The organism is Kribbella sp. NPDC055110 (genome assembly GCF_053607525.1).
The window spans coordinates 1-53482 of the sequence record NZ_JBSGTS010000035.1 but is presented as its reverse complement, the minus strand read 5'-3'; the positions used below and the strand labels follow the sequence as shown (position 1 = coordinate 53482).

The 53482-nt window shown below is 68.7% G+C and carries 50 protein-coding genes; 25 read left to right on the top strand and 25 right to left on the bottom strand.

Annotated features, from left to right (window positions below; translation table 11 throughout):
• Nucleotides 1-281: 281 nt before the first annotated feature.
• Genes ACWF0M_RS34725 through ACWF0M_RS34715 form a run of 3 tightly spaced genes read left to right on the top strand, consistent with a single transcriptional unit; the run spans nucleotide 282 to nucleotide 3333 of the window.
• Nucleotides 282-1631 carry a DHA2 family efflux MFS transporter permease subunit gene (locus ACWF0M_RS34725; protein ID WP_452239989.1) on the top strand — a complete coding sequence of 450 codons (1350 nt, stop codon included), beginning with the start codon at nucleotides 282-284 and terminating at the stop codon, nucleotides 1629-1631.
• Nucleotides 1628-2578, top strand: coding sequence for a sigma-70 family RNA polymerase sigma factor (locus ACWF0M_RS34720; protein WP_452239988.1), 951 nt, complete (start codon nucleotides 1628-1630; stop codon nucleotides 2576-2578). Before ACWF0M_RS34725 ends, ACWF0M_RS34720 begins: the two co-directional genes overlap by 4 nt.
• On the top strand, nucleotides 2578-3333 hold the full coding sequence (locus ACWF0M_RS34715; RefSeq protein WP_452239987.1) for an isocitrate lyase/PEP mutase family protein: 756 nt from the start codon (nucleotides 2578-2580) through the stop codon (nucleotides 3331-3333). Before ACWF0M_RS34720 ends, ACWF0M_RS34715 begins: the two co-directional genes overlap by 1 nt.
• Here ACWF0M_RS34715 and ACWF0M_RS34710 read toward each other — a convergent pair.
• The gene (locus tag ACWF0M_RS34710) at nucleotides 3330-4034 is read right to left on the bottom strand and encodes a TetR/AcrR family transcriptional regulator (protein WP_452239986.1); all 705 of its coding nucleotides are present in this window, start codon (nucleotides 4032-4034) and stop codon (nucleotides 3330-3332) included. The two genes, ACWF0M_RS34715 and ACWF0M_RS34710, sit on opposite strands and share 4 nt — an antisense overlap.
• 104 nt (nucleotides 4035-4138) lie before the next feature.
• Between ACWF0M_RS34710 and ACWF0M_RS34705 the strand changes: the two genes are divergently transcribed.
• Entirely contained in the window at nucleotides 4139-5842 is a 1704-nt protein-coding gene (locus tag ACWF0M_RS34705) for an MFS transporter (protein WP_452239985.1), read from the top strand.
• Between the two features lies 1 nt (nucleotide 5843).
• Here the strand turns inward: ACWF0M_RS34705 and ACWF0M_RS34700 are convergent, their stop codons facing one another.
• The gene (locus ACWF0M_RS34700; RefSeq protein WP_452239984.1) at nucleotides 5844-7427 is read right to left on the bottom strand and encodes an amidase; all 1584 of its coding nucleotides are present in this window, start codon (nucleotides 7425-7427) and stop codon (nucleotides 5844-5846) included.
• A complete protein-coding gene (locus ACWF0M_RS34695) occupies nucleotides 7424-7705 on the bottom strand; it encodes a hypothetical protein (protein ID WP_452239983.1) in 282 nt (93 codons plus the stop codon). The genes ACWF0M_RS34700 and ACWF0M_RS34695 overlap by 4 nt, the downstream gene beginning before the upstream one ends.
• A gap of 174 nt (nucleotides 7706-7879) precedes the next feature.
• Between ACWF0M_RS34695 and ACWF0M_RS34690 the strand changes: the two genes are divergently transcribed.
• Nucleotides 7880-8095, top strand: a complete 216-nt coding sequence (locus ACWF0M_RS34690) for an antitoxin (RefSeq protein ID WP_452239982.1) — start codon at nucleotides 7880-7882, stop codon at nucleotides 8093-8095.
• A 310-nt stretch (nucleotides 8096-8405) separates the two neighbouring features.
• Nucleotides 8406-9170, top strand: a complete 765-nt coding sequence (locus tag ACWF0M_RS34685; RefSeq protein WP_452239981.1) for an SDR family NAD(P)-dependent oxidoreductase — start codon at nucleotides 8406-8408, stop codon at nucleotides 9168-9170.
• Here the strand turns inward: ACWF0M_RS34685 and ACWF0M_RS34680 are convergent.
• The 3 genes from ACWF0M_RS34680 to ACWF0M_RS34670 all read right to left on the bottom strand — a co-directional run bounded on the left by ACWF0M_RS34680 (nucleotide 9167) and on the right by ACWF0M_RS34670 (nucleotide 14980).
• Nucleotides 9167-10639, bottom strand: a complete 1473-nt coding sequence (locus ACWF0M_RS34680; protein ID WP_452239980.1) for an FGGY-family carbohydrate kinase — start codon at nucleotides 10637-10639, stop codon at nucleotides 9167-9169. The genes ACWF0M_RS34685 and ACWF0M_RS34680 overlap by 4 nt on opposite strands.
• A complete protein-coding gene (locus ACWF0M_RS34675; protein ID WP_452239979.1) occupies nucleotides 10636-12966 on the bottom strand; it encodes a glycoside hydrolase family 95 protein in 2331 nt (776 codons plus the stop codon). Before ACWF0M_RS34675 ends, ACWF0M_RS34680 begins: the two co-directional genes overlap by 4 nt.
• Before the next feature lie 172 nt (nucleotides 12967-13138).
• On the bottom strand, nucleotides 13139-14980 hold the full coding sequence (locus ACWF0M_RS34670; RefSeq protein WP_452239978.1) for an ABC transporter ATP-binding protein: 1842 nt from the start codon (nucleotides 14978-14980) through the stop codon (nucleotides 13139-13141).
• 166 nt (nucleotides 14981-15146) lie between these two features.
• Between ACWF0M_RS34670 and ACWF0M_RS34665 the strand changes: the two genes are divergently transcribed.
• Complete coding sequence (locus tag ACWF0M_RS34665) at nucleotides 15147-15572, top strand: MarR family winged helix-turn-helix transcriptional regulator (protein WP_452239977.1); 426 nt, start codon at nucleotides 15147-15149, stop codon at nucleotides 15570-15572.
• 267 nt (nucleotides 15573-15839) lie between these two features.
• Here ACWF0M_RS34665 and ACWF0M_RS34660 read toward each other — a convergent pair whose 3' ends face one another.
• Entirely contained in the window at nucleotides 15840-16853 is a 1014-nt protein-coding gene (locus ACWF0M_RS34660; protein ID WP_452239976.1) for an alpha/beta hydrolase, read from the bottom strand.
• Between the two features lie 66 nt (nucleotides 16854-16919).
• Between ACWF0M_RS34660 and ACWF0M_RS34655 the strand changes: the two genes are divergently transcribed.
• Nucleotides 16920-17615 (top strand): TetR/AcrR family transcriptional regulator, encoded by a 696-nt coding sequence (locus ACWF0M_RS34655; RefSeq protein WP_452239975.1) that lies wholly within the window; start codon nucleotides 16920-16922, stop codon nucleotides 17613-17615.
• On the opposite strand, the gene ACWF0M_RS34650 is transcribed toward ACWF0M_RS34655, so the two are convergent.
• Together ACWF0M_RS34650 and ACWF0M_RS34645 are read right to left on the bottom strand one after the other, a co-directional pair.
• Nucleotides 17593-18243 carry a response regulator transcription factor gene (locus tag ACWF0M_RS34650; RefSeq protein ID WP_452239974.1) on the bottom strand — a complete coding sequence of 217 codons (651 nt, stop codon included), beginning with the start codon at nucleotides 18241-18243 and terminating at the stop codon, nucleotides 17593-17595. The two genes, ACWF0M_RS34655 and ACWF0M_RS34650, sit on opposite strands and share 23 nt — an antisense overlap.
• A complete protein-coding gene (locus ACWF0M_RS34645) occupies nucleotides 18231-20192 on the bottom strand; it encodes a histidine kinase (RefSeq protein ID WP_452239973.1) in 1962 nt (653 codons plus the stop codon). The genes ACWF0M_RS34650 and ACWF0M_RS34645 overlap by 13 nt, the downstream gene beginning before the upstream one ends.
• Nucleotides 20193-20326: 134 nt before the next feature.
• On the opposite strand from ACWF0M_RS34645, the gene ACWF0M_RS34640 reads away from it, so the two are divergent.
• Nucleotides 20327-20941 carry a hypothetical protein gene (locus tag ACWF0M_RS34640; protein ID WP_452239972.1) on the top strand — a complete coding sequence of 205 codons (615 nt, stop codon included), beginning with the start codon at nucleotides 20327-20329 and terminating at the stop codon, nucleotides 20939-20941.
• A gap of 12 nt (nucleotides 20942-20953) precedes the next feature.
• On the opposite strand, the gene ACWF0M_RS34635 is transcribed toward ACWF0M_RS34640, so the two are convergent.
• Nucleotides 20954-21871 carry a 2-dehydropantoate 2-reductase gene (locus ACWF0M_RS34635; protein WP_452239971.1) on the bottom strand — a complete coding sequence of 306 codons (918 nt, stop codon included), beginning with the start codon at nucleotides 21869-21871 and terminating at the stop codon, nucleotides 20954-20956.
• A gap of 56 nt (nucleotides 21872-21927) precedes the next feature.
• Between ACWF0M_RS34635 and ACWF0M_RS34630 the strand changes: the two genes are divergently transcribed.
• Genes ACWF0M_RS34630 through ACWF0M_RS34620 form a run of 3 tightly spaced genes read left to right on the top strand, consistent with a single transcriptional unit; the run spans nucleotide 21928 to nucleotide 23914 of the window.
• Nucleotides 21928-22455: a CGNR zinc finger domain-containing protein gene (locus ACWF0M_RS34630; RefSeq protein WP_452239970.1), complete on the top strand. Its 528-nt coding sequence runs from the start codon at nucleotides 21928-21930 to the stop codon at nucleotides 22453-22455.
• A gap of 53 nt (nucleotides 22456-22508) precedes the next feature.
• The gene (locus tag ACWF0M_RS34625; RefSeq protein ID WP_452239969.1) at nucleotides 22509-23036 is read left to right on the top strand and encodes a hypothetical protein; all 528 of its coding nucleotides are present in this window, start codon (nucleotides 22509-22511) and stop codon (nucleotides 23034-23036) included.
• Nucleotides 23033-23914, top strand: coding sequence for an alpha/beta hydrolase (locus ACWF0M_RS34620; protein WP_452239968.1), 882 nt, complete (start codon nucleotides 23033-23035; stop codon nucleotides 23912-23914). The genes ACWF0M_RS34625 and ACWF0M_RS34620 overlap by 4 nt, the downstream gene beginning before the upstream one ends.
• Here the strand turns inward: ACWF0M_RS34620 and ACWF0M_RS34615 are convergent.
• Nucleotides 23911-24621: a hypothetical protein gene (locus ACWF0M_RS34615; RefSeq protein ID WP_452239967.1), complete on the bottom strand. Its 711-nt coding sequence runs from the start codon at nucleotides 24619-24621 to the stop codon at nucleotides 23911-23913. The two genes, ACWF0M_RS34620 and ACWF0M_RS34615, sit on opposite strands and share 4 nt — an antisense overlap.
• A 248-nt stretch (nucleotides 24622-24869) precedes the next feature.
• Here ACWF0M_RS34615 and ACWF0M_RS34610 point away from each other — a divergent pair, with 248 nt between their 5' ends.
• Genes ACWF0M_RS34610 through ACWF0M_RS34585 form a run of 6 tightly spaced genes read left to right on the top strand, consistent with a single transcriptional unit; the run spans nucleotide 24870 to nucleotide 31130 of the window.
• Nucleotides 24870-25883, top strand: coding sequence for a LacI family DNA-binding transcriptional regulator (locus tag ACWF0M_RS34610; RefSeq protein WP_452239966.1), 1014 nt, complete (start codon nucleotides 24870-24872; stop codon nucleotides 25881-25883).
• Nucleotides 25884-25923: 40 nt separating this feature from the next.
• On the top strand, nucleotides 25924-26886 hold the full coding sequence (locus tag ACWF0M_RS34605) for a Gfo/Idh/MocA family protein (RefSeq protein ID WP_452239965.1): 963 nt from the start codon (nucleotides 25924-25926) through the stop codon (nucleotides 26884-26886).
• Between the two features lie 11 nt (nucleotides 26887-26897).
• Nucleotides 26898-27920 carry a Gfo/Idh/MocA family protein gene (locus ACWF0M_RS34600; RefSeq protein ID WP_452239964.1) on the top strand — a complete coding sequence of 341 codons (1023 nt, stop codon included), beginning with the start codon at nucleotides 26898-26900 and terminating at the stop codon, nucleotides 27918-27920.
• A 3-nt stretch (nucleotides 27921-27923) separates the two neighbouring features.
• Nucleotides 27924-28778, top strand: coding sequence for a Gfo/Idh/MocA family protein (locus tag ACWF0M_RS34595; protein WP_452239963.1), 855 nt, complete (start codon nucleotides 27924-27926; stop codon nucleotides 28776-28778).
• Nucleotides 28775-29485 (top strand): 2OG-Fe(II) oxygenase, encoded by a 711-nt coding sequence (locus ACWF0M_RS34590; RefSeq protein ID WP_452239962.1) that lies wholly within the window; start codon nucleotides 28775-28777, stop codon nucleotides 29483-29485. Before ACWF0M_RS34595 ends, ACWF0M_RS34590 begins: the two co-directional genes overlap by 4 nt.
• Nucleotides 29486-29522: 37 nt before the next feature.
• A complete protein-coding gene (locus ACWF0M_RS34585; protein ID WP_452239961.1) occupies nucleotides 29523-31130 on the top strand; it encodes a DUF222 domain-containing protein in 1608 nt (535 codons plus the stop codon).
• 52 nt (nucleotides 31131-31182) lie between these two features.
• Here ACWF0M_RS34585 and ACWF0M_RS34580 read toward each other — a convergent pair whose 3' ends face one another.
• Complete coding sequence (locus tag ACWF0M_RS34580) at nucleotides 31183-31821, bottom strand: hypothetical protein (RefSeq protein WP_452239960.1); 639 nt, start codon at nucleotides 31819-31821, stop codon at nucleotides 31183-31185.
• A gap of 90 nt (nucleotides 31822-31911) precedes the next feature.
• On the opposite strand from ACWF0M_RS34580, the gene ACWF0M_RS34575 reads away from it, so the two are divergent.
• The 3 genes from ACWF0M_RS34575 to ACWF0M_RS34565 are packed head-to-tail and all read left to right on the top strand — an operon-like array spanning nucleotide 31912 to nucleotide 34158.
• A complete protein-coding gene (locus ACWF0M_RS34575) occupies nucleotides 31912-32334 on the top strand; it encodes a GNAT family N-acetyltransferase (RefSeq protein WP_452239959.1) in 423 nt (140 codons plus the stop codon).
• 2 nt (nucleotides 32335-32336) lie between these two features.
• Entirely contained in the window at nucleotides 32337-33206 is an 870-nt protein-coding gene (locus ACWF0M_RS34570; RefSeq protein WP_452239958.1) for an LLM class flavin-dependent oxidoreductase, read from the top strand.
• A gap of 22 nt (nucleotides 33207-33228) precedes the next feature.
• Nucleotides 33229-34158 (top strand): formylglycine-generating enzyme family protein, encoded by a 930-nt coding sequence (locus ACWF0M_RS34565; RefSeq protein WP_452239957.1) that lies wholly within the window; start codon nucleotides 33229-33231, stop codon nucleotides 34156-34158.
• On the opposite strand, the gene ACWF0M_RS34560 is transcribed toward ACWF0M_RS34565, so the two are convergent.
• From ACWF0M_RS34560 to ACWF0M_RS34535, 6 genes are all read right to left on the bottom strand, one after another.
• Nucleotides 34148-35374: an MFS transporter gene (locus ACWF0M_RS34560; protein WP_452239956.1), complete on the bottom strand. Its 1227-nt coding sequence runs from the start codon at nucleotides 35372-35374 to the stop codon at nucleotides 34148-34150. The genes ACWF0M_RS34565 and ACWF0M_RS34560 overlap by 11 nt on opposite strands.
• Nucleotides 35371-35838: a MarR family winged helix-turn-helix transcriptional regulator gene (locus ACWF0M_RS34555; RefSeq protein WP_452239955.1), complete on the bottom strand. Its 468-nt coding sequence runs from the start codon at nucleotides 35836-35838 to the stop codon at nucleotides 35371-35373. Before ACWF0M_RS34555 ends, ACWF0M_RS34560 begins: the two co-directional genes overlap by 4 nt.
• Nucleotides 35839-35857: 19 nt before the next feature.
• Complete coding sequence (locus tag ACWF0M_RS34550) at nucleotides 35858-37072, bottom strand: MFS transporter (protein ID WP_452239954.1); 1215 nt, start codon at nucleotides 37070-37072, stop codon at nucleotides 35858-35860.
• Between the two features lie 443 nt (nucleotides 37073-37515).
• Nucleotides 37516-38496, bottom strand: a complete 981-nt coding sequence (locus ACWF0M_RS34545; RefSeq protein WP_452239953.1) for a TolB family protein — start codon at nucleotides 38494-38496, stop codon at nucleotides 37516-37518.
• Nucleotides 38493-39737, bottom strand: coding sequence for an MFS transporter (locus ACWF0M_RS34540; protein WP_452239952.1), 1245 nt, complete (start codon nucleotides 39735-39737; stop codon nucleotides 38493-38495). The genes ACWF0M_RS34545 and ACWF0M_RS34540 overlap by 4 nt, the downstream gene beginning before the upstream one ends.
• Nucleotides 39737-41323, bottom strand: a complete 1587-nt coding sequence (locus ACWF0M_RS34535) for a discoidin domain-containing protein (RefSeq protein ID WP_452239951.1) — start codon at nucleotides 41321-41323, stop codon at nucleotides 39737-39739. The genes ACWF0M_RS34540 and ACWF0M_RS34535 overlap by 1 nt, the downstream gene beginning before the upstream one ends.
• A 156-nt stretch (nucleotides 41324-41479) precedes the next feature.
• On the opposite strand from ACWF0M_RS34535, the gene ACWF0M_RS34530 reads away from it, so the two are divergent.
• Nucleotides 41480-42457, top strand: a complete 978-nt coding sequence (locus ACWF0M_RS34530; RefSeq protein ID WP_452239950.1) for an aldo/keto reductase — start codon at nucleotides 41480-41482, stop codon at nucleotides 42455-42457.
• An 84-nt stretch (nucleotides 42458-42541) separates the two neighbouring features.
• Here ACWF0M_RS34530 and ACWF0M_RS34525 read toward each other — a convergent pair whose 3' ends face one another.
• Complete coding sequence (locus tag ACWF0M_RS34525; RefSeq protein WP_452239949.1) at nucleotides 42542-43564, bottom strand: LacI family DNA-binding transcriptional regulator; 1023 nt, start codon at nucleotides 43562-43564, stop codon at nucleotides 42542-42544.
• 31 nt (nucleotides 43565-43595) lie between these two features.
• On the opposite strand from ACWF0M_RS34525, the gene ACWF0M_RS34520 reads away from it, so the two are divergent.
• A complete protein-coding gene (locus ACWF0M_RS34520; protein WP_452239948.1) occupies nucleotides 43596-45107 on the top strand; it encodes an alpha-N-arabinofuranosidase in 1512 nt (503 codons plus the stop codon).
• Here ACWF0M_RS34520 and ACWF0M_RS34515 read toward each other — a convergent pair.
• The 5 genes from ACWF0M_RS34515 to ACWF0M_RS34495 form a co-directional block, all read right to left on the bottom strand.
• Nucleotides 45091-45909 carry a MerR family transcriptional regulator gene (locus ACWF0M_RS34515; RefSeq protein ID WP_452239947.1) on the bottom strand — a complete coding sequence of 273 codons (819 nt, stop codon included), beginning with the start codon at nucleotides 45907-45909 and terminating at the stop codon, nucleotides 45091-45093. The two genes, ACWF0M_RS34520 and ACWF0M_RS34515, sit on opposite strands and share 17 nt — an antisense overlap.
• A gap of 173 nt (nucleotides 45910-46082) precedes the next feature.
• The gene (locus ACWF0M_RS34510; RefSeq protein WP_452239946.1) at nucleotides 46083-46346 is read right to left on the bottom strand and encodes a hypothetical protein; all 264 of its coding nucleotides are present in this window, start codon (nucleotides 46344-46346) and stop codon (nucleotides 46083-46085) included.
• 374 nt (nucleotides 46347-46720) lie between these two features.
• A complete protein-coding gene (locus tag ACWF0M_RS34505) occupies nucleotides 46721-47725 on the bottom strand; it encodes a zinc-dependent alcohol dehydrogenase family protein (protein WP_452239945.1) in 1005 nt (334 codons plus the stop codon).
• A 7-nt stretch (nucleotides 47726-47732) separates the two neighbouring features.
• Complete coding sequence (locus ACWF0M_RS34500; protein WP_452239944.1) at nucleotides 47733-48533, bottom strand: ABC transporter permease; 801 nt, start codon at nucleotides 48531-48533, stop codon at nucleotides 47733-47735.
• A 196-nt stretch (nucleotides 48534-48729) separates the two neighbouring features.
• Complete coding sequence (locus ACWF0M_RS34495; protein WP_452239943.1) at nucleotides 48730-49593, bottom strand: ABC transporter ATP-binding protein; 864 nt, start codon at nucleotides 49591-49593, stop codon at nucleotides 48730-48732.
• Between the two features lie 154 nt (nucleotides 49594-49747).
• Here ACWF0M_RS34495 and ACWF0M_RS34490 point away from each other — a divergent pair, with 154 nt between their 5' ends.
• Nucleotides 49748-50731 carry a MarR family transcriptional regulator gene (locus ACWF0M_RS34490; RefSeq protein ID WP_452239942.1) on the top strand — a complete coding sequence of 328 codons (984 nt, stop codon included), beginning with the start codon at nucleotides 49748-49750 and terminating at the stop codon, nucleotides 50729-50731.
• Here ACWF0M_RS34490 and ACWF0M_RS34485 read toward each other — a convergent pair.
• Nucleotides 50675-51781 carry an NAD(P)/FAD-dependent oxidoreductase gene (locus ACWF0M_RS34485; RefSeq protein WP_452239941.1) on the bottom strand — a complete coding sequence of 369 codons (1107 nt, stop codon included), beginning with the start codon at nucleotides 51779-51781 and terminating at the stop codon, nucleotides 50675-50677. The genes ACWF0M_RS34490 and ACWF0M_RS34485 overlap by 57 nt on opposite strands.
• Nucleotides 51782-51907: 126 nt before the next feature.
• On the opposite strand from ACWF0M_RS34485, the gene ACWF0M_RS34480 reads away from it, so the two are divergent.
• Nucleotides 51908-53359 carry an alpha/beta hydrolase gene (locus tag ACWF0M_RS34480; protein WP_452239940.1) on the top strand — a complete coding sequence of 484 codons (1452 nt, stop codon included), beginning with the start codon at nucleotides 51908-51910 and terminating at the stop codon, nucleotides 53357-53359.
• The last annotated feature ends 123 nt before the right edge of the window (nucleotides 53360-53482 follow it).

Sequence of the window (53482 nt, the reverse complement as noted above, 5' to 3'; positions counted from 1 at the left end):
TCCGGCAGCCAATCGGCCATGTCCGGCGGCAACAAGAACCCCTGACCACGATCAACCGGCCGATACAACTTCGCCATACCAAACAATCGAACACCGGCCTGGTTATAGTCACCAACGCCACGCCGATTCTGCAACAGGCTCCATTTGCAAATTTGTTTCCCCGCCGTTGGGGTGCGGCCCGGATCGCGCGGGCTGGAAACTTGTGGTCATCGGAGCGATGAGTTCGGGGGGTCGCGCTGGTCTGTACAGGTGTGACTAGAGAACAACGATGGGTTTTGGGCTTGGCCTCGCTCGGGTCGGTCATGGTGGCGTTGGACACCCTGGTGGTGGCTGCGGCGCTGACCACGATCCGGGCCGACCTCGGTGCATCGGCTGAGGAGTTGGAGTGGACGGTCAATGCCTATGGGCTGAGTTTTGCGATGCTTCTGATGACGGCTGCCGCGATCGGCGACCGTCTGGGCCGGCGCCGGACGTATGCGGCGGGGCTGGCGCTCTTCACCGCCGCGTCGGTCGCGTGCGCGGTGGCCACCACGCTGCCGTTCTTGATCGCGGCCCGGGCCGTGCAGGGCGTCGGCGCGGCGATGGTGATGCCGTTGGCGATGAGTCTGCTCGGGGCGGCGTTCCCGCCGGAGAGGCGCGGTCAGGCGATCGGTGTGTTCAGCGGCGTGACCGGGATCGCCGTACTCGGTGGGCCGCTGATCGGCGGCGCGGTCACCGAAGGGCTGTCGTGGCAGTGGATCTTCTGGATCAACGTGCCGATCGGCGCGGTCGCGATCGCGTTGGTGCTGACGAGGATCCCGGAGAGCACCGGCCCGGCGCGACGGCTCGACCTGGTCGGCGCGGTGCTGATCAGTCTCGCCGTACTGGGGCTGGTCTGGGGCACGGTGCGCGGTGAGTCGGCCGGCTGGACGAGTACCGAAGTACTGGGCGGGTTCGCGATCGGGATCGTGATGCTGGTGGCGTTCGGGTGGTGGGAGAGGCGGACGGATCATGCGATGGTGCCGCCGGCGTTCTTCCGGAACCGGACGTTCAGCGCGGCGAACTCGGCCGGGTTCTTCCTCAGCGCGGCGTTGTTCAGCGCGGTCTTCTTCCTGTCGCAGTACATGCAGGCCGTGCTCGGATCGGCGCCGTTCAAGGCCGGTCTGCAACTGCTGCCGTGGACCGCGACGCTGTTCATTGTCGGCCCGATCGCCGGGCGGCTGGTCGACCGGATCGGCGAGCGCCCGCTGGTCGTGATCGGTATGGCGCTGCAGACCGCCGGCATGTTCTGGGTCAGCCGTGGCGCGGACCACTACTACGAACTCGTCGTACCGCTCGTGATCTGTGGCTGCGGGATCTCGCTCGCGATGCCCGCGGCGCAGAGCGCGGCGATGGCGGCGCTGCCCCGGGACGCCGTCGGGATCGCGTCCGGGATCTACAGCATGAACCGTCAGATCGGCGGCGCGGCCGGGGTCGCGGTCCTCGGGTCGGTGTTCACGGCGGCCGGCGGCTACACCGGCGACGGCTTCGGCCGGGCGCTCGCGGGAGGCGGCGTACTGTCGTTGCTCGGGGCCCTCTCGGGACTGGCGATCGCGGCCCGCCGTCGGACCGACAACCTCGTCGCGACGAAGGCGGTGGAAGGAGTCGGATGAACCTCGAGGAGGAGTTCGCGCAGCACCGGGCCGAGCTGGTAGCGCACTGCTACCGGATGCTCGGCTCGCTGCACGACGCCGAGGACGCCGTCCAGGACACGTACCTGCGCGCCTGGCGTGGTCACGCGGACTTCGAGCACCGGTCGTCGGTCCGGACCTGGCTGTACCGGATCGCCACGAACGTCTGCCTGAACCTCCTGCAGCACAGCAGCCGGCGGGTCGTCCCGTCGGCGCTGGGTGCCCCGGGCAACAATCCGGACGAGTTGCACGCACAGGCGTTGGAGGTGCCGTGGCTGGAGCCGTTCCCGGACCAGTTGCTCGGGGCCGATCCGGCCACGGTGGTCGGCGATCGCGCGAGCCTGCGACTGGCGATGGTCGCCGCGATGCAGCACCTTCCGCCCCGGCAACGCGCCGTACTGATCCTGCGCGAGGTACTCACCTGGCCGGCTGCGGACGTCGCATCGTTGCTCGACACAACAACCGCCGCGGTGAACAGTTCACTGCAACGCGCACGGGCCGAGCTCGCCCGGTTGCGGCCGCGGGAGGACGAGTTGAGCGAGCCGCACGAACCGTTGCGGCGGGCGTTGCTCGACCAGTTCCAGGCCGCGATGGAGAGCAAGGATCTCGTCGTACTGGAAGGGCTGTTCAGCGCGGACGCGCGGTGGGAGATGCCGCCGATCCCGACCTGGTTCAGCGGGCGTTCCGACGTACTGCGGCTGCTCGACGCGAAGCTGCGTCCGGGTCCGGGCCGACGGGTCATGGTCGAGACGTCGGCGAACGGCCAACCGGCCTTCGCGATGTACATCCGCGGCACGGACGACCTGTTCCACGCGCACTCGATCAAGGTGCTGACGTGCACGAAGGACGCGATCTCGGCCGTGCTCGCGTTCCACCAACCTGCTTTGTTCCCGGCCTTCGGGCTGCCCCTGATCCATGGGAGATCTTGATGTCCTTGGCAACCACTCTGCGGGAACTGCATGTTCCCGGCACACCGCTCGTTATACCGAACGCGTGGGACGCAGCCTCGGCCCGCATGGTCGAGGCGGCCGGCTTCGCCGCGGTCGCGACCAGCAGCAACGCGACGGCCGCGATCCTCGGGTACGACGACGGCGAGCACGCGCCCGTCGACGACGTACTGGCGGGCGCGGCGCGGATCGCGCACTCGGTGTCCGTCCCGGCCACGGTCGACTTCGAACGCGGGTACCGGCTGGCTCCCGACGAACTCGTGGAGCGCTTCCTCGCGACCGGTGCCGTCGGACTCAACCTGGAGGACTCCGACCCGGCAACCGGCGCGATGATCGACCCCAGCGAACAGGCGGACTTCCTGGCCGCGGTCCGCGCCGCGGCCGGTGACGCGCTGGTCGTCAACGCCCGGATCGACGCGTTCATCCGCCAGGCCGGTACGGCGGACGAGCAGGTACGGACCGCGGTCGATCGCGGAAAACGGTACCTTGCTGCGGGCGCCGACTGTGTGTACCCGATCGGCGTCGGCGACCTCGACCTGCTCGCAACGCTGGTCAGGGAAGTCGGCGGCCCGGTGAACGCCGGCTACGGGCAGGGCGCGAACTCGATCGCGGACTACGCAGCCCGTGGCGTCGCCCGGGTCACCTTCGGCCCGATGTTCCAGCGCCATCTGTACGCCAAGTTCGCCGAAACGCTCCTTCCCGCGATCGCCGCGGACCGAAATCCGTTCGCGCTCTAACTCCAGTTCAGCGCGGTTGTCAGGGCCCGCATGTCGGCGGCGAAAACGACTGCGGGCCGCGGCGTCAGATTGTTCAGGTGGCCGTAGATCTCCAGCGTCACCAGGCCGTGGATGCGCGCCCACAGGCGGATCGAGAGCGCCGGTGCCTCCGGCGGAAGGCCCGGGTGGGTCTGCTGGATCTCGGCGGCGAGGACCGGATCCAGGTCGGTCCACGTGACAGTGCCGGCCGGCTCGGTGGGAGCGGCGGCCTCCCATCCGAGCGCGACGATGTTCGTCAGCAGGACGCACGCCCGGTGGGCGGCCTCGCGAGCGGGGCCGTCCGCCGGCATCCGGTACCCGGGGATCGGGTCGCCGTAGATCAGCTGGAACTCGGCCGTGTTCGACACCGCCCAGTCCCGGTACGCCACGGCGATCGCCCGCAGCTGGGCGCCGGGATCGTCGGCAGGAGCCGCCGAGAACGCCGCCAGCTCGGCGTCCGCGAGCGAGTTGTGGATGTCGATCATCAGGGCCGTGATCAACGCGTCCCGAGTGTCGAAGTAGCTGTAGATCGCGCCGGCGGTCATGCCCATGTCCCGGGCGATCGCGCGCAGCGAGATCGCCCCCGGGCCGTTCTCGGTCAGCGCCCGGAGCGCGACCGACTTGATCTCGGCCGCGGTCTCCGCCCGCAACCGGGCCCTCCTGCTGGTCGTCAGCTCGCTCACAGTTGACACTCTACACCGATCATGTTCTATGCTCCGTGCAGTTCCTACACGCCGTTCAATCTTTGCTCGGCGTGTAGCCAATGCTCGCAGCTGAGGAAACGACCGTGAGAAAATCTCCCGCGCTCCAGTTGGCCGTGCTCGCGCTCGGCCAGTTCCTGGTCGCTCTCGACTACAACATCGTCTACGTCGCGCTGCCGGACGTCGGCCGCGCGCTCGCCTTCAGTCCACAGAACCTCCAGTGGGTCGTCACGGCGTACGCCGTCGGCTTCGGCGGGTTCTTGCTCTTCGGCGGCCGGGCCGCGGACCTGCTCGGCGCCCGCCGGATGTTCGCGCTCGGCCTGACCCTGTTCAGCCTCGCCTCACTGAGTGCCGGATTCGCCGGCAACGAAGGCGTTCTGATCGCTGCCCGGGCCGTCCAGGGCCTCGGCGCCGCCCTGCTCAGCCCTGCCTCGCTGGCGCTGATCAGCACGACCTTCCCCGAAGGAGCCGCGCGCAACAAGGCCCTCGCCGCCTGGGGCGCAGCAGGGAGTGCGGGGCTAGCCGCCGGCGCCCTCCTCGGCGGCGTCCTCACCGACGCCTGGGGCTGGCGCTGGGTCTTCTACGTGATGGTGCCGATCGGCCTGGCGGTGGCGATCACGACGCCCCAGGTGATTCCCGCGGTACGCCGTACTCCCCGGAAGGAAGGCTTCGACCTGCTCGGCGCCACCGTGGTCACCACCGGATCCTCCTTGCTCGTCCTCGGGCTGGTGAACGGCGCGGCGGCCGGCTGGCTGTCAGTCCGCGGCGGCGGAGCGCTGGTCGCCGGCGCCGTACTGCTCGCACTGTTCGGGTTCGTCGAGAAGCGGACGACGAGCCCGCTCGTTCCGCCACGGCTGATGACGTCACGTCACCTGGTGGTGGCGATGCTGGTGATCCTGTTGTTCCAGACGTCGCTCGGCGGCGCGTACTACCTCTTCACCACGTACCTGCAGAACGTGATCGGCTACAGTCCACTCGCCGCCGGGCTCGCGTTCCTTCCGTTGACCGTCGTCTCGGCCACCGCATCGCTGAGCGGTACGGCGCCGCTGATCGCGCGGTGGGGCATCCCCCGCACGCTGCTCATCGGCTTGGCGATCAACGGAGCCGGACTCGCCGTCCTCGCGGCGGGCATGGTCAGCGAAGGTTCGATCTGGACGGTGCTGCCAGGATTGGTCGTCTGGGGCATCGGCGGCGGAATCACCTTCCCCGCGATGTTCGCTGCCGCCGCGACCGGCGTTCAGCCCGGCGAGCAGGGCACGGCGTCCGCCATGGCTACCGCTGCACAACAGATCGGCGGGGCGCTCGGCCTCGCCGTACTGGTCGCGATCGCCGGCTCACCGACCAGCCTCCTCGACGGACTGCGGACCGCCCTCCTGATCGCGGCCGCCGTCAGCATCGCCGGCGCCATCCTCACCAAAACCCTGAAACCGACCGTTGCACCGAAAGGACCTCCCATGCCCGACCTCGTCACCGAATACTTCGAGGCTTGGAACGACACCGACGACGAGAGCCGTTCGGCCCGTCTGAAGACGCTGCTGGACGAATCGGTCGAGATGGTCGATCCCGACTGGACCGCGCACGGCCGGGACGCCGCCATCACGGCCATCGGCCAGGCCCGGGTGAAGCTCGGCACCCTGCGGCTCCAACTGGACAAGGTGATCCACGCCCATCACGACGCCACCTTGTTCAGCTGGAACCTCACCGACACCGAGTCGACCATCGCCACCGGGTACGGCGTACTGCGGGCCAGCAACGGCCGAATCGCCCAGTCACAGACTTACTTCGGCTGATCTACTGCATCAAGTCGGGGACTTCCTCGGCGTGGATTCGGCCGCGGTCCTGCTTCTCGGCAGACCGCAGAGCGGCGGGGGCTGCGGTCGGATCCGCGGGGCGGCGATGGTGCCACTCGGTGACGGACTGGTAGGCGGCGGCGACGGCGAGCAGGCGATCCTCGCCGAACGGCTTGCCGCCGAGGATCGTGCCGATCGGTACGCCGCTCGCGGTAAAGCCGATCGGCAACGCCAGCTCCGGCAGACCGAGCGCATCGAACGGGGTCGGAGACGTCTGCACCACGACGTCGCACTGCTCGAACAAGTCCTCGAGGACCCGCTCCAACAGCACCACCTTCGCGCGCTGACCGATCAGGAACTCGTTGGCTCCGAGTAGCGCGCCCTGCAACCAACCCACCACGGACACACCGAAGCCGCGCAGGTCCGACTGCAGCATCGGGAGGAACGGCTCGCTGCGTTCGGGGAGCCGGACGTTGTTGAAGGCCGCGTTCGTGAGCAGGTCCCACTCGTCCGGCATGGTCACGTCGACGACCGACAGTCCCTCGATTCCCGCGAGGACGTCGAGTGCCGTCGTACGGGCGACTGCGGTTTCCGACGTACCGCTGGTGAATCCGGGGATCACGCCGATCCGGGTCCGCCAACGTGCCCGGCCCTGTCGCACCGGTGTGGCGGCCGTAACGAGGTCAGGTACCGGCGGAAGTCCTTGTGTTCTTGGGTCTTCCGGGTCCTCGCCTGCCATCGCAGTCAGCATGATCGCGGCGTCCATCGCGTCGCGCGCCAGCGGGCCCGGGTGGTCGCGTGTGTAGCTCAGCGGCACGATGCCGTGCAGGGAGACCCGGCCCATGGTGGGCTTCAGTCCGGTCAGGTTCTGTGCGTTCGAGGGTGCGGTGATCGAGCCGCCGGTCTGCGTTCCGACCGCCGACGTTACGAGCCGCGCCGCGACCGCGGTCGCCGACCCGGACGACGAACCGCCTGGGTCCGTGCTGGGATTGTTCGGCGTCCACGCGTTCACGGTGGTGATCCGGCCGTCCGGCGTGGTCGCCCGGGTGGTTGCCAACGGCCCCATTTGGGTCTTGCCGACGACGATCCCGCCGGCTGCGGTCAACCGTCGTACGGCGGTCGCGTCGAAGGGTGGCACGAAGTCGGCGAACAGGTACGAGTTCGCGGTCGTGGTCACACCCCGCGTGTAGTAGTTGTCCTTGATCGCCAGCGGGATCCCGTGCAGCGCGCCGCCGCGGGTCCGGCCGAGCGCCCGGGCCCGAGCGAGCGCCTCGTCGGCGAGCACCAGGTTGAAGGCCTGGTAGACGGCGTCGAACGCGGTGATCCGCGCCAGATGAGCCTCCATCAACTGTTCGGGCTTCAGCTTACCCTTGCGGATCAACGTGGCGGCCTCGGCAATGGTGAGCTCGCTGACATCCACCGATCTCGCCGGTACGTCGACCAACGACGCCGTACCCGTCGACGCAGGGGACGCGTGCGCGACCGCCGGTAGTGCTATCGAGCCGACCGCCGTGGCGGCGGCCAGTGCGCTCGCGCGGTGGAGGAACGAACGCCGATCGACCTGGGTGTCCTGCGGCGCGCTCATCGTGCCTCCCGGGCCACGTCGATGGACGGGTACAGCTTCGGCGGCGCGGCCTGCTGAGCGAGGCGGGCGTCCGCGGCGAACTTGTATGAGCTCAACGGCAGTACCGTCGTACGCATGAAGCTGCGCAGGCCGGCGAGCACCGAGTCGCGGCCCGGGCTCCCGGTGTCCGGATCCGGTGCGCTCCCGGCCGGTAACTGCTCGAGATCGATTCCGATGGAAGCCAGACGCGCCCTGATCATCACGTCCAGCTCGGCGTCGGTGGGCTGACTGAGACTCACGAGTCCCCTCCCGGTCGTGGCGGCAACCTGTCAGACCGTTATGTCATCTTCAACTACTCCGCAGGTTTCCCGCGGATCACCGGCACGTTGCGGCGCCGGGTGTGTGGGATCGGCCGGATCGGGTACCGGCGCTTCGGTAGCGGAAGGCAACCATCGAGAGAACGGGGAAACACGATGGGTATGTTCGACAACCTGAAGGACAAGGCCGGCGACCTGGTCGACGAGCACGGCGACAAGGTCGGCGAGGGCGTCGAGAAGGCCGGCGAGTTCGTCGACGAGAAGACCGGCGGGAAGTTCGGCGACAAGATCGACCAGGGCACCGACCTGGCCAAGGACCAGCTGGACAACCTCGACGGCCAGAACGACGACATCCCGGACGACCAGTCCTGAGGTCACTGCACCCTTGGTGGCCGCGGACCGGTCCGCGGCCGCCAACGGGTCGATGCCTGTTCACCGTCCGCGTCCACACCCGCCGCCTGCGTGAAGTGCCGCGAACGCTTCACCCGCTGGTCGATGCTGCGGGCAACAGCTTCCTGTGAGCCCGCTGAGTACCCGCTGAGGGTTGCCTCGCATGCTGCGGGCGACTGCGCGATCGCTGGTGGTCAGAAACGCCAACAGGGGTACGACTTACGCACTTCACAACGTAGTCTCTGCATCAAGGGAGTTGGGCTGCAGGGGGGAACTGCATGATGGTGGATTTTTGCCTGCGCTCGGAGACGGGCGGCCGATGACGCGGCTGCGGCGGATTCTGGTCTGGATCTCCGGCGCGTCGGCGGGGCTGGGGGCTGCGCTGGCGGCGACGATCCCGTTCGAGGGCGCGGAACTGATCGACATCTCACGTCGCGGAGGCACGCCGGGCGCGCACCACGTCGCGGTGGATCTGGCCGACCCGGCGTCGTGGCCGGTGGTGGAGAAGGACTTCCGGCAACGGATCGAGGCCGACGACCCGGATCTGGTGGTGTTCATCCACAACGCCGGGACGCTGACGCCGCTCGGCTCGGCGGATCACGTGGACCCCGAGGAGTACACGCGCAACGTGCTGCTGAACTCGGCGGCCGGACAGGTGCTCGGGCAGTCGTTCCTCAGCGCGGTGTCCGGACGGGACTGCGAGCAGCACCTGATCATGATCTCGTCCGGCGCGGCGAGCCGTCCGCACGAAGGCGAATCCAGCTATTGCGCGGGTAAGGCAGCGATCGACCAGTGGGTGCGCACGGTCGGGCTGGAGCAGCAGCGCCGAAGTCCCGGCTGCCGGGTGATCGCCGTGTCGCCCGGCTCGATCGACACCGACATGCAGGCCGAACTGCGCGCAGCCGACCCCGACGAGGTGCCGGTGTCGGCCCGCTTCCGCGAAATGCAGGCCCGCGGCGCCCTCGCGAAACCCGAGACCGTCGCGCGGACGATCTGGTCGCTGCTCGACCGCGATCTCCCCAGCGGAACCGTGCTGCACGTCCGCGACCTGACCTAAAGGACCGTCCGCGCCAGCCGGTGGATCTGCGCACGCGTCGCCGGGTACAGCTCCGTGAACGTCTGCAGCAAGGTCGAGTACATCGACCGTGTTGCCGGATCGGGTCCGACGACGTGATCCGGTCTGGTCCAATCGGTGTCCGGCGGGACTGCCCCGATCCCGATCGCGGCCAGCAGCGCATCGCCGTACGACGCTCCGATCGTCTGCTGGGGAACGGTTTGCCGGATCCCCGCGACGTCGCTGACGATCTGGGTCCACAGCCCGCCCTGCGTGCCGCCGCCGACGGCAACGATCCGCCCTTCGGTGCCTGCGGCACTGACCTCGTCGAAGAGGTCGAGAATCTGGCGGACGCCGCAGGCGATTCCTTCGTACGCCGCACGCAACAGGTGACCGCGCCCGTGCCGGAGGGTCAGGCCGGCGATCACGCCGCGGGCCAGCGGGTCGTAGATCGGGGTTCGTTCGCCGCTGAAGTACGGCAGCAGGACGAGCCCTTCGCTTCCCGCGGGGACGGCGGCCGCTTCCGCGAGCAGGGTCTCGAACGGTGCACCGCCGGTGAGTTCCTGCAGCCAGGTTGTGACGGTGCCGGAGGTCGCCATCCCGGCCGCAAGCGTGTGCGATCCGTGTTCGACGCCGGATGTCGTCCACAGGCCGCGCACGCTCGTGGGCGCGGACAGTACCTGGACGAAGAACATCGTCGAGCCGTACATCAGCATCAGATCACCAGGACGTCGTACGCCGACACTGAACGCCTCGGCCCACGCGTCGACGGTCCCCGCGACGACCGGCGTACCTTCGGCCAGACCGGTCAGCGCTGCGGCATCCCGGCGTACGACACCAATCTGTTCGGACGGCCACACCAGGCGCGGCAGGGCGAGACCTGGCAGGACCGCTTGCACCCAGTCAGTCGCCCAGTCCTGGCGATGGATGTCGTAGAACGGGTCGCATTGGCTGGCGGTGTGGTGGTCGAGGACCCATTCACCGGTGAGGCGCGCGACGACGTACGTGTGCGCGCTGAACCAGCGATCCTGCGGCCGCCACGCATCGCCGGCCTCGCGCCGCAACCACGCCAGCTTCGGCCCGATCGCCTGGCTGGACAGGTCCTTTCCGCAGCGCTCGAGGATGGCGTCCGCACCGAGTTGCGCGGTGATCTCGGCGATCTCGCGGGTCGATCGGGTGTCGACGCCGTACAGGATCGCCGGGCGTCGCGGGCGCAGGTCGTCGTCGGTCTGGACGACGCACGGGCCGAGACCGGACACGCAGACGGCCAAGACGTCCGTGGAGTCCAGCTCGGCGAGGACCTCGACGACGTCGTTCCACCAGTCGCGTTCGGGATCCATCTCGGCCCAGCCCGGCTGCGGCAGGCTCGGGGCGTGGTCGCGGCGCGCCACCGCCACGACCTCCCCTTCGAGCGTGCACAGGACAGCTTTCGTACTGCCGGTACCGATGTCGACGCCGATGACGTGGCTCATCCGGCAATTGTCCAGGTGTGTGGGACGCCGGCGGTGAGGGACACCTCCTCGCGCTGGTCGCGGTGCCGGAGTACGACGGTGGTGTCCCGGTCGGCCGTGAGTACGGCGTTGGCCGCATCTGGGGACCAGGTGAGGTCGACACCGACACCGCCGCGGGCCCGAAGTCCCGTGATCGCGCCCTCCGGCCATGCGTCCGGGAGCGCGGGGAAGATCTCGAGCTCGCCGGTGTGGCTCTGCAGCAGCATCTCCGCGATTCCGGCGGTCGCACCGAAGTTGCCGTCGATCTGGAACGGCGGATGCGCGCAGAACAGGTTCGGGTACAGGCCGGAGCCGTCGCCGACGTAGTCCGTGCCCGAGTCTGCGGCCGGTGTGAGCAGTTCGCGGACCAGGCGGTGGGCGGCGGCGCCGTCGCGGAGCCTTGCCCACAAGGAGATTCGCCAGGCCAGCGACCAGCCGGTGCTCTTGTCGCCACGCAGCTCCAGGGTGCGGGCGGCGGCCGCGGCGAGTTCCGGCGTACCGTCCGGGGTGATCTGGTCGCCGGGGTGCAGGCCGATCAGGTGCGAGGTGTGGCGGTGCTGCGGCTCAGCCTCTGGCAGGTCGGCCAGCCATTCCTGTAGTTGCCCTTGGCTACCGATCTTCGGGTCTGGGATGCGCTTGCGGGTTGCTGTGAGGTCGTCGATCAGCGGGTCGGTGAGGTTGAGCTCGGCAGCCGCCTGCGCGCAGCGGTCGAACAGGTCGGCGATCAGCGACAGGTCCATCGTCGACGAGGTCGTGACCGAGGCGGGTTTGCCGTCTGCTGCGACGTACTCGTTCTCCGGTGAGGTGGAGGGGGCGGTGCCGAGCGTGCCGTCCGGGAGTTCGATCAGCCAGTCTCTTGCGAATTCGGCGGCGCCTCGCAGCGTCGGCCAGACGTCGCGCAGGTACTCGCGGTCGCCGGTGAACGCGTAGTGGTCCCAGAGGTGGCGGCACAGCCAGACGCCGGCCATCGGCCAGTTCGACCACTTCGGGTCGCCGTCAACTGGGGCGGTCCAGCACCAGGCGTCGGCGTTGTGGTGCGCGGTCCAGCCGTTGGCGCCGTACAGGTGTTCGGCCGTACGGCGTCCCGCTACGGCGAGATGTTTGACGTAGTCGAGGAGGGGTTGGTGGCATTCGGAGAGGGACGTGGTCTCGGCGGGCCAGTAGTTCATCTCGGTGTTGATGTTGACCGTGTAGTTACTGCTCCACGGCGGCTGCAGGTGCTCGTTCCAGATCCCTTGCAGGTTGGTCGGCAAGCCGCCGGGGCGGGAGCTGGAGATCATCAGATAGCGCCCGAAGTTGTAGATCAGCGCGGCCAGCCCAGGGTCGTCCCCCGCCTCTACGAGCCTTCGATCGGTTGTCAGGTTCGTGGCCGATGGAAGCACAAGCACGGACCGCCGGAACAGCCCTTGGTAATCGCCGACATGCTCGCCCCGCAACACATCGTGGGCAAGTGCGGTGCGGGCTGCGGTGTCGGCTGTCTGCTGGCACTCCTCGGCGGTGCGGGTTGGGGTGGTGTGTGGGTCCTCGTAGCCGGTGGCGGTGGAGAGGACTACCAGGAGTTGGGTTGCGTTGCTGACGGTCAGTTGGTTGTTCGTGGACGTGAGCGTGCCGTCGGTGTGCGCACGCAGTACGACGGCTGCGTTCATCCCGCGGTCGTCCCCGTCGGAGTACTGGATCGGCTCGGCGGCGTTCCCGTGGGGCGGCGCGACTGACGACGGACAGTTTGCTAGCAGTGCTAGCCCGTTGTCGCCGAGGGTCTGCGTGGTCGCGCGGAGCTGCGAGGCGAGACTGAGCGTCACCGTCAGCGGTTGCGAGGCGCCCAGACGTAGGACCAATGCCTGCGCCGGCGCGCTGACGAAGACCTCCTGCCAGACGTCGACGCCGCCCACCTCGTACTCGGCGCGGGCGACCGCGGTGTCCAGGTCGAGCCGGCGCCGGTAGTTCGTGACCGCACCGCCGGGCTCGAAGTCCAGCAGCAGGTCACCCAGCGGGAGATAGGCCTGCGAGTGCCCGCTGTGGAACCCGTGCGCAAGCTCCTCAGCCGCACGCACGTCACCCGCCGCCAGCGCGGCCCGCACCTCCTCAACCGCCTCCGCGCCAACCGCGCCGGTCGGCGTTGCGAGTCGGCGGGTTGTTTCGGGGCTGCCGGACCAGCAGGTTTCGTCGTTCAGGGCGATCCGGTCCTGCGTGGTGCCGCCGAACCACATCGCCCCGATCCGGCCGTTGCCGAGCGGGAACGCCGCCAGCCAGTCCGCCGCGGGAGCGTCGTACGTCAACTCGCTGGCGGCCGCAGTCATCCGATCTCTCATGCCGCGATCCTCTCCCGCCCGCGGGCCGCCGCGCGACCTCGGGTCCGGCTGGTGGTCGGGCAGGCCGGACCTGCGCCACTCACCAACCGAGGCCGACCGCACAGACGCAGGCGTGCGATGCCAGTGCGTGCGGGCCTCGAGCACAGTTGGTGAGTGCTGGAGATCCGCCCCCTCAGGCGGCTTCGGCGAACTGGGTGGCGTAGAGGTCGGCGTACAGGCCGCCCTGGGCCAGCAGTTGTTCGTGGGTCCCGCGTTGCTGGATGCGGCCCTCGTCGAGGACGAGGATGACGTCGGCGTTGCGGATCGTCGAGAGGCGGTGCGCGATGACGAGCGACGTACGGCCGACCAGTGCGTTCGCGAGCGCGGTCTGGACGGCTGCCTCGGACTCGGAGTCGAGATGCGCGGTCGCCTCGTCGAGAATCACGATCGACGGGGACTTGAGCAGCAGCCGGGCGATCGCGAGCCGCTGACGTTCACCACCCGACAACCGGTACCCGCGATCACCGACCACGGTGTCCAGACCGTCCGGCAGGCTGTCGACAAGCGTCGCGATCTGCGCCGCCTCGAGCGCCATGTGCAGTTCGTCGTCGGTCGCGTCCGGTTTGGCCAGCTGCAGGTTGGCGCGGATCGTGTCGTGGTACATGTGCGAGTCCTGCGTGACCACACCAATCGCCGCGCGCAGCGAGGCCTGGGTGACTTCGCGTACGTCGTGACCGCCGACCAGGACCGCTCCGCCAGTGGCGTCGTACATCCGGGAGACGAGCGACGAGAGCGTGGACTTGCCGGCGCCGGACGGACCGACGACGGCGACCAGTTGCCCGGGCTCGACGGTGAACGTGACGTCCTTGAGGACCTCCTCCCCGGTCTCGGCTGACAGTGTCGCGACCGACTCGAGCGAGGCGAGCGACACCTCCTTGGCGGACGGGTAGTGGAACGACACATGGTCGAACTCGATCGACGGCTCCGCGTTCGGCGGCAGCGTCTTGGCGTCCTCGCGGTCGGCGACCATCGGCGGCAGGTCGAGCACCTCGAGCACACGCTCGAAGCTGACCAGCGTGGTCATGATGTCGACCTGCATGTTCGAGAGCGCGGTCAGCGGCCCGTAGAGGCGGTTCAGGTACGCCGTCAGCGCGACGACCGTACCGATCCCGAGGGCGCCTTCGACCGCGAAGACCCCGCCGACGCCGTACACGAGAGCGACCGCTAGCGCTGCTACCAGTGTGAGCGAGACGCGGAAGACCCCGGCGTACATCGACGTGGTGACGCCGATGTCGCGGACCCGCGCGGCCTTGTCGGCGAACTCGCGTGAGGCGTCCTGGGTGCGGCCGAACACCTTGGCGAGCATCGCACCGGCGACGTTGAAGCGCTCGGTCATGGTCTGCGCCATCGTGGCGTTCAGCTTGTACGTCTCAGCCGTTGCTGTGCGCAACTTTCCGGCGAGGAGCCGGGCAGGGATGACGAAGAGCGGGAGTACGACGAGTGCGAGCAGCGTGATCTGCCACGACATCACGAACATCGCGGCGAGTACGAGCGTGACGCTGAGCAGGTTGCTGACCACGTTGGAGAGCGTGGAGGTGAATGCCTGCTGGGCGCCGAGTACGTCGCCGTTGAGGCGCTGGATGAGCGCGCCGGTCTGCGTACGGCTGAAGAACGCGACGGGGAGCTGCTGCACGTGGTCGAACACGGCGGTGCGGAGGTCGTAGACGAGACCTTCGCCGATCCGCGCGGAGAACCAGCGCTCGGCGAGGGTGATTGCACTGTTGGCGATCGCTAGCACTGCTACGACGAGAGCGAGCCAGACGACCACTTGGGCATGGCCTGGCACGATGCCGCGGTCGATGATCGCCTTGAACAGCAGCGGGGTGACCGCGCCGGTGCCGGCGTCGAGCGCGACGAGGACAAGGAAGACGGCCAGATAGCCGCGGTACGGACGGGCGAACCCGAGGATCCGGCGGAGCGTGCCCGCCGTCAATTTGTGGTGCCGGACGGAGGAGTCCTTCAACAGCGACCGCATTGCGCGCCCGCCGCCCCCTCCCCCACCCGGAAGTCCGGAAATCTGCGACATGCAGTTCCTTCCAGTTCAGGGATCAAAACATAGTGAGGTTACCTCACTATGAGCTAACCTCACAAGATGGTGTTTTGTTCCCCGCTGGCGCGACGGGTCCCATTAGGCTCTGGGCATGCGTGATCCCGATGACTCTGCGGAGCAGATTGCGAGCCTGCTGGACGGGATCGTTCGTCGGCAGCGGCGGGCGTCGCGGGAAGGGTTCGGCGAGAGCGTCACGCATGGGCAGTTCCGGGTACTGCGGACGCTCGATCGCGCGGACCGGCTGCTACGGCTGAGCGAACTGGCGGCGCTACTGGGCATCGTGCCGCGATCGGCGACGTCGGTCGTGGACGATCTGGAGGCGGCCGGGCTGGTCGCGCGACAGCCGGACCCGCACGACCGCCGCGCCACCCTCGTCTATCTCACCCCCGACGGCCTGAAGGTCCTGGCCACCCTCCGCGAGAAACGCCGCGACGTGATGGCCGGCCAGCTCGCCCGCCTCACGGCGGACGAGCAGCAAACCCTCGCTCACCTCCTGCAGCGCCTGGCAGAGGAGTGAGCTCGCGCCGCTGTCGGGTTATGTCACGGCTGGCGTGCTGCAACCCGCCAGCCGTGACATAAGCCGCCAGTCGGGCGGCGCGAACCGCCAGCCGGGCGGCGCGGAGCTCCAGTCAGGCGGTGGGGACCGTCGGCCGGGCGGTGGGGACCGTCGGCCGGGCGGTGGGGACCACCAGGCGGGCGGTGGGGACCGCCACGCAGGCAGAAGGTGCCTTTTTGGCTGGAGAACGGCGTTTCGGGTGGGTTCTGCCTGCGTGGCGGTCCGCGATCAGGCCTTCTTCAGGTGGGCGATGATTCCTTCCAAGTCCTCGATCATGCGGTTGGGGCGGACCATGTGGCCGCCTGGGTCTTCGTAGGCGGTGAAGGGGATGTTGGCCTTGTCCAGGGCGGCGCGGAACTCGCGTTGGCCGGCCAGGACCTGGGTCTCGTTGGCGTAGTCGAACGGGTCGGGGCTTGGGCTGGTGCCGGCGACCAGGAAGATGCGCTTACCGCGGTAGCGCTCGAGGTTCTCCATCGGGTTGTCGGCGGTGACGCGCGCCTCGTCCCACGCCGGAGCGCCGTAGATCGTGCCGCCGGCCAGGTCGACGGCCGCGGAGGACACGTTCGCCCAGTGCACGACCAGACCGTTGTCGCGGCGGACGCTCGCCGGGCCGGAGTGCGCGCTGACGGACGCGAAGTGACCGTAGTACTTCGCCGTGTACTTGAGCGCGCCGAAGCCGCCCATCGAGAAGCCCGCGACGGCGCGGCCGGCGAACTCGGCGTACGTGCGGAAGTTGGCGTCGATCCACGGCACGAGCTGGTTGAGGTGGAAGCTCTCCCAGTTGCGCGGGCCGCTGTTGGAGCTGACCGGGTTGGAGTACCAGCCGGCCTTGCCGCCGTCCGGCATCACCACGATCATCGGCTTGCCCGCGGTCCAGTCGCGGATGCCGAGGCGATCGAACTCGATGAAGTCCTGGTTGCCGCCGTGCAGCAGGTACAGCACCGGGTAAGTGCGCCCGCTGGTGTGATAGTCACTCGGCAGCAGGACGTTGACGGCCGGCGCCCAGCTGATCGCGTCGGTCTGGAAGCGGTAGTACCACATCCGCGGATCGTCTTCGTTCCGCTCGGTGATGTGCAGGCCGAATCCGTCGTCAGCCGCGCTTGCGGCGAGGGAGGTGGCCAGAATGGTGCCGGCGCCGAGGCCGGCGGCGACGGTCAGCCCGCCGGCGGCCTTCAGCATCGTGCGCCGGGTGGGGCGAGGTGCGCTCACCATGATCTCCTGAAGAGTGAGGGACAGAATCACCGTCGGTGACGGTATCGATCTAAGTTAGTAGCATAACTTTGGGGTCAGTTCCCAGGGAGGACGGTTGTGACAGCGAATCCGCCCCGCCGGAAGACCGGCGGTCGCCAGGCGCAGATCACCATCGCGGACATCGAGCGGGAGGGCCTGCGGCTCGGCCTGACCAACCTGACCGTGAACGGGGTCGCGACGGCGCTCGGCGTCACCCCGACCGCGCTGTACCGGCACGTCGACGGCAAGCTCGGGCTCGAGGCGCTGGTCGGTGAGGCGGTACTGCGAGACTTGCACATCGTCGACGACCCGGGCGACGACGTCGAGGCGCACCTGTTGTCGTTCGCGCGGCAGTTGCACACGTTCGTACTCGAGCACCCCGGACTCGCGGCGTACCTGCAAGGACTGTTCCCGCGCGGCGAGGCCGGCGTGCGGCTGCAACGGGAGGCGGTCGAGGCGCTCGGCCGGCGCGGCTACAGCCCGGCCGGCGCGGTGCTGATGTCCGGCACCGTCGCGTCGCTGGCGATCAACCTGACCGCGGCCGAGGAGCGGCATCGCCCGTACTACGAAGGTTCGCACCAGCGCGAACTCGAGAAGGTCTATGCACTCCTCGCCGCGGACGAGGTACTCCGCGCAGCGCATCAGGAGCTCCCGCTGATCACCTCGGAGCCGTACTTCCGGATGGTGATGACCGGCTGCATCCGCGGCCTGGTCGCCGCGGCACCGCCCAGCCGTCCGGTGATAGAGGTCCTCACCGACCTCGGTCTGGAGTAGCTGCACCGAGATGGGCCAGTACGGCGAGGACGCGGCGGTGGCCGTCTTCGCTCTCGGGGAGCGACAGCTTCGTGAACAGGTGCCGTACGTGGGCCTCGACGGTGCGTTCGCTGAGGTAGAGGCGCCTCGCGATGCCGCTGTTGGTCAGGCCCTCTGCCATCAGTTGCAGTACGCCGCGTTCGCGCTCGGTCAACGTCTCCAGCGGATCGCGCCGCGCCATCAGGCCGGCGACCACCTGCGGGTCGAGCGCCGATCCACCGCGGGCGACCCGCTCGGCCGCGGCGAGGAACTCGTCGACATCGAGCACCCGGTCCTTCAGCAGGTACCCGAACCCGCCGAGCGACACCAGGTCGACCACGTGCTGGGTCTCGACATGCTGCGACAGGAGGAGTACGCCGAGCTCCGGGTACGCATGCTTCAAGGCCTGCGCGGCCCGGGCGCCTTCGTCGGTGTGGGTCGGGGGCATCCGGATGTCCGCGACGACGAGGTCCGGTCGGTACGTCGTGATCGCGTCGAGCAGGCCGTCCGCGTCGCCGAGGGTCGCGACGACCTCGTGGCCGCCGTCGACGAAGAGCATCCGCAGCCCTTCGCGCAGCAGGACCTGGTCCTCGGCGATCACGATCCGCATGGCAGCTCCGCGACGAGCGTCGTACCGGCGCCCGGCCGGCTGTGGACGTGGAACGTGCCGCCGAGAGCGGCGACGCGGTCGGCGAGTCCGGTGAGTCCGGTACCGGTGCGCGGTGCCGCACCGCCGATCCCGTCGTCGACGACGCGGACGACGAGGTGCTCACGGTGCTGGTCCGCGATCAGGTCGACGCGGGAGGCGGCGGCGTGCTTGACCGCGTTGGTGAGACCTTCACAGCAGATGAAGTACGCCGCCGCCTCCACGCCGGTGTCGAACCTTCTGTCGGGCATCCGCACCGAAACCGGCAAGGGAGCCCGCCGCGCCAACTCCGCACAAGCAGGGGCCAGCCCGGAGTCCAACTGTGAGGGCGGCAACCCGCGAGCCAACTCCCGCAGTTCCCCGATGGCCACCGCCGCCTCGGCCACCGCCCCGTCCAAGGTCGCCCGAATCTCCCCGGTCGGCGAAGCACCCAGCTGGTGCTGGGCATGGCGGAGGGCCAGGCCGATGGACACCAGTCGTTGCTGGGCTCCGTCGTGGAGGTCTCGTTCGATGCGGCGGCGTTCGGCATGGGCAGCGGCGACGATGCGGGCCCGGGATGCTTTCACCTCGACCAGTTGGACGTTCAGTTCGGCGCGCAGGCGGGCGATCTCGACCGCCAGCCCGCCGGCCTCGACCACCCGTCGTACCAGGTCCGGCCCCAGCGCGCTCGTCCCGTCGTACAGCACCACCCCGATCGGCTGGTCGCCGCGCTCGATCGCGATCCGGTGCCGCCCGTCCGCGTCCTCCCGCGGCGTACCGGACAGGTCGACGTACCGGCGGCTCTCGGGCAGGAAAACGAGCAGTTCGAGGCCCGGGTCGCCGAGGATCTGGCCCAATACGGCGCGCACCTCCTCCGGCGGCCGCCGCCCGGCGCGGACGTCGTCGAGGAACGCCGCCATCCGGTGCAGAGCGTCGTACCGCGATCGGTTGAAGCGCCGGTCCACGACATCCTGGATCCGCGCCCGCAACGGCCGGAACAGCACCGCGCAGACGAGGGTCGCGACCGCCGCGGTCCACGCCGACCCGCCCCCGAGAAAGGCGCCCAGGGCAACGGTTACGACGGCGTACGACGCCACGAGCAGGACCGTCAGGCTCGCGTACGCGACGGTCCTGCTGATGAAGAAGTCGATGTCGTACAGGCGGTACCGCAGGATCGCCGCACCCGCCGCCAACGGCAATCCGGTCAGCGCGACCGCGGCGATCACGCCCGCGGCCGGGGTCACGTACCAGAGTGCGAAGCTCGTCGGCAGCGCGACCGCCGCGACGATCGCGGCGAGCACGAACCACTTCAGTTGCTGACGTTCCAGCCCGGTCGACCGCTTGAACCGGACGGCGAGCGAGACGACCGAGCCGACGAGCGCACCGAGGAACAGCGGCATCCCGAGACCGAGCAAGAACCCGGTCGGCAGCCCCGCGACCGCCCATGGATTGTGCCCGGACACGAAGTCCCGGCCGCGATCCGGGCTCAACGACCACGCCGCCGTACTGATCACCAGCCCGACCGCGCCGATCCACGGCAGCACCCGCCACCGACGGCCGAGCAGCCGTCCGGTCGGGAACAGCAGGAACGTCAGCGTCCACCCGTACCCGCTCGACAGCCAACTGGCGGCCGAGATCCCCTCGCCGACGGGGCCGCCCGGCCACCCCTCCGCGGCCGCGCGAAGACCCCAGCCCTGGGCGAGGTCGGAGGCGAGGGTGTTCAGCAGCCCGAACCCGCAGAACAACCACCCGATCGCGTTCTCCGGCCGCCGCCGCGCGATCACCGCGCCGGCACCGATGGTGGCCAGGTTGAACAGGCCGTACAGCACCGTGTCGTAGACCGGCTCGAGCCGCCACGACAGGACGATCGCGGCGACCTCCGCGATCACACCGACCCCGAACATCCCGGCCGCCAGCGGCCGACGCCCTCCCACGGCACCCATGGTGGCAGCGCGGGCCGCTCCCGCCAACAGTGCTAACACGTACGCCGGACGTCGTACTACTGCCGATGCGCGCGACAACGAGCCGTACCTAGCGTCGAAGCACAGTCTTCGAAAGGTGGGGAACCATGAACCGCAACCTGAGCGTCGCCGGCCTGATCGGCGCCGCCGTGACCACGCTGACCGGCATCGCCGTCGAGGCCGTCGTGAAACCGGCGTCCGACGTCTCGGACAAGCTGTGGAGCTACCCGTGGACCAGCGACGCATTCGTCCCGGTCTCGATCGGGTACGCCGTCCTGCATCTCCTCGTACTCCGCGGGATGGTCGCGGTGTACCGGGCGATGACCACCCGAGCCGGCCGCGTCGGCGCCGCGATCGCGGCCGGCGGCACACTGGTCCTGCTGCTCGCCGAACTGGCGTCCATCCCGATCGCCGACCAGCGCCTCGCCGACACCGGTCCGAAGGTCGTCGGCGCCTTCTTCGGCCTAGGTGTCGCACTCACCGCGATCGGCCTGGTCGTTGCGGGCATCGCCGTACTGCGGTTGTGGACCGGCTGGCAGCGGTACGCCGCCGTGGTCGCCGGCATCTGGTCCGTGGCGATGATCGGTCTCAGCATGACCAGCGCCCTGCCGCTCGGCGTCGCGATCTACGGCATCACGCTGTGCGTCCTGTTCGCAGCCGTTCTCACCCGCGACACACAAAGCTCTCCGGACACGCGGATCCGCGCACGGATCGAGCGCTGAGGATTGCTGCTGTCAGTTGCCGGCTGCCAGGGCTCGGGCGCTCGCCAGGTCGAACAGGATCGTGTTGACCGGGGTCGGGACCGCTGATTCGGCGCCGAGGCGGACAACGGCGCCCGTCCAGGCGTCGAGCTCCGACGGGCGGCCGGCAATCAGGTCGCGCTGCAGCGACGTGGTCCCGTCGCCCGGTAACTGATCGATCCAGGCGAGCGTGCGCGGTACGACGTCCTCAGCAAGCCGAATGCCTCGCGCCAGTGCGATGTCGCGGATCTCCGTGGTGGCCTCGGTGAGCAGGCGGCGAGTGGCGGGGTGGGTGCGGAGCACGCCGTACCCGGCGCCGGTCGCCGTACCGAGGCCGCCGCCCGGGACGACCGAGAGGAACTTGGTCCACAGCGCCGCCCAGATGTCCTCCGGACCGGTCGCCTGGAGTCCAGCCGCGACGAACGCGTCGCGCAGCAGACCGGTTCGCGTCGTGGCCTCGTTGTCCCACTCGCCGAAGTTGAGCTTGCCGTTGCCGAGATGGCGGATCACGCCGGGACTCTCGACGTACGCGATCACCTCGGCGGCGCCGGGCAGTACGGCGTCCCGCCCGTACACCTCGGCGACTTGATCGGGTGCCTCGACCCCGTTCTGCACCGTGACGATCGCGGTGTCCGGACCCACCAGCGGCCGGATCGTGTCGATTGCCTCGGGCAACTGCCACGTCTTCACGCAGATCAGCACGTAGTCCACCGAACCGATCTCGGCCGGGGCGCCGGTTGCCTGCACCGGCAGCTGCACGTCGCCTGCCGGGCTCCGCACCACGAGCCCGTCGGCGTTCAGCGCCTCCAGATGCTTGCCCCGCGCCACGAACGCAACGTCCTGCCCGGCGGCGGCCAGTCGTGCGCCGAAGTACCCGCCCACACCGCCTGCGCCGACGATCCCGATCCTCACAACGCACTCCCTCGGTTACCGGTTCAACTGGTAACGGCGATGATAGACTAACGGTCATGGACACGCGCTTCACGTGGGTCGGCGGGCGGCCGTCGGTCGACTTCACCGCGACCCTCGGCAAGCGCGAGCAGGCGCCGTTCGAGCGGATTCCGGAGCCTGCCGATCTCGGGCGATGGTTCCGCGAAGTCGGTCTCAGCCAGGACGAGCCTGCAGTCGCGAGACGCGCGTACCACCAGGCCGTCGAGCTGCGGGAGGCGCTGTACCGGCTCTTCACCGGGACGACGGATGCCGCCGACCTCGAGGTCGTCAATCGTTGGAGCACCCGTCCACTGGCCGGGCCTCGGCTGACCTCGGAGCTGCGCGCGGAGCGTGCGGCCGCCGATGTGGCTGGTCTGCTCAGCAGCCTGGCGAGGGACGCGGTCGATCTGCTCACCGGTCCGCTCGGCGATCGGATCCGGACGTGTGCTGCGGACGACTGTTCGTTGCTGTACGTCGACGCGAGTCGTGGCGGGCGGCGGCGCTGGTGCTCAATGAACACGTGCGGGGCGCGCGCCAAGATGGCGACGTACCGGGCCGTGGATTGAGAGGTTCGCGCAATCGGCCGGGGTGACCGCATCGGGGCTGGTTGATTGTGGGCATGCGTACACCGACTACAACACCGGCACAGGCGACCGGGATGATCCGGCGGGACCAAGACCTGTTGCTGAGCCGGATCGAAGGATTGAGCGAGGACGAACTGCGGGTGCCGTACGACGTGACCGCCGGGCCGCTCGGGGACTTCTGCGACTCGTTGCACGACCTGGTCGCGCACGTGCTGATGTGGGACGAGATCACGCTCGCCGTACTGCAGGACGCGCGGGCGGGACGCCTGCACTGGAGTCTCGATCCGCGGTGGGAGACCCCCGAGATCGGGCGCGCGCTCAACCTCGGCGGCGTCGAGGCGGGCCGGCGGATCCCGTCCGAACTCGTGCTGCACCGATTCCACAACGTCGGCGACGCGCTCGTCGACGAGATCTCGCGGTACGACGAGGAGACCTGGGCGGACCCGTCGACGGGCGCCGGGTTCGACGGCGGGATCGGAGCGCTGGCGGAGTACGTCTCGACGACTCCCGACGGGATCCTGTTCGCGCACGCGGCGCGGCACCTGCGGCCGGTGAGCGTATGACGCCCGAGGTTGTCGACAACCCGGCGTACGGGCCTGAGACCGATGCGCTGCTGAAGGTGCTCGCCGATCAGCCCAGCTACCCCGAACTCGATCCGTATCAGGCGTTGCTACTGGACCGGGAGGATCTGCCGGATCCGGTGCTGGCGGGTGAGCGTGATCCGCGGCCGGAGATCGAGGACATCGTGATCGCGCTGCCCGGGCGGTCTCTCGACGCGCGGATCTACCGCATGTCGCCGGCCCCTCGACCGGTTCTGCTCTGGCTGCATGGTGGTTCCTTCATCGGCGGGCATCTGCGGGACATCGAGTACGCGACCTCGGGGATCGCTGTCGACGGCGACATTACTGTTGTCTCCCTCAACTACCGGCTCGCACCGGAGAACCCTTATCCAGCAGGGCTTCTCGACGTTCGCGACACGTTGAAGTGGATTCGCGAGAATCTCGACGGCGACGGCCTGATCGCGGTGGGTGGACAGAGTGCGGGCGCGGCGCTGGCAGCCGGGGCGTGTCTGCTGCTTCGGGACGAAGATGGTCCGCTCCCCGACCGGCAGATCCTGTGTTACCCGACGTTGGATCTGCACCCGGACGTCGAGTGGCACGAGTGGTACTTCCCCGCGGACGACGTACCGGCGGCCGCCGTACCGCTGCGGGCCGAGTCGCTCGCGGGGCTTCCGCCGACGCTGATGCTGGCGGCCGGGCGGGACTCGTTGCGCGCCGACGCATTGGCGTATGCGGGTCGCCTCGAGGAGGACGGCGTACCGACGCGGCTGGTCGAGTACGCGGACACGATGCACGCGTTCCTGAACTTTCCGGGCGCACTGTCCGCCGGACGCCACGCCGTCGAACTCATCGCAGCAGATCTTCGTACAGCGTTTTCCTAATGGTCGGCGCGGTAGGTGAAGAAGCGGGCCGGGTTGCCGGCGGCGCGGGGGTTCGACGCCAGCCAGTCGGCGAACGAGTCGGGGTGGCGGCGTTCGAGTTCGTCGAGGTAGGCACGGCGTACGTCGACCATCGCCTGTCTGCGGTCGGGTCCCATCGCGCGCTGGAGCTGATTGAAGCTTCGTCGCCAGGCGAGGCACAGCTCCTCGTCGCTCAGCTCGCCGACGCTCCGCACCACGGCGATCAGGTACTTCGGCAGAGTCCAGTCCGCGGTCGGGTCGCACTCGGCCAGGACGGCGTTCAGCTGACGATTCGATGCCTTGGGCAACCTGATCGGCCGGCGCGGCAGGGTCCGCGCCGGCCGGTCGGCCCGGCCTGAGCGCATCCAGCCGACGACCCGCGGCGACACACCGACGATCAGCAGGAGCAGCGTGAAGGTGCTTGCGCCGATCGCGGCGGCGTACCCGCAGATCGCGACGACGCACAGGCCGCCGGCCACCGCGCCGCGGGGAACCGTGGAGAGCAGGTCCGAGGTCGGTAGGTCGCGGCCGAGCCCGGCGCTGAGGCAGATGGCTCCGACGGTGAAGGCGCCGACCACGAAGACCGCCAGGTTCGTCGCCGGTGAGACGAAGACCAGCCCCGTGACCACGCCGAGCGTGGCCAGCAGTCCCACTGCTGCCCGCCAGATCCGCAGATACCGCAGCTCCACGTCCATCATGCTCCCCCGGTTCCCCGTCGACCGGTCTCCAGCGGAGTCAAACGGCTCCTACTCCAGTGTGACTCGTTTCAGCGCCGCAATGAAGACCGCCGCGGCCGGCGGGTCGGGAGGTTCGCCGAGGCGTTCGCTTCTACGACAGCCCCGGCGTACGGCCTACGAAACTCGGCCTCCGCAACTTCCGGTTCGAGGTTGTGAAGTAGAGGGGTGCAACCGGTTGCACGGGACCTTATGGTGTGCACATGGCATCACGTGCCGGCCGGGCGCCGGGGGTCACCATCGGCGACGTCGCGGTCGCCGCCCGGGTTTCGCGGTCGACGGTGTCGCGCGCCTTCACTCGGCCGCAGTTGCTCAGCCAGGAGACCGTCGAGCATGTCCGCGCGGTCGCGGCCCGGCTCGGGTACGTCGGAAACCAGGCTGCGCGGGCGCTGTCGACGGGACGGTTCGGGAACATCGCGGTCGTCGTACCGGATATCGCGAACCCGTTCTTCCCGCCGCTGGTGCGGAGCCTGCAACTCGCCGCGGAGACCGCCGATCTCGCGGTGTTCCTCGGCGATTCCGACGAGTCCGCGGAGCGGGAGGCCAAGCTGATCGCCCGGCTGGCGCCGCAGGTCGAGGGATTCGTGCTCGCCTCGCCGCGGCTGTCCGAGGAGTTGATCCGGGAGTTGGCGGCGACGCGTCCCGTCGTACTGGTCAACCGTGATCTGGACGGGATTCCGCGGGTGCTGATCGACTCGTCGGGCGGGATGACCGAGGCCGTGCTGCTGTTGAAGAAGCTCGGTCACCAGCGGCTCGTGTACCTGGCCGGGCCGCGCGACTCGTGGTCGGACCAGCGGCGGCGGGAGGCGCTGACGCAGACGTCCGCGAAAGCGGGGCTGACGGTGGAGATCGTCGAGGTCGGGCGGCCGACGTACGCGGCCGGGCGGGACTCGGTGTCGGCGGTCGTCCGATCGGGGGCGACCGCGGCGATCGCGTTCGACGACGTCGTGTCGCAGGGCGTGCTGGCCGGGCTCGAGGTGCGCGGCATCTCGGTGCCAACCGACTTCAGTCTGGTCGGCTGCGACGACACCCTCGCCGCCCTGACTACGCCGGCGCTGACCAGCGTTTCGGCCGGTGCCGCAACGGCCGGTACGGCGGCCGCGAAGCTGCTCGTCAACCTGCTGGAGGCCGCCGAGCCGAGCGCCGAGTGCGTCACGGTCGCGACCCACCTGGTGACGCGCGCGACGACCGCGGCGGTACCGAAGTCGACGCCCTGATGCGTTGACCTGCAACCGGTTGCATGCTGGAATCACGAGCATGACGCGTATCGCCATCGCCGGCGCCGCCCATCCGCACGTGGCCTATGCGACCGCGGAGGTCGATCAGGTCGCCGAGTACGAGTTGGTCGCGGTGGCGGATCCGTCCCGCGAGACCGCCGAGCGGTGGGCCGCGCCGTACGACGCCAAAGTGTTCACCGATCATCAGCAGATGCTGCGCGAGGTCGAGCCTGACGTCGTCATGGTCGCCGGGATCTACGGCGACCGCGGTCAGGTCGTGGTCGACGCACTGAACGCCGGCTGCCACGTGATCACCGACAAGCCTCTGTGCACGACGATCGAGGACCTCGACGCGATCACCGAGGCCGCGGACCGCACCGGCCGTCACGTGACGCTCCTGCTTGAGAAGCGGTACTACCCCGTCACGCTCGCCGCCCTGGGTATCGCGGACCAACTCGGCACGATCCACGGTGTGACGTCGTCCGGCCCGCACAAACTCAACCGCCCGACGCGGCCAGCGTGGTTCTTCGAGCGTGCACGGTACGGCGGACTTCTCAACGACCTCGCCGTCCACGACATCGACGCCGCGCTGCTCTTCACCGGACTGACCAGCGGGACCGTGAGCGGTTCGATCGTCGACAGCTCGTACGGCGTCGCGACGCTGAGCGGACCCGGTGCGGTCATCACCGCGGGTGTGGACTGGATGAACCCGGCCGGCTCACCCGTGCATGGCGACTACCGGATGAAGCTCGTCGGAACTGACGGCACCGCCGAGCTGCTCTGGGCGCGCAACCGTCTTGTTCTCACCACGACCGACCTGGCGCCACACGACGTACCGCTGCCTGCTGGTCATCGCCCGGCCGAGCTCGTTCTGCAGGCGCTTGCCGCAGGCAACGAACCGGACATCACCACCGAACGCGGCCTGCTCGCCACGCGGCTCGCACTCCTCGCACAACGGTCCGCCGAGAACGGCGGCGTACCCATCTCCTGGACGACCGACTGAAGAGAGGTCCTATGCGTTTCGCCCTCATCGGTGCCGGCGCGATCGGCGCCGTGCACGCACGCCTCATCGAAGCCCTCAGTTCCCTTGGAGAAGACGCCGTCCTGGCCGCCGCCGTCGACCAGAACCTCGACCGCGCGGGCAAACTCGTCTCGCAGTACGGCGGACGAGCCTTTGCAACACCAGCCGAGGCGTACGCCGCGGAGGAGCTCGACGCGGTCGGGATCTGCCTGCCGAGCGCGCTGCACGCCGACGTCGCCATCGAGGCGCTGCGGGCCGGCAAGCACGTGATCGTCGAGAAGCCGGTCGACATCACGCTGGCCGCCGCCGACCGGTTGATCGAGGCGCAGCGCTCGACCGGGTTGACCGTATCGGTGATCAGCCAGCGCCGCTTCCAGCCGCCGGTCGCGCAGATCCGGGCCGCGATCGACAGCGGCGCCCTCGGCCGCGTGACGTCCGGGATCGCCGAGTCGGCGTTCTTCCGGCCGCAGTCGTACTACGACGGCGACGACTGGCGCGGCACGCTCGCGATCGACGGCGGCGGCGCCCTGATGAACCAGGGCATCCACGCGCTCGATCTGCTCGTCTGGATGCTCGGTCGCCCGGTCCAGGTGAGCGCGCAGACCGGCCGGCTCGCCCACTCGGGGATCGAGGTCGAGGATCTCGCCGGTGCGTCGATCGTCTTCGAGAGCGGGGCGATCGGGCTGATGCTCGCCAGTACGGCGGCGTACCCGGGGCGGCCGGTGCGGCTGACGATCCACGGCGATCAAGGTACGGCGATCCTCGACGACGATGAGCTCGCGTACTTCGCGGCGGCCGACGCCTCGGAACCTGAGGCGCTCGTGTTGGCCGGGCCGGACGGGTGGGGGCAGGTCGAGCTCGCGCATCTCGCGCAGTACCGCGACTTCATCGCCGCTGTCCGCGAAGGTCGCCCGCCCGCGGTGACGCTGGAGGCGGGGCGGCGGTCGTTGGCGACCGTGCTCGCCGTCTACGAGTCCGCCCGTTCAGGGCAACCGGTCTCATTGAAGGAGGACTGACCCATGCTGCGCGTCGCCCTGGTCGGCACTGAGAACAGCCACGCGGACGAGATCGTTCGGCACCTGAACGTCGATCCCGTCAGTGGGACCGCCCGCATCGTCGCACTGGTCGGAGCGGATGACGAACGCAACCGGAAACTCGCCGCGACCGGTGGCATCACCGAGCTCGTGCCGACCTCGGCAGAGTTGCTCGGCAGCGTGGACGCGCTGATCGCCACCAACCGAGACGGCGCGTTGCACCGCGAGCACGCCGTACCGTTCCTGGAGGCAGGCGTGCCGGTGTGGGTGGACAAGCCGTTGGCGGCGAGTACGGCGGATGCTCGGGCGATCCTGGATGCGTCGCGGCGCGGTGATGCGCCGGTGACGTCGTACTCGGCTGTGCGCTGGGTCGCGGATGCGGACGCACTGGCTGCGGCCTCGGTCGGAGAGCTCCAGGCGGTCACGGTGACGGGGCCGGCTGATCCGGACAGTGAGTACAGCGGGATCTTCTTCTACGGGATCCATGCGGCTGATCTGGCGCAGCGGTTGGCTCCTGGCGAGCCTGGTCCGGTGACGGTCGCGCGCGTTGGGTCCACTGTTGTTGTGCGCTACCTGTGCGGTGGGGTGCTGGTGACGTTGCAGTTGGTGAAGCCTGCGGAGGACGGGCGGGTGCCGTTCCATGCGGAGCTCGTCGGGCGGACGGGGCTGGTGAGTCGCGACGTACGGCTCGACTCGGAGTACGTCGTACCTGGGTTGAAGGTCTTTCTCGGGATGCTCGAGACCGGTGAGCGGCCGCTCGACGACGCGACGATGCTGGCGCCGATCACCGTGCTGGAGCAGACTCACACAATCCTGCGCCAGACCGTTCAGGAGGTATGAACAAGTACGAACGACGCGTGGCCGGAGCCGACTGGGACGCTGTGGCTTTGGCGGTCGATGATCTTGGGTGTGCGCTCCTGCCGCAGCTGCTGACGCCGGCCGAGGCTGCACGGATCGCTGGGATGTACGACGACGTACTGCGGTTCCGGGCGACGATCGACATGGCGCGGCATCGGTTCGGCGAGGGGCAGTACCGGTACTTCGATCGGCCGTTTCCGGAGGCTGTGGAGGCGTTGCGGCAGGCGCTTTATCCACGGCTGCTGCCGATCGCGCGGGAGTGGTACTCGCGGCTTGGGCGGGAGGCGGAGTGGCCGGACACGCTCGACGAATGGCTGGACGTGTGTCATCGGGCGGGGCAGGGGCGGCCGACGCCGATCCTGCTGCGGTACGGCGCGGGCGACTGGAATGCGTTGCACCGTGATCTTTATGGCGACAAGGTGTTTCCGCTTCAGGTCGTGATCAATCTGAACGAACCTGGCGTGGATCACACCGGGGGTGAGTTCCTGCTGATCGAGCAGCGGCCGCGGGCGCAGTCGCGGGGCACGTCGACGTTGATCCCGCAGGGGCACGGGCTGGTGTTCACGACCCGCGATCGGCCGGTGAAGTCGGCGCGCGGCTGGTCGGCGGCGCCTGTGAGGCATGGCGTTTCGGCGATCCGCTCGGGGCAGCGCCACACGCTCGGGCTGGTCTTCCACGACGCGAAGTGATTTGCTGTTGCGTATATTCGAACGTATGATCGAATGCATGAGCGAATGTCCGGTCGACGAGCCCTCGGGTGAGGAGTCTGCTGGGCGTGCGCGGTTGTCCGTGGTTCCCGAAGATGGCCTAGCGCTTCTGCGGGATCGGTTGCGGCGGGACGCGGAGATTGCTGGGCGGTTCGGGCTGCTGGGGCGGTACGACGTACCGGATGACGCTGACCGTGGTGCCGGGTTGTTCGAGGCGGTGGTGTTCCAGGACACGTCGGGGCTGAACGATTCGGGGTGGCTGGATCGGCATGAGGCGATCGGCCGGCTGGAGGCACGGTTGGCCGCGATGAAGGCAGACGCGGTGGCCGGGTACGAGTCGTCATTGCGCGGGGTGTCGGCCGATCTGGGGCATCGGCACCCCGAGCCTGGAGATCGGGCCGCGGAGCCGGGCGAGCGTCGATGGGTCGCGGGTGATCTGCGGTCGACTGCTGACGAGCTCGGGTTGGTGTGGCAGCTGCACAAGGGCGCTGCGATGGCCCGGATTCACCTGTCCTGCGAGTTGGTGCACAACTTTCCGGCGACGTTGCGGGCGCTGGAGGAGGGCCTGCTGACCGAGCGCGCCGCGTTCACGATCGTGCGGGAGTTGTCGGTCCTGGACGATCCGGAAGCGATGGGTGCGGCCGAAACTGCCCTGCTGGAGTGGGCCGGGAACCATCCGTTGCAGAAGATCAAGCAGGAAGCCCAGCGGGAGGCCGCTCGGCGGTCACCGGACGCGCGCAGCAAGTCCCACGCGCGGGCGATGGATGAGCGGTCGGTGCGGATCTTCCCGAACAGTGACGGCACGGCTGAGCTGATCCACACCCAGGACGCATTGGACGCGGGCGCGGTGATGAACAGCCTCACCCGCGCGGCGGCGAACCGGCGTCGTCACGGCGACACCCGGTCGATGGACCAGTTACGCGCCGACATCGCCCTGGATCGGCTTCTGCCGCGGACTGACACTCGCCGGGTGGGGGAATCGGTCGACACCGCGGACACTGAGGACTCGACTGTTGGCGCAGATGCCACCGTCGTCATCCACGCGACCGGCGCTGAGATCCGCGCGCTGATCGACGGCGAGAACGGCACCGGCGGGACGGCGGAACACTACGGCCCGATTCCTCAAGAATCCTTGCGTAAGCACCTCACCCGCACCCTGACTCGGTCTCTCCTTCCGGGTGCCGGCCGGTCCCGGCTCGGCCTTCGGATCAGCGACGAGCCACCGACCGGGAAGCCGGACAGGTACACGCCGGACGCGGCTACTGATCGCTTCGTCCGCCAGCGTGATCGAACCTGCCAGTTCCCCGGATGCAACCAGCCCGCCGAGTTCGCGGACGTCGACCACCGCGTCGCCTTCGCAGAAGGCGGCCGCACCACCACCGACAATCTCCACTGCCTGTGCCGGCACCATCACCGTCTCAAGCATGAAGGTGGATGGGTCGTCACATCCGATCCCGATGGCACGACGACTTGGTCCAGCCCTACGGGACGGCGCTACCGCACGCCTCCGGCTGATCGCGGCAGTCCTGATCCACCCGACTCTGGTCCGGCGGACAGTAGTCCCGCTGGCTCTGGTCCAGACGACGCTGATCCGGACGAGGCCCGGCGGCGTGCGGCGCCGGGCTGAGTCGATCTGGGGAGCTTGTGATCGTGTAACCCGCCACGGAGGTCGTGGCGGGTTACTCGGCTGCGGCCAGGTCGGAGCAGATGTCCCAGGCTGCTTGCCGGAGCTGGGCGGCGGTGTCTGCCGCTAGGCCCTTCACCGGTACGTCGGTCCCGACCGGATCCTCGTTCAGCAAGGCGATCAGGAACACGCAGGCCGCGAGGTAGCTGCCCGCGAGCGCCGGATGGCTGTTGTCCGCGTCGTGCAGCGCAGGGTCGTCGTACTGGCTGAGGAACCGCTCCCAGACCATCCCCACCGGTACGAGCGTCGCACCGAGTTCCACCGCGGCGCCGCCATACGCCTTGGTCAGGGCCTGCTGGGTCTCCGGTGCGTTCCGGCGCGCCCAGGTCAGGTAGAGCGCGGTACTGGCGCCAGCCGCGGTGATCGCCTCGTCGAAGTCGCGGGCGCTCTCCCGGAAGCGGTCCGGACTCTTGATCGGCAGCGTGCTCTGCTCCTGCAGTACGACGGTGTCGAAACCACCACTCGCGATCTCGTCGAGCGCCTTACCCGCGTTGAGGTGCTGCCGCAGCGATGCGCCGCCGGCCGAGATCAGCTTGTGCTCGATTTCGATGCCCCGCGCCCCGGCCAGCCCCTTGATCAGCCCAGGCAGGTTGTTCCGCGAGGTGAAGCTGTTACCCACGAAGAGAATCCGCACAACACGGACGCTACTACTCCCCCAGACCGAATCCGTTTGACCGCTGGCCGGGCCCGGCTGTTGGCTGGCGCAATCAGTGAGCTGCGGATCGTGCCGGTGACGGACGACCAGACGTTGCTGGACTGGCAGCGGGTGCACAACGAGATCATCCCGACGGCACCGCTGTCGGTCGACGAGATCCGCGAGCGCCTGACGCGGAACGTGCTCGAGGTGGCGTACGACGGTGACGTGCTCGTCGGGTGCTCCACGGTCCGACCGCCGTCGGAGGACACCTCGGCCGCGGTGGTGATCGCTCGCGTGCTCCCGGCGTACCGGCGTCGCGGTTTCGGTACGGCGATCTACGAGCACTGTTTACGGCGCGGACGAGAGCTCGGCGACGGCATCGAGACGCACATCCTCAGCACCAACGAGGACGGCGTACGGTTCGCGAAGGCGCACGGGTTCGTCGAGGTGGAGACGTACCTGTTGCCGGGCGACACGATTCCGTTCATCGAACTACGGCTGGGTGAGTGACGATGCGCTTTTCGATCAACATTCCGAACTTCGGCGACTTCGCCGACGCCCACACGGTCGCGCGGGTTGCGAAAGCTGCTGAGGACGCCGGCTGGGACGGCATGTTCTTCTGGGACCACGTGGTGCACAGCAAGGAGCGGCGCCGCGGCCAGCCGTTCGGTGACCCATGGATGCTGATGACGGCGGCCGCGCTGGCGACGTCGCGGATCAAGCTCGGCCCGCTGGTCACACCGGTCGCCCGGCGGCGGCCCGAGCAACTCGCGCGACAGGTCGCCACCTTGGACGGGCTGAGCGGCGGCCGGGTGATCTTCGGTGCCGGGCTCGGTGGGCCGATCGACGACGAGTTCGGCAGCTTCGGGTACGAAACCGACCCGAAGGTGCTGGCCTCGCAACTGGACGAAGGCCTCGATCTGCTCGCGGCGTACTGGTCCGGTGAGCGGGTGAGCCACGCCGGTGAGCACTACCGGGCCGATGACGTCGAGTTGCTACCGGCAACGGTCCAGCAACCGCGGCCGCCGGTGTGGATCGCCGGCTACTGGCCGCGGAAGGCCCCGATGCGCCGAGCCGCGCGCTGGGACGGTGCGGTGCCGCTGTTCAAGACTGCCAACCACGGCGAGGCCCCACCGGTCGACGAACTGCGCGACCTGGTCGCGTTCATCAACGAGCAGCGTGAGGACCGCACCACGCCGTACGACGTGATTGTCGGCGGCATCAGCCCGGCCGATCCCGCTGGCTCCCGCGCCCTCGTCGAACCACTCGCCGACGCGGGCGCCACCTGGTGGGACGAACGCCAACTGATCACCGGCACCGACTTCTACCGCCTGGATCCCGTACTGCGCCGCATCGAGCAAGGCCCACCGAGCCTCGGCTGACTCCGCACCTAAGGTTGCATGCATGACTGATCGCCATCCGTCCTGTTGTGCGCCGGCGCGTGGTGAGGCGGCGGCGCCTCCGTCGGCGCCGACCGCGCGCGGGGACCACGGGATCGAGCAGGTGGTGCTCGGTGGTGGCTCGTTCGCGATGGGTAACAGCAACGGGGACGAGAACGCCGCCGACGGCGAGACGCCGGTGCATGAGGTCGAGGTGGCGCCGTTCAGCATCGACGCGACCAGTGTGACGAACGCCGACTTCGCGCGCTTCGCCGACGCGACCGGTTACCGGACCGAGGCCGAGACCTTCGGGTACTCCGCCGTGTTTCATCTCGCCCTGGCCGCGGAACCGGACGAGGTGATGGGACCCGCGTCCGGCACCCCATGGTGGGTCGGTGTTCGCCGAGCAGACTGGCGGCACCCGGGCGGCTCGCGGTCCGATCTCAACGGGCTCGACAACCATCCCGTTGTACACGTGAGCTGGAACGACACGGTCGCCTACTGCAAGTGGTCCGGGCGTCGCCTGCCGACCGAGGCCGAGTGGGAGTATGCCGCCCGCGGAGGTCTCGAACGCGCCCGGTACCCCTGGGGCGACGAACTGACCGACGAGTGGCGTTGCAACATCTGGCAAGGCGACTTCCCGCGGACCAACACCGAGGAAGACGGCTACCTGACCACTGCCCCGGTCCGCACCTTCCAGCCGAACGGCTTCGGCCTGTGGCAGATGGTCGGCAACGTGTGGGAGTGGTGCGCGGACTGGTTCGGCCCGCGCTACTACAAGTTCTCCCCCGCCGAGAATCCGCTCGGACCGTCGCTCGGCGCGGCCCGGGTGATCCGCGGCGGCTCGTACCTCTGCCACGACTCGTACTGCAACCGCTACCGCAACGCCGCCCGCTCGTCGAACACGCCGGAGTCCTCGATGGGCAACGCCGGCTTCCGCACCGTCAGTCTGTGACTGGGATCTTCTCGGCCGCCCTCAAGCCTGGCGTTGTGCCTGCGACTGCAGCGACGGCGGCAAGACACAGCAGGGCGCCCGAGGCGAGCGACGCGACCGGTGAGGTCAGCTGTGCGACCACGCCGCCGCGGAGGTTGCCGAGGTCGGGACCCGCCTGGCCGACGATCTGCTCGGCGGCACTGACCCGCCCGAGCAACTCGGGCGGCGTGTGCAACTGAACGATCGTGCTACGAGAGACGACCGCGACGGTATCCGCCGCGCCGGCGAACGCGAGACACACCAACGCCAACCACGCGGCAGGCGAGAACGCGAACAGCAGCAGTGCAATCCCCCACCCGGCCGAACCGCACAACATCACCAACCCGTGCCGCGGCAACCGGGTAAACGACCCGGAAAACAACGACGCGGCGACCCCACCGACAGCGATCGCGGTCAGGAACAGCCCAAGCGTCCGCGGGTTGTTGCCGAACCGCTCCGCATTGATCACCGGGAACAAGCTGATCGGCATCGACAGCACCGTCGCCGCCAGGTCCGTGATCAACGCGCCCCGGATCACCGGCGTCGCGACGACGAACGTCAACCCGTCCCAGACCCCGCGCAACCCCGGTTTCGCAAGCCCCTCGATCTTCATCCGCGGCAGCCCGAGTACGCCGTACAGCGCGGCCAGGAAACTCAGCGCGTCGACGAGGTAGCAGACACCGACGCCCCACGTGCCGACGATCACACCGCCGAGCGCCGGCCCGAGCAGCATCGCACCCTGGAACCCGATCCGATTGAGCGCGATCCCAGCGGCCAGCTGATCACGCGACAGCAACTGCGGCAACACCGTCCGCGCCACCGGTCCGGCAGTCGCGCCGAACGCGGACTGTACGGCGACCAACGCCAGAAGCACCCCCACCGGGACCGGGCCGATCGCCAGCTGGCTGGCCATGACGGTTGCTGTCAGCAACTGCCCGATCGTGGTGATCAGGTAGATCTTGCGCCGTTCGAGCCGGTCGACGAGCGTGCCCGCGAAGAGGCCGAGCACGATCAGCGGCAACGCCTGCGCCAGTCCGACCGCGCCGGTCCAGGCCGGGCTCGCGGTCTGGTCCCAGACCTGGAACATCACCGCGACGAAGGTCAGCTGACCGCCGAACCCGGACAGCACCTGCCCGATCCACAACCGCCGGTACGTCAGGACCTTCAACGGTCCGAGGTCGATGAACGCGTGCTTCACTGCAGCTTCTCCGCGATCCGGTCGTGGAAGCTCTTCCGGGCAAGTGCTTCCTCGACGTCGCGGACGACCTGACTCATCGGGTACGGCAGCTCGGCCTCGAGCTCGGCGATCGCGGCCTCGGTCGCCCGCCACTCGGCGGCGAGCAGCTCGACGAGCTTCTTGGACTTGGCGGTGAGCGTGACCTGCTTGCTCCGCGCATCCGCACCCGGCACGGTCCGGACCAGGCCGGCGGTGCGCATCGCAGCCACCTTCTGACTGAGCGCCGAGTGCGTCCGCCCGATCGCGTCGGCCAGCTCGGTGATCGTCATCGGCCCTCTGAGGTGCAGCTGGAGCAGCTCCCGCACGTACGTCGGCTTCAGCCCCTTGATGTCCCGATCGGTGTAGATCCGCCCGATCTCGGTATCCATCCGCGCCAGCAACTCGTGCAACGGCCGCCACAAACTCTGTTCTGTGGGATCCTCCATGCGCCGATCATAACAGTACTTATATAAATGCTGTTACATCTGGTCGTGCTCCAGGGTGGTTGGCTGCGGCGCGCCGCGAAATGGTTGAGATCCAGGCCGCGGCGAGGCCGGCGGACAGCAGGCTGATCACGGCGACAGTTGCGAAGCCGTAGCGGGTGTCGGAGTGGCCCGTGACGACCGAGGTGATCAGCATGACGACGATGGTCGCGGCGAGACCGTACCCGTTGGCCACCCCGAACGCGTGCCCGACCCGCGACTCGTCCACCGACGTCATCAGCAACGACCGCGTCGCGATCCGCGCCTGCCCGAACAGGAACGCACCCAGCAGCACCAGCACCATCAGCACGGGTACGCCGAACAGCGGCTGCAGCGCGAGCAACGTCGTACAGACCAGGAATCCACCGACTGCGAGCCTCAGGTCACCGAGCCGCGCCGCTGATCGACGGTAGACGGCTGCGGCGAGCAGGAAGCCGGCTCCGCCCAGTGCATCGACGACGCCGAGGACAGCCGGACCGCGATGCCACTCTCCGATCAGCAACACCGGCAGCAAGGCGTTGAAGACCGTCACGACCACGAGCCCCTGACCGAAGAGCAAGGCCAACGGAGCGAGTGGGAGGACCCTTGCGGCGATGGGCTGTGCGGCGCGAGTCGCCTCCGCCAGCGACTCGGCTGGCCGGCGACCCGTTCCGACCGCGAACACCAGTACGGCGGAGAGCGCGAACGTCAGCGCATTGAAGGTGAAGAGCGGCGTCGGACCGAAGTACTGGAGCGCGATGCCACCGACCGAAGCGGACAAGAGCATGCCGCACTGGAGGGCGATCTCGTAGTGCGCATTGAAGCGTCGAAGCTGCGCAGTGGGGACACGCTCACGGATCAATGCAGCACTGGCCGGCGTGAACTGCGCGGCAATAACCGCCAGCGCGAAGTTGGTCACGTAAACGAGCGGCTGCTGGGACACACCGAGCGCCAGGCCGACCGGGAGGGCGAGCGCGGCCGCCGCGCTGACGAGATCGCAGATGAGCCACAGGCGGCGCCGGTCGAAGCGGTCCGCGAGGCGACCGAAGTACGGCGAGAGGACGGCTTGCGGTACGGCGACCGCGATGAAGAGCCAGCCGACATCGAGCATCGAGCCGTGCGCGCGGACCAGCAGCAGCGCGGCGCCGAGGAGCTGGATGTTGTTGCCGAGGGAAGTGATGAAGGCTGCAGGCAGCAGCAAGCGCGGTCGCGAGGTCACCCGGCCAACGGTGACACCAAACCCTGACAACCCATGGCACCGTTTCCAATCGGGGCTGCGATCGCGAAGACCACGATCTACCGCCACCGCGAACGACCCACTCACACCCGCACGACCACCAGGTAGCCCCACCCACCGCGGCGTCCCGCCCCCCACCCCACCGCGCGCCCCAGTCGGCTCACCCAGCAAACGAAGCCGCCGCTGCCATCGACTGCCGACCCGCTGCGCTCGACGACCGGGCGGCTGCCTTCAGGCGTGGAACGGTCGGCGGACGCTGCATCTGGACAGTACGTATACGTCTAGTACCCGCGATCGCAAGCCGGACGATTGACTGCAGCACCCGACAGTGGACGTATACGTACTGTCGAGCTGCACAAGGTCCGAAGCATCCCGAGCGGCATCGGCGCACGATCCGGGCGACTCCTGAAGTGGAATCTTGTGGGCTAGGCGAACGAAGGGGTGCTGGCTTGCGGGATGACGAGCTTCGGCGGGGTGGTCAGGCCTACGGACCAGATGTCGAGGGTGTTGTCCGAGTTCCGCAGCGGGTAGAGGAGAGTGTCATTGCCCTGCCAGACGGGCTGATCGTCAATCGGGCGGGAGTCAGGCGGATGGGTGATGCGGCGGGTGGCCAGGTCCAGCACCGCGAGGCGCCAAACGCCGTTGGAGACCTTTTGTTTATAGGCGATCCGGCGGCCGTCAGGTGAGAGGGACGGGCACTCGACGTTCTCGGCGATCGCCGTCCCGCGGTATGCGCGGTAGTCGGCCTCGATCAGGTACGTCTTCCCCTTGCTCGCCATCGTCACGTAGAAACGGTTGCCGTCGGCACCGAACGTGATGCCCCAGTAGTTCACGTCCGAGGCGAAGTACCGCTTCCCGTCGACGAACACCGCGAGTTCCTCGATCGTCTTCACGAGCCGCCCGGTGTCCACCTCGTACAGCCCGGTGCGGGTCGAGAAACCGGTCGCCGCGTACGAGTCACCGGTGACGAACAGCGTCCAGTTCACGATCCGCCCGTTCGGCGACACCCGCGCCCGGCTCGGCGTACCGGGGAGCGTGTCGCGATGGCGTTCACGGAAGTTCGCGTCCAGGACGATCAGGTCCGTCATCGCCGGGAGCGAGCCGGCCTTGAGCCGTAGGCAGATCGCCGTACCGTGCGCCGCGGCGAACCGGTCGCACTGCAACTCCCCCACACGCCGGGCCGCACCTGGATCGGCCACGGGTACGGCGGCCAACTTGCCGGAATCCGGTCCGTCGGCGAGGTTGCGGAAGAGCAGCGTCTTCGCGTCGAGCCGCATCGACTGCCCAGTGACCACCGGTACTGCGTTCTCGGCCGCGCCGCCGTCCCGCGCGTGCGCGACGTACGTGATCGCGCCGCCGACCAGTGCGACGACCCCAACAGCGGCGACAACCACACGGCGCCTCATCGGCGTACCTCCAAAGGCTTGAAGATGGCGGCGGCGATCGTGACTGCGAGCAAGGCGAGGATGAACACGAGGAGCGCCGGGCGGAGGTCCCACAAGGTCCACAACAGACCGACCGTGACAGCTGCGCCCATACGGGCTAGCGCCTGGCCGGTTTGTAGTACGGCGAGACCGCTGGCGCGGAGGTTTTCGGGCAGGAGCGGGCCGACCGCGGCGGGAAGGACGCCGTCGGTGGCGGCGTAGAAGACACCGTGGAGGGCTAGGACCAGCCACCAGGCGCCGATCGGGCCGCAGACGAGCAGGAGCGCGACAATCAAGGCGAGGTGGCCGCCGAGGAAGACCTTCCAGCGGCCGATCCGGTCGCCGAGCCGGCCGAGCGGGACGGCGAGCAGGAGGAAGGTGCCTGCGGTCCCCAACGGGAGCAGCGGGAGCAGCGGGAACAGGCTGGTGCCGATGTCCCAGCGACGCTGTACGGCGAGGTAGACGAAGGAGTCGGTGATCGTGAACAGGCCGAGTGCCGCCGCCCACACACAGCACCTGCGAAAGCTGGGATCACGCAGCAGTCCCAGCACCGGAACTGCGGACGCGGCGGAGCCAGACCGGGCGGGCGCGGACGCGACGAACGCGGGCGGTGGTGGGGACTGGTCCCGGACGAAAGTCATCAGCAAGATGACGCCGCAGGTGGCCAAGGCGAAGCTGGTGACGAACACTGAGTTGTAGTCGTTGAGGCTGGCCCACAGGACGAGTGTTGCTACCAGCGGACCCAGGAACGCCCCGATGGTGTCGAGAGCGCGATGGACGCCGAAGGAGCGGCCCATCGTCGACGGGTCGCTGCTCAGCGAGATCAGGGCGTCGCGCGGTGCGGTGCGGATGCCTTTGCCTGCGCGGTCGATCGCGAGGACCGCGCCGATCGCCGGCACCGTGGAACCGGCGGCCAGGAAGCCCAGCTTCGAGATCGCCGAGAGTGCATAGCCGACGCCGGCGACGGTCTTCAACCGCCGCCAGCGGTCGGCCACGTGTCCGCCGACCAACCGCAGGACCGCGGTTGCTCCGGCGTACAGGCCGTCGAGCAGGCCGAACTGCAGGGGGTTCAGCCCGAGCCCGAAGACCAGGTACAACGGCAGGATCGCGGTCACCATCTCGGCCGAGACGTCGGTCACCAGGCTGACGATGCCTAGCGCAACGACATTCCCGGGAACGCGACGCAATGGTGTCCGTGGCGGGCCGACGGATGCGAGGTACATCAGTGGCAGCTGTACGTCGGGCTGCTGTCCAGGACCTTTCCGTCGAGCCCGATCAGCTGCGTGGCGAAGGTGGTGTCGGTCATCGACAGCTTCAGTACGCCGAAGTCCGAGATGATCTTCGCCGTCGCCGGATGCGCGGCGTGCACCGGGTACAGCGGCGCTCCGCCCATGCCCCCGATGATCTGGACCGGTCCGTTCGGATCCTTGGCACCGTTGACGTTCTGCGGCAGGAACCGCTCGTAGTGGTGGTCGTGCCCGTTCAGCACCAGATCAGCCTTCGCGCCCACGAGCGTCTGCCAGAGCGGCGCAGCACCCGCCTGGTCGCCGTGGTCGCCGGAGCTGAACCGCGGGTGGTGGTAGTACGCCGCGATACAGCCCTTGGTGTTGTTCGCGAGGTCCTGCTTCAGCCAGGTCAGCTGCGCCGGTTCGCGGAGGCCAACGTCGACCACGAAGTCGTTCGAGTCGAGCGCGATGAAGTGCCAGTTGCCCTGGTTCCAGCTGTAGTAGTTCTTGCCCTGCGGCGTCGCGATCGAGCCGAAGTAGTCGTGGTATCCCTTGTACGGCGTGTCGTCGTACGTCTCGTGGTTGCCCGGGATCGGGTGGGTGATGTTCTTGAACTTCCCCCACGTCTTCGCGTAGTAGTTCTGGAAGTCCGACAGGTGCGCGTCGTCGTACTGATTGTCGCCCATCGTGATCACCGCGGTGGGATTCATCGCCTCGACCAGCTTGGCGGTCTTCGGATGGATGCAGTCCGAGTTCGACGCCGTGCAGCGGTCCGCGATGTCGCCGGCCGCCGCGAGCACGAATCCACCGGTCCCACCGGTCGACGTCGTCACAGTGATCGGCTCGCTCGCGGCGGACACGTTCCCGGCCAGGTCGCGGGCGCGCACCGAGTACTTGTACGCCGTGTTCGCGGTCAGACCAGTGTCGTTGTACTGCGTGCTTTCCGTCGTTGCGACCACAGTGCCGTCACGCAGTACGTCGTACCCGCTCACCCCCACGTTGTCGGTCGAGGCGGTCCAGCTGAGGGCGACCGAGGTGGCCGTGGCGCCGGTGCTCTTCAGGCCGGCCGGAACCGTCGGCGCCTGGGTGTCGCCGCTCGAGTCGGTCGTACCGTAGACCTCGAGCTCCCACAGCGAGTAGCCGTACGACGTGCCGCGCTGCGTGCCGACGACCCGGACGTACCGCCCGTGGCCTTGCAGGCCGGTGAGATCGTCGGTCGCACCGTTGCCGTCTGCAACCGTCTTGACCGTACTGAAGGTGGTGCCGTCGTCGGAGACCTCGATCCGGTACGCCTTCGCGTACGCGGCCTCCCAGTTCAGTTTGACCCGGCCGACGGCGGCCGCCTGGCCGAGGTCGACGCGGATCCATTGCGGATCGGCGCCCTCGGCGCTGGCCCAGCGGGTCGACGTACTGCCGTCGACCGCCTTGCCTGCGGCCAGGGTGTCGTCCTCGATGCTCGAGGCAATCACCGGCTTGCCCTGCGACAGCAGGGTGTCGGTAGTGATCCGGGCGTTGGCGGCCGAACCGCCGAGCGCGGCGAGCAGACCGACGGGTAGCACCAGCGCGAGCAGGCGCAGTCTCATGAGATACCTCCGGGGGCGCGGAGCAGAATTGTTAGGAAGGTTACCTAACAGCTAATGGTAGGTAAAGGCCTCAGTTTCGTTACATGCATTGCCTGCATCAACTCTGCCCAGAAGATTCATTGGACGGATCACTGGTGGGCTGGTTGGCTCGGTGCCATGGAGATGCGCACGTTGGGACGAGCAGGAATCGAGGTCAGCCCGGTCGGATTCGGGTGCTGGGCGATCGGAGGCCCGTTCAGCAACCCGGCCGGCGAACCACTCGGCTGGGGTGTCGTCGACGACGAGGAATCGGTGCGGGCGATCCGCCGGGCAGTCGAGCTCGGGGTGACCTTCTTCGACACCGCGGACGTGTACGGCGCCGGCCACAGCGAACGTGTACTGGGCCAGGCGCTCGCGGGGATCCGCGACCAGGTGGTGATCGCCTCCAAGTGGGGCAACACGTTCGACGAGTCGACCCGGATCATGCACCATCAGGACACGACACCGGAGTACGTCCACAAGGCCGTACGGGCGTCGCTCGAGCGGCTCGGGACGAACTACCTGGATCTCTATCAGTTGCACTTCGACACCACCGACGAGATCGCGCTGCCGATGCGCGAGGCCTGCGAGGACCTGGTTCGCGAGGGCCTGATCCGCAGTTACGCGTGGAGCACCGACACGGTGCACAGCGCCGAGCTCTTCGCGCAGGGCGAGCACTGCGCGGCGGTTCAGCACGAGGCGAGCGTTCTGCACGACGCGCCGGAGTTCTTCGCACTGTGCGAGCGCCAGAACCTGGCGAGCATCAACCGCACCCCGCTCGGCATGGGCATCCTCGGCCGCCGGGACGCGAACAAGCCGGCGACCGGCGCGGACATCCGCTCCCTGCCGCCGTCCTGGCTGCGGTACTTCGCCGAGGGCGGCGTACCGGCCCCGGAGTGGTGGGAGAAGGTGTCCGCGATCCGCGACGTACTGCAGAGCGACGGGCGGACGCTCGCGCAGGGCGCCCTGGGCTGGCTGTGGGCGCGGAGCCCGCGGACCGTGCCGATTCCCGGTTTCCGGACGGTCGAGCAGGCCGAGGAAAACGCTCGCGCGATGGAGCTCGGGCCGCTGACGGACGACCAGCTGACACAGGTCGCGAAGCTGCTGGCGGCGTGATTCACGGGCCGGGTGAGGCGTCAGGCCTTGCCCGGCTCATTGTTTATCGATATACCTGCTGCCGTGAACGGGCGGCGAGCGGCATCAGACGACGGGTTTCGTCGTGCCGCGGAGGACCAGCTGGGCGGGTACGACGAGTTCCTTCGGGCCGCCGCCCGGGCCGCTGAGCTGCGCCGTCATCAACCTGGTGATTGCGTCGGCCATCTCGCCGTGCCCCGGGTTGACCGTGGACAGCGACGGCACCAGGTACGCCGCCTCGTCGATGTCGTCGAACCCGACCACCTGTACGTCGTCCGGCACCCGGAGCTCGGCATCCGCGAGCGCGCGCAACGCGCCCATCGCCAGCACATCGGTCAGCGCGAACACCGCGTCGAACTCGATCCCGCGAACGCGCAGCGCCCGGATCCCGTCGTACCCGTCCTTCAGGCCGAACGAGCAGCGCACGTTCAGCTCCGGGTCGACCGGTACGCCGGACTCGGTGTGCGCGAGCGCGTACCCCTCCGCCCGGAGTGCGGGCATGGTCGCGGAGCCCGCCGGATCGCCGCCGATCATCGCGATCCGGCGCGCGCCGGTGGCGAGCAGATGAGCAGTGGCCTGACGGGCGCCGTCGACGTTGTCCATCATCACGTGGTCGAAACGCGACGGCAGCGCCCGCTCCCCGATCATCACCACCGGCGCGTCGGTGCGGAGCTGGCTCAGCTCGGCCGGGTCGATGTCGACCACGCTGAGGATCAACCCGTCGTACATCCGCAGCCGCGAGAACGCGACCGCATCCATCTCGCCCTCCCGGCTGGCCCCGGTGCGTTCCGTCACGATCCGCAGGCCGTGCGCCTCGAACCGGTCGGCGAGGCGGGCGGCCAACTGGGCGAAGTACGGGCGTTCCAGCTCGGGTACGGCGAGACCGACCACGCCGGTGCGGCCCGCGCGCAGATGCCGGGCGGCCAGGTTCACCTGGTACCCGAGCTCGCCGATCGCCGCCAGCACCCGGTCACGGGTCTCCGCACCGACCCGCGGCCGGCCGTTGATCACGTTCGACACCGTCATCGTCGACACCCCGGCGAACCGGGCGACGTCGGCCATCGTCACGACACTCGACGGCTTCCCCATGCGGACCACTGTAAGGACTATGGAGGGCTCAATGCCTGAAGCGCGCGTCGCGATCGACCTCGACGTACCGGGACCGACGATCAGCCGGCACCTGTACGGTCACTTCGCCGAGCACCTCGGGCGGTGCATCTACGGCGGGTTCTACGTCGGCGAGGACTCGCCGATCCCGAACGAAGGCGGGATCCGGCTGGACGTCGTCGAGGCGCTGCGCGCGCTGGACATCCCGAACCTGCGCTGGCCGGGCGGGTGTTTCGCGGACGAGTACCACTGGAAGGACGGCATCGGGCCGAAGGCGGACCGGCCGTCGATGGTGAACACGCACTGGGGCAACGTCGAGGAGAACAACCACTTCGGCACCCACGAGTTCATGGCGTTGTGCGAGCTGCTGGGCGCCGCGCCGTACGTGAACGGGAACGTGGGCAGCGGGACCGTGCGGGAGATGAGCGAGTGGGTCGAGTACCTGACCCGCGACGGCGACAGCCCGATGGTGCGGCAGCGCAAGGCCAACGGGCGCGACGAGCCGTGGCAGGTCCCGTTCTGGGGCATCGGCAACGAGGCCTGGGGCTGCGGCGGGAACCTCCGGGCCGAGGCGTACGCCGACCTCGCGCGGCAGTACGCGACGTACCTGAAGGACCACGGCGACAACAAGCTGTACCGGATCGCGGCCGGTGCTTCGAACGACGACCTGGCCTGGACCGAGGCGCTGCTGAAGGCCGTCAGCTGTCTCGGCTGCGGGCGCGACCCGAAGAACATCTACCAGGCGATCTCGTTCCACTACTACACGGTCGCGGGGACCTGGGAGAACAAGGGCAGCGCGACCGACTTCAGCGTCGACGACTACTACCGGACGTTGTCGAAGGCGCAGGACATCGAGCGGATCATCCGTGCGCATTCGGCGCTGATGGACGCATACGACCCGGAGCGCAAGATCGGCCTCGTCCTGGACGAGTGGGGCACGTGGTGGGACGTCGAGCCGGGTACGAATCCTGGTTTCCTGTACCAGCAGAACGCGATGCGGGACGCCCTGGTCGCGAGCCTGCACTTCGACGTGTTCCACCGGCACGCGGAACGGCTCGTCATGGCGAACATCGCGCAGACGGTCAACGTACTGCAGGCGATGCTGCTCACCGACGAGGACGGCGGGCTCGTGCGTACGCCGACGTACCACGTCTTCGAGATGAACAAGGGGCATCAGGACGCGACATCGGTGCCGGCACACGTGATCGAGGGGTCGACCTACGATCTCGACGGTAAGGCGATGGACCTGGTGTCGGCGTCCGCCTCGGTGAAGGACGGGCGGGCGCTGGTGTCGGTCAGCAATCTCGATCCGGCCGCGGCGCTGGACGTCGTACTGGATCTTCGGGGCGGATCGCCGAGCGAGGCTACGGGACGGTTGCTAACGGCATCGAAACCGCAGTCGTACAACACCGTCGCGGACCCGGATGCGGTGGCTCCGGTTCCGCTGGCGCTGGAACCGGAGCCGCGCGGGCTGCGAGTGACGCTGCCGCCGCACTCGTTTGCGACGATCAGTTTGGTTTTGTGATCGCGATCTGGAACTCGTGCACCCAGTTCGCCGGGTTGTCCGGGTCGAACTGCAAGGTGACCTCGCGCGCGTAGCCGCGGCTGCGGTACCCGTTGTCCTCGATCCACCGGGCCAGCGTTTGCATGCTGCGGTCGGCCTCCATCATGTCGCCCTGGTGGACGATGGTGGCCGCCTGCGCGAGCTCCGGAAGCTCCAGTACGTCGACGTCCGCCGCCGTCTCGTTCTCCACCGGTACGGCGGCGTGCACGCGGATCGTGTCGTTCTCGGCGTCCTCGTAGTACGCGAGCGGCGAACCGCACGGGTTGACGCCGGCGGCGCCGAGTCGTTCGAAGAGCTGCCCGAACAGGGGCTGGAGCACCGGGCCGATGTCCGCACCGTCGTAGCTCGGTGAGATCGCGGACAGTTCGGCGACCCGGGTCGGGGCGATGTGTTTCAGGACGACGTCGTCGGTGGGCATGTGACCTTCCCTCTCGATGAGTCGGAGCCTCGCCTCGACGCTCGTCAGCCGGGCCGCGCTGCGGGCCAACTCGTCCTCGAGCTGGGCCTGCCGCAGTCGCAACATGCCGCGCAGCTCCTCGGCGGACAGCTTGGCATCGACGATCTCGCCGACCTGCTGCAGGCTGAAGCCGAGATCCTTGAGGGCGACGATCCGGTTCAGGCGGCTGAACTGGTCCGCCGAGTAGAACCGGTAGCCGGTCGCCGCGTCGACCACGGCCGGGCGGAGCAGCCCGAGCTCGTCGTAGTGCCGCAACATCCGCGCCGACACCTGGCCGAACGCCGCGAAGTCTCCGATGGTGAACATCCACCCACCTTCCGGCTTGACACAGTGTCAAGGTCAAGCCGCAACGACCCTACTTTGAGCACCCACCAACCAATTATCCGTGCCGCAAACGGTTGGTGGGTGCCCAAAGCTTGCGCGCCTCGGGTCTTGCTGCAGAACCCGGCCGGCGCGACGGTCAGGTGTTCCTTTGGTTGTCAGGAGGCGACGCGGGTACGGCGATCGCGGACCGCGGCGACCGTGAGGGCGGTGACCCCGAGGGCGACCCCGCCGCCGCCGAACCCGGTGACCAGGATGCCGCGGCTGCTCAGCCGGGCGTCGCACTGCATCGGCGTGATGCCCTTGTCGGGCTGGAAGACCGAGCCGCACCCGTCCCCACCGGCGTGCACCGGCCGGACGGCGAGCACCACCCCGACGATCAGCAGGACTGCCCCCACCGCGCCGAGGACCTTGCTCAGCACCGGCCGTCCTCACGGGTCTGAGCGCGTACGTCAGCCAGGACCGACCACAATTGGCGGGTCAGATCCCACATACGCACCCTCAGCTCCCTGGCAACTCGGTAAGATTTGATCAAATCTAACGCAGCTAGCACCCCGCTCAGAAGTTGGGCAGGGCCCGCCACCCGAATCTTCACCCAGTTCTAACGCTCCCCTCGCGCAACCGGTTCAACCACTTCAACGGTCCCCGACCCACACCGGTTCACCCATTTCCAACGTTGGCCGGCCGGATCGGTTCACCCAGTTCCACCGTTGCCGGGCCGCACCGGTTCACCTAGTTACAACGTTGGCCGGCTGGATCGGTTCAGCCGGTTCTACCGCTGCTCGGGCTGCCGCGGTCAGCGGTCGAGGACTGTGACCAGGGAGCCGCTCGCGCGGCCGTGCGCGACGTCGGCGAGCGCTCGGTCGACGGCATCGAACGGGACGACCGTCGTATGCGCCGCGACCGGAAGGCGAGCGACCAGACCGAACAACTCCTCGCCGTCGCGACGCGTATTGGAGGTGACGCTGCGAAGATCCCGCTCGTGGAACAGATGCCGCTCGTAATTCAGCACCGGCACGTCGGACAGATAAATACCGGCAACCGCCACAGTTCCACCAGGCTTGAGCGCTTCGAGCGCGGACGGGGCCACCTCCCCGGCCGGCGCGAACACGATCGCCGAGTCCAGCGGCACCGGCGCCCGATCCCCGACGTACGCAGCACCCAACTCACGCGCGAGGGCCTGGTTCTGCTCGCCCCGCGTCACCACGAACAGTTCCGCGCCCTGAGCCAGAGCGAGCTGCGCGGTCAGATGTGCACTCGACCCGAACCCGTAGATCCCGAGCCGGCCACCAGGCGGCAGGTTCGCGCGGAGCAGTGAGCGATAGCCGATGATCCCAGCACACAGCCACGGCGCGAGCTCCGCGGCGGGACGATCGGCCGGCAACACGTACGCATAGTCCTCCGGCACCACGGCGTACTCGGCGAAACCGCCATCGGCATCCCAGCCCGTGTACGTCGACCGCGGGCAGAGGTTCTCGGATCCTTGCCGGCAGAACTCGCACACGCCGCAGGTGCCGCGCAGCCAGGCGATCCCGACCCGGTCCCCGATCGCGAACCGCTCAGCCGCCGTACCGCGATTGACCACCTGCCCGACCGCCTGGTGCCCCGGAACCACGCCCGGGCGCTTAGGTTCCAGGTCGCCCTCGGCCAGATGCAGGTCGGTCCGGCAGATCCCACACGCCTCGACTTGCACCAGTACTTCGCCGACACCGGGTTCCGGCACGGTACGCCGTACGCGCCTCAGCGGACCGTCGTCGACCGGCCCTGGACGCTCGACTGCCCACGCCTGCATCTGCTCCATGATTCCATCATGCGACCCGTTGGAGAGCGCGTTCGCGACGCTCGGCGACCTTGGAGCCGGACTCTCGCCGGGCCATTCGCCGCAGTACGACGGGCGCGAGCAGCAATCCTGCGACTGCCCAGATGCCGAGGACGGCTGCCGTCTCCAGGTGGCGCCACGACTCGCCGACCTCGACCACGGCCGCCTCGCCGGGGAGGAGCGCGGACCGCATGCCGAGGCCCATCCAGTAGACCGGCGTGAGCTGGCCGATCCCTTCGAGCCAGCCGGGCAGCGCGGTGATCGGGTAAAAGATGCCGGAGACCGCGATCAGACCGAGCATCGGCAACTGGATCAGGCCTTGGGAACGCGCAGTGGTGAACACCGAGCCGAGGATCGCGCCGATCGGCAACGTCGCGACCAGGCCGAGCAGCAGCACCCAGATCAGGGTGAACCAGTGCGCCGATCCGAGCGCGAGCCCGTCGACGAGGAACAGCCCCGGGATCAACAGGATCGCCAGGTCCATCAGCAACCCGCCCGCGACCGACACGACCTTGCCGATGAGGTAGCTGACCATGCCGTTCGGTACGGCCTTCGCGCGTAGCAACGTGCCGTCCTCGCGATCCGCGGTGAGCTGCTGGCTCATGCTGACCATTCCCATTGCGGCGTTCATCCCGAGAATGCTCGGCAGCGCGAGCGCGCCGAGCAGGAACCCGGTGGAGCCGAAGTCGCGATGCCGGAGGAAGAAGAGCGCAGCCAGCATCAGCACCGGCCAGAGAAAGTGACTGAACAACTCAGGCCCGTTGGTAAACGACTGCCGCAACTCAATCACCCCCCGCCGCCAACCCGTCCTCAAACCTACCCACGCCCTCATGCTTGCCCCGTCCTCATGCTTGCCCCGTCCTCATGCTTGCCCCGTCCTCATGCTTGCCCCGTCCTCGTGCGTGCTCCCGTCCTCGTGCGTGCTCCCGTTCGCATACGCGCTCCCGTTCGCATGCGCGCTCCCGTTCGCGTGCGTGCTCCCGTCTTCATGCTTGCTCCCGGACGAGGGTGAGGTAGGTGTCTTCGAGCGAGGCTCGGTGTACTTCGAGTTCGCGGACCGCGTCGCCGTACGTCGCGAAAAGCTCCCGTACGAAGGCAGTCGAGTCGGAGGTCGACCTCCGGAACGGTTGCCCGTCGACGGACCAGCGGACCTCGTCTTCCCCCGCGATCAGCTCCGTGAGCTGCGCGGTGCTTCCGGATGCGATGATGCGGCCCGCCGCGAGGACGAGGATGCGGTGCGCGAGTTTGCTCGCCTCGTCGAGGTCGTGCGTGGTGAGCAGGATCGTCGTACCCTGCTCGGCCGCGAGCCCGCGCACCAGCTCGTGGAACTCCGACCGCGCCTCGGGATCGAACCCGGTCGTCGGCTCGTCCAGGAACAGTACGTCGGGGCGACCAACGATCCCGATCGCGACATCGAGCCGCCGGCGCTGGCCGCCGGAGAGGGTCTTGATCTTCTGCCCGGCGTACGCGCTCAGGCCGACGGCGTCGAGCAGTTCGCCGGTCGGCCACGGGCGCGGCGCGGCCGCCGTCGAGTACGGCGCGTAGTACGCCCCGAGGTGGTGGAGGAGCTCCCCAACGCGCCAGTTGCCGTGGTCGCGCCAGGACTGCAGCACGATGCCGATCCGCGACCGCCACCGCTCGTCCCCCGCCGCCGGATCGACCCCGAGCACCTCGACGCGGCCCGCCGACCGCAGCCGGAAGCCCTCGAGGATCTCGATCGTCGTACTCTTCCCGGCACCGTTCGGACCTAGCAGTGCTAGCACTTCGCCGGGGCGCGCGTCGAACGTCACGTCTCGCAGGACCTCGCGGTCGCCGTACCGCATCCGCAGCCCGTCCACTATCAGAACCATGGCCCGGAAACTACGTTGCGTTCATCGGATCGGCAATCATCAGTCTCGTTCCTTGGCTCGTGAATCCCTGTAAAACATGGCATTCTGTGCAATGAGATTGCGAGAGAACGCAATTCGTTGCAATGAGCTGACAGTAAACGCGCGGAGGTTGCCGATGCCCGGAGGCAGGCTGTCTCACCAGGACCGGCTCGACATCGCGGCGGGTCTCGCGGATGGACTCGGGTACGCCGAGATCGCGCGGCAACTCGAGCGGCCGACGTCGACGATCAGTCGGGAGGTGGCCCGCAACGGCGGCCCGGCCGGATACCGCGCCGACCACGCCCACTACGCCACCGCCGCCCGAGCCCGACGCCGACGCCCGGCGCCCGCATACGCCGACGGGCGACTGGACGGGCTAGTGGACGGGCTAGTGGACGGGCGAGCGGACGGGCACGGCATCGGGCAGGGCACCGGGCAGGGCGTCGGGCGGGGTGACGGACAGGGGGACGCGTGGTGGGGTGCCCGGGTGGGTGCGGCCGCGGTCGAGCCTCGGCGGGCGTATGTGGAGCGGTTCGCGACGATGATGGTCGACGGCGGGCTGCCGCGGATGGCATCGCGGGTGCTAGCACTGCTATATACGTCCGACTCCCGCACACTGACGGCAGCCGACCTCGTCCGCGCCTTGCGCGTCAGCCCCGCGTCGATCTCGAAGGCGATCGGCTATCTCGAACGGGTCGGGATGGTGTACCGCGAACCCGATCCCGTACGTCGCCTGCAGCATTACGTGATCGCCGAGGACGTGTGGCTGAAGGCGTGGGAGGTGAGCGCGCGCACCAACCACAACTGGGCGGAAACCGCGGCCGAGGGTGTCGAACTGGTCGGCCGCGACACTCCGGCAGGCGAACGACTCGCCCAGATGGCGGAGTTCTTCGAGCGACTCAGCGAAGACATGTCCGGCGGCGCGGGCTTCCAGGATTGCCTAGCAGTGCTAGCAGTTTTGTGGGAAGAAGATCCCGCCACGGATCGCGCTGCCGAACTCGCCGCTCAGCTCGGTTGGCCGGTCGAGCGCGTCACCGACGCCGTCGACTACGCGATCAAGGCGTCAGCGCAACAGAGTGCGGAGGAGCCGACGAGTCAGCCCGCCGTCCGCGAGCCCTAGCTCAACAAGGTCGTCGAACACGCGCTGATCCGCGGCGGCCGCCCGAATACCACTGTCCAGGATCCGATCCGAGCGACTCAACTGGGCAACAAGTGCGGTATCCCGAAGATGCCTGGCAAGCAGCCGGGTCGTCCGGCGACGGTACGGCGTACCTGCGTCCGAGGACCCCGCTCGAAGCGCGTCGGCGATCGCCCGGCCCGCGAGCAGCCCGGTCGCGACCGCGTAGTAGATGCCTTCCCCAGTCATCGGATTGATCAGACCCGCAGCATCACCGGCCAGCAGCACCGGCCCACTGCGCGGTCGCCACGACCAGCCGGCAAGCGGCAGATGATGACCCCACCACGACTCCCCTCCGTCGGTTGCCCCCGGAAGCAGCGTCTCGAGGTGGTTCAGCAGCTCGGTCCGCGTCGGGCGGGCGCCGGCCAGCAGTTCGCCGTACCCGACGTTCGACCACCCGTCGCCGCGATCGAAGGACCACGCGTACGACGGTTGCCGCCCAGGCCCGTACGCGATCACCTGGCTCGCCGCCCGCGCCACCGGAGTCGGCGCGTATCCACGGACCGCCAACGCGGCCGGCCCCGGTTTCAGACCGAGTTCCCGCCGTACGACGGAATGCGCGCCGTCGGCACCGACCACGAAGCGCGTGTCCAGGTCTTCGTCGACGGTGACGGATCGCCCCCGGATCGCGAGGCCGCGAACCCGCCGGCGGACGAACTGTGCGCCGGCCGTTCGCGCGGCCTCGACCAAGCGCTGATCGAAGACCGTCCGCGGGACCACCCAGGTCGGTCGGGACATCTGCCGGTCCACGCCGACGTCGCCGCGGTTGAGCACGAACCGCCGTACCGGGGTCCAGTCGTCGAGGATCCCGGTCACACCGACGCCGGCGAGCAGATCGAGTACGTGCGGAGCGATCCCGTCACCACACGCCTTGTCGCGCGGGAACTCGTGCCGATCGAGCAGCAACACCGACAAGCTCGGATCCGCGGCCAACGCACCGATCGCAGCCGACGCTCCCGCCGGCCCAGCTCCGACAACAATCACATCCCACACAGGCGCCTCCCCGGCCCACAGTCTTGCAGCTCGAGGTAGCGTCCGCGCGACCCTCGGCCGGTCCCCGGGTGCACTGTGCGGAGGCGCCGCGATCCCTAGCGTCGGAGGTGACTTCGAGGAGGATCGATGAAACTGCTTCTGGTACTGGCGCTCCTGGGCGCGCCCGTTTCCACACCGGCGGAGCGTCCGCAGATCGACTGGCATCACTGTCAGCTGAACGCAGCCGACGCCGAAGGGGCCGCGCTCGACGAGGCAGGTGCCGAGTGTGGCGATCTGAAGGTGCCGCTCGACTACGGGCGGCCCGACAGCCCGCAGATCACGCTCGCGCTGTCGCGGTTGAAGGCGACCGGCGACCGGATCGGCACGATGGTGCTGAACGACGGCGGCCCGGGCGGTCCCGGATTGAGCATGCCGCTGCGGCTGCGGACGACGATGCAGGCGGCAGGCACGCGGTACGACTTGATCGGGCTGGATCCGCGCTTCGTAGGCCGCAGTACGCCGATCGACTGCAAGCTCCCGTTCGCGGGCTGGCTGTGGGCGGGCGGCGCCGACCGGTCGTCGTTCGAGCGGGTTAACCGACAGGTGGCGGACGTCGCGGCGCGCTGCGACACGAACGCGGGCGACTACCTGCAGTACGTGAACACGCGGAACACCGCGCGGGACATCGACCAGGTGCGGATCGCTCTGGGTGAGCAGAAGATCTCGTACCTGGGGTACTCGTACGGGACTTACCTCGGATCGGTCTACCTGCAGATGTTCCCGGGCCGCACGGACCGGGTGGTATTCGACGGTCCGTTGGATCCCGAACTGTACAGCGCGCGGCTGCTGCGTACAGTCGGGCCGGCGAACGAGGCCGCGCTGCGCGCCTGGACGTCGTGGGCAGCCGCGCGCGATACGACGTACCACTTGGGCTCGACCCCATCGCGGGTGATGGCATCGGTCGATCGGATCCTGCGCGTGGCCTCGAAGGACGGCCTGCGGGTGGGGACATATCGGCTCGACGGCGGGTCGGTGCCTTTGCCGCTGTTCGGGCCGCTCGCCGATGATCGGGATCCGGCGCGGGCGACGTACGCCGGGATTGTCCGGACGCTGCTCGACGCGACGTACGGGCCGGTGGAGCCGGGGCCGGAGCTCGGTGGGTTTCTGGAGGGGCTGTTGACGCCGGCGTCGTCGCAGTTGGCCAGTGCACAGATCGCGATCATCTGCGGCGACCGTTCCGTGCCGCGCGATTCGCAGGTGTACTGGCAGGACATCCAGGCGCATCGACGTACCGAACCGCACTTCGCGTCGCTGACCCGCATGATCTCGCCGTGCGCCTACTGGCCGACGGAACCACAGGAGCCGCCAACGCGGATCGCCAACTCGGAGCCGGCCCTGATCGTGGCAGCAGACGGCGACCCGCGCACCATCTACTCCTACGCGACAGCCCTCCAGAAGCACCTGCCCAACGCACGGCTGCTGACACTGAAGGGCGCCCGCAAACACGGCATCTTCGCCGAATACGGCAACCCCTGCGTCGACGACAAGGTGATCACCTACCTACTCACCACCCGCCTGCCAACCATCCAATCCTGCTAGCCCCTCCGCGAACACGAAGGGATAACCGCAACGCCGTTCGGTTAGGTGTCGGCTTCGGGGGTCAAGTTGTGGATCTGGATGTTGATGGTGGCGTCGCGGGTGCGGCGGTCGGGGGTGCGGGTG

Excerpts from the sequence above, each read along its gene's own strand:
- ACWF0M_RS34680 (WP_452239980.1), bottom strand. The coding sequence starts at position 10,639 with ATGAGCCACGTCATCGGCGTCGACATCGGTACCGGCAGTACGAAAGCT.
- ACWF0M_RS34540 (WP_452239952.1), bottom strand. The coding sequence starts at position 39,737 with ATGTACCTCGCATCCGTCGGCCCGCCACGGACACCATTGCGTCGCGTT.
- ACWF0M_RS34690 (WP_452239982.1), top strand. The coding sequence starts at position 7,880 with ATGGGTATGTTCGACAACCTGAAGGACAAGGCCGGCGACCTGGTCGAC.
- ACWF0M_RS34640 (WP_452239972.1), top strand. The coding sequence starts at position 20,327 with ATGAACCGCAACCTGAGCGTCGCCGGCCTGATCGGCGCCGCCGTGACC.
- ACWF0M_RS34650 (WP_452239974.1), bottom strand. The coding sequence starts at position 18,243 with ATGCGGATCGTGATCGCCGAGGACCAGGTCCTGCTGCGCGAAGGGCTG.
- ACWF0M_RS34495 (WP_452239943.1), bottom strand. The coding sequence starts at position 49,593 with ATGGTTCTGATAGTGGACGGGCTGCGGATGCGGTACGGCGACCGCGAG.
- ACWF0M_RS34715 (WP_452239987.1), top strand. The coding sequence starts at position 2,578 with ATGTCCTTGGCAACCACTCTGCGGGAACTGCATGTTCCCGGCACACCG.
- ACWF0M_RS34605 (WP_452239965.1), top strand. The coding sequence starts at position 25,924 with ATGACGCGTATCGCCATCGCCGGCGCCGCCCATCCGCACGTGGCCTAT.
- ACWF0M_RS34595 (WP_452239963.1), top strand. The coding sequence starts at position 27,924 with ATGCTGCGCGTCGCCCTGGTCGGCACTGAGAACAGCCACGCGGACGAG.
- ACWF0M_RS34625 (WP_452239969.1), top strand. The coding sequence starts at position 22,509 with ATGCGTACACCGACTACAACACCGGCACAGGCGACCGGGATGATCCGG.
- ACWF0M_RS34610 (WP_452239966.1), top strand. The coding sequence starts at position 24,870 with ATGGCATCACGTGCCGGCCGGGCGCCGGGGGTCACCATCGGCGACGTC.
- ACWF0M_RS34565 (WP_452239957.1), top strand. The coding sequence starts at position 33,229 with ATGACTGATCGCCATCCGTCCTGTTGTGCGCCGGCGCGTGGTGAGGCG.
- ACWF0M_RS34515 (WP_452239947.1), bottom strand. The coding sequence starts at position 45,909 with ATGTTCACCATCGGAGACTTCGCGGCGTTCGGCCAGGTGTCGGCGCGG.
- ACWF0M_RS34530 (WP_452239950.1), top strand. The coding sequence starts at position 41,480 with ATGGAGATGCGCACGTTGGGACGAGCAGGAATCGAGGTCAGCCCGGTC.
- ACWF0M_RS34700 (WP_452239984.1), bottom strand. The coding sequence starts at position 7,427 with ATGAGCGCGCCGCAGGACACCCAGGTCGATCGGCGTTCGTTCCTCCAC.
- ACWF0M_RS34545 (WP_452239953.1), bottom strand. The coding sequence starts at position 38,496 with ATGAGGCGCCGTGTGGTTGTCGCCGCTGTTGGGGTCGTCGCACTGGTC.
- ACWF0M_RS34670 (WP_452239978.1), bottom strand. The coding sequence starts at position 14,980 with ATGCGGTCGCTGTTGAAGGACTCCTCCGTCCGGCACCACAAATTGACG.
- ACWF0M_RS34535 (WP_452239951.1), bottom strand. The coding sequence starts at position 41,323 with ATGAGACTGCGCCTGCTCGCGCTGGTGCTACCCGTCGGTCTGCTCGCC.
- ACWF0M_RS34665 (WP_452239977.1), top strand. The coding sequence starts at position 15,147 with ATGCGTGATCCCGATGACTCTGCGGAGCAGATTGCGAGCCTGCTGGAC.
- ACWF0M_RS34570 (WP_452239958.1), top strand. The coding sequence starts at position 32,337 with ATGCGCTTTTCGATCAACATTCCGAACTTCGGCGACTTCGCCGACGCC.
- ACWF0M_RS34630 (WP_452239970.1), top strand. The coding sequence starts at position 21,928 with ATGGACACGCGCTTCACGTGGGTCGGCGGGCGGCCGTCGGTCGACTTC.
- ACWF0M_RS34600 (WP_452239964.1), top strand. The coding sequence starts at position 26,898 with ATGCGTTTCGCCCTCATCGGTGCCGGCGCGATCGGCGCCGTGCACGCA.
- ACWF0M_RS34505 (WP_452239945.1), bottom strand. The coding sequence starts at position 47,725 with ATGGAGCAGATGCAGGCGTGGGCAGTCGAGCGTCCAGGGCCGGTCGAC.
- ACWF0M_RS34520 (WP_452239948.1), top strand. The coding sequence starts at position 43,596 with ATGCCTGAAGCGCGCGTCGCGATCGACCTCGACGTACCGGGACCGACG.
- ACWF0M_RS34480 (WP_452239940.1), top strand. The coding sequence starts at position 51,908 with ATGAAACTGCTTCTGGTACTGGCGCTCCTGGGCGCGCCCGTTTCCACA.
- ACWF0M_RS34590 (WP_452239962.1), top strand. The coding sequence starts at position 28,775 with ATGAACAAGTACGAACGACGCGTGGCCGGAGCCGACTGGGACGCTGTG.
- ACWF0M_RS34490 (WP_452239942.1), top strand. The coding sequence starts at position 49,748 with ATGCCCGGAGGCAGGCTGTCTCACCAGGACCGGCTCGACATCGCGGCG.
- ACWF0M_RS34620 (WP_452239968.1), top strand. The coding sequence starts at position 23,033 with ATGACGCCCGAGGTTGTCGACAACCCGGCGTACGGGCCTGAGACCGAT.
- ACWF0M_RS34720 (WP_452239988.1), top strand. The coding sequence starts at position 1,628 with ATGAACCTCGAGGAGGAGTTCGCGCAGCACCGGGCCGAGCTGGTAGCG.
- ACWF0M_RS34525 (WP_452239949.1), bottom strand. The coding sequence starts at position 43,564 with ATGGGGAAGCCGTCGAGTGTCGTGACGATGGCCGACGTCGCCCGGTTC.
- ACWF0M_RS34585 (WP_452239961.1), top strand. The coding sequence starts at position 29,523 with ATGAGCGAATGTCCGGTCGACGAGCCCTCGGGTGAGGAGTCTGCTGGG.
- ACWF0M_RS34555 (WP_452239955.1), bottom strand. The coding sequence starts at position 35,838 with ATGGAGGATCCCACAGAACAGAGTTTGTGGCGGCCGTTGCACGAGTTG.
- ACWF0M_RS34675 (WP_452239979.1), bottom strand. The coding sequence starts at position 12,966 with ATGAGAGATCGGATGACTGCGGCCGCCAGCGAGTTGACGTACGACGCT.